52 protein-coding genes and 1 tRNA gene (2 of these 53 running past the window's edge) are annotated in these 55,872 nt (G+C 66.1%); 27 read left to right on the top strand and 26 right to left on the bottom strand.

Going from position 1 to position 55,872, the window contains the following annotated elements:
- The 6 genes in view from WHH00_RS18440 to WHH00_RS18415 are tightly spaced (at most 59 nt apart) and all read right to left on the bottom strand, a layout consistent with a single transcriptional unit that may run on beyond the window.
- Positions 1-1,293 carry the 5' portion of a protein kinase domain-containing protein gene (locus WHH00_RS18440; protein WP_406635071.1) on the bottom strand. The gene continues 447 nt to the left of window position 1, outside the view, so only the first 1,293 of its 1,740 coding nucleotides appear in the window; the start codon lies at positions 1,291-1,293; the stop codon falls past the left edge of the window.
- Entirely contained in the window at positions 1,290-2,750 is a 1,461-nt protein-coding gene (locus WHH00_RS18435) for a peptidoglycan D,D-transpeptidase FtsI family protein (RefSeq protein WP_406635069.1), read from the bottom strand. Before WHH00_RS18435 ends, WHH00_RS18440 begins: the two co-directional genes overlap by 4 nt.
- Complete coding sequence (locus WHH00_RS18430; protein ID WP_406635067.1) at positions 2,747-4,144, bottom strand: FtsW/RodA/SpoVE family cell cycle protein; 1,398 nt, start codon at positions 4,142-4,144, stop codon at positions 2,747-2,749. The genes WHH00_RS18435 and WHH00_RS18430 overlap by 4 nt, the downstream gene beginning before the upstream one ends.
- Entirely contained in the window at positions 4,141-5,745 is a 1,605-nt protein-coding gene (locus WHH00_RS18425; protein ID WP_406638688.1) for a PP2C family protein-serine/threonine phosphatase, read from the bottom strand. The genes WHH00_RS18430 and WHH00_RS18425 overlap by 4 nt, the downstream gene beginning before the upstream one ends.
- 59 nt (positions 5,746-5,804) lie before the next feature.
- Positions 5,805-6,287, bottom strand: a complete 483-nt coding sequence (locus tag WHH00_RS18420) for an FHA domain-containing protein (protein ID WP_350004155.1) — start codon at positions 6,285-6,287, stop codon at positions 5,805-5,807.
- Positions 6,284-7,027, bottom strand: a complete 744-nt coding sequence (locus tag WHH00_RS18415) for an FhaA domain-containing protein (protein WP_406635065.1) — start codon at positions 7,025-7,027, stop codon at positions 6,284-6,286. Before WHH00_RS18415 ends, WHH00_RS18420 begins: the two co-directional genes overlap by 4 nt.
- 375 nt (positions 7,028-7,402) lie before the next feature.
- Here WHH00_RS18415 and WHH00_RS18410 point away from each other — a divergent pair.
- A tRNA-Leu gene (locus WHH00_RS18410) sits at positions 7,403-7,485 on the top strand.
- Positions 7,486-7,676: 191 nt separating this feature from the next.
- Here WHH00_RS18410 and WHH00_RS18405 read toward each other — a convergent pair.
- A complete protein-coding gene (locus tag WHH00_RS18405) occupies positions 7,677-8,375 on the bottom strand; it encodes a FadR/GntR family transcriptional regulator (RefSeq protein WP_406635063.1) in 699 nt (232 codons plus the stop codon).
- A 10-nt stretch (positions 8,376-8,385) separates the two neighbouring features.
- Positions 8,386-9,513 carry an L-talarate/galactarate dehydratase gene (locus WHH00_RS18400; RefSeq protein WP_231457647.1) on the bottom strand — a complete coding sequence of 376 codons (1,128 nt, stop codon included), beginning with the start codon at positions 9,511-9,513 and terminating at the stop codon, positions 8,386-8,388.
- A 153-nt stretch (positions 9,514-9,666) separates the two neighbouring features.
- Here WHH00_RS18400 and WHH00_RS18395 point away from each other — a divergent pair, with 153 nt between their 5' ends.
- Positions 9,667-10,596 (top strand): NADP-dependent oxidoreductase, encoded by a 930-nt coding sequence (locus WHH00_RS18395; RefSeq protein ID WP_406635060.1) that lies wholly within the window; start codon positions 9,667-9,669, stop codon positions 10,594-10,596.
- Positions 10,597-10,611: 15 nt separating this feature from the next.
- Here the strand turns inward: WHH00_RS18395 and WHH00_RS18390 are convergent, their stop codons facing one another.
- Positions 10,612-11,352 carry a TetR/AcrR family transcriptional regulator gene (locus tag WHH00_RS18390; RefSeq protein WP_406635058.1) on the bottom strand — a complete coding sequence of 247 codons (741 nt, stop codon included), beginning with the start codon at positions 11,350-11,352 and terminating at the stop codon, positions 10,612-10,614.
- Between the two features lie 109 nt (positions 11,353-11,461).
- Here WHH00_RS18390 and WHH00_RS18385 point away from each other — a divergent pair, with 109 nt between their 5' ends.
- Both WHH00_RS18385 and WHH00_RS18380 read left to right on the top strand, forming a co-directional pair.
- On the top strand, positions 11,462-12,850 hold the full coding sequence (locus WHH00_RS18385) for a flavin monoamine oxidase family protein (RefSeq protein WP_406638686.1): 1,389 nt from the start codon (positions 11,462-11,464) through the stop codon (positions 12,848-12,850).
- A gap of 110 nt (positions 12,851-12,960) precedes the next feature.
- A complete protein-coding gene (locus WHH00_RS18380; protein WP_406635056.1) occupies positions 12,961-13,443 on the top strand; it encodes a pyridoxamine 5'-phosphate oxidase family protein in 483 nt (160 codons plus the stop codon).
- A gap of 68 nt (positions 13,444-13,511) precedes the next feature.
- Here the strand turns inward: WHH00_RS18380 and WHH00_RS18375 are convergent, their stop codons facing one another.
- On the bottom strand, positions 13,512-14,120 hold the full coding sequence (locus WHH00_RS18375) for a DUF6919 domain-containing protein (protein ID WP_406635054.1): 609 nt from the start codon (positions 14,118-14,120) through the stop codon (positions 13,512-13,514).
- Positions 14,121-14,180: 60 nt separating this feature from the next.
- Positions 14,181-14,783, bottom strand: coding sequence for a hypothetical protein (locus tag WHH00_RS18370; protein WP_406635052.1), 603 nt, complete (start codon positions 14,781-14,783; stop codon positions 14,181-14,183).
- Between the two features lie 155 nt (positions 14,784-14,938).
- Between WHH00_RS18370 and WHH00_RS18365 the strand changes: the two genes are divergently transcribed.
- On the top strand, positions 14,939-15,319 hold the full coding sequence (locus tag WHH00_RS18365) for a VOC family protein (RefSeq protein WP_406635050.1): 381 nt from the start codon (positions 14,939-14,941) through the stop codon (positions 15,317-15,319).
- A 91-nt stretch (positions 15,320-15,410) separates the two neighbouring features.
- On the opposite strand, the gene WHH00_RS18360 is transcribed toward WHH00_RS18365, so the two are convergent.
- Positions 15,411-15,815, bottom strand: a complete 405-nt coding sequence (locus tag WHH00_RS18360; RefSeq protein ID WP_104186612.1) for a DUF5997 family protein — start codon at positions 15,813-15,815, stop codon at positions 15,411-15,413.
- Here WHH00_RS18360 and WHH00_RS18355 point away from each other — a divergent pair.
- Complete coding sequence (locus WHH00_RS18355) at positions 15,814-16,620, top strand: LysR family substrate-binding domain-containing protein (protein ID WP_406638684.1); 807 nt, start codon at positions 15,814-15,816, stop codon at positions 16,618-16,620. The genes WHH00_RS18360 and WHH00_RS18355 overlap by 2 nt on opposite strands.
- A gap of 180 nt (positions 16,621-16,800) precedes the next feature.
- On the opposite strand, the gene WHH00_RS18350 is transcribed toward WHH00_RS18355, so the two are convergent.
- From WHH00_RS18350 to WHH00_RS18340, 3 genes are read right to left on the bottom strand one after another with little or no spacing between them, the layout of a single operon-like run.
- On the bottom strand, positions 16,801-17,463 hold the full coding sequence (locus WHH00_RS18350) for a DUF3618 domain-containing protein (RefSeq protein ID WP_406635048.1): 663 nt from the start codon (positions 17,461-17,463) through the stop codon (positions 16,801-16,803).
- Complete coding sequence (locus WHH00_RS18345; protein WP_406635046.1) at positions 17,460-17,891, bottom strand: phage holin family protein; 432 nt, start codon at positions 17,889-17,891, stop codon at positions 17,460-17,462. Before WHH00_RS18345 ends, WHH00_RS18350 begins: the two co-directional genes overlap by 4 nt.
- Entirely contained in the window at positions 17,888-18,745 is an 858-nt protein-coding gene (locus WHH00_RS18340) for a hypothetical protein (protein WP_406635044.1), read from the bottom strand. The genes WHH00_RS18345 and WHH00_RS18340 overlap by 4 nt, the downstream gene beginning before the upstream one ends.
- A 307-nt stretch (positions 18,746-19,052) precedes the next feature.
- On the opposite strand from WHH00_RS18340, the gene WHH00_RS18335 reads away from it, so the two are divergent.
- Positions 19,053-19,583 carry a MarR family winged helix-turn-helix transcriptional regulator gene (locus tag WHH00_RS18335; RefSeq protein WP_400516875.1) on the top strand — a complete coding sequence of 177 codons (531 nt, stop codon included), beginning with the start codon at positions 19,053-19,055 and terminating at the stop codon, positions 19,581-19,583.
- Between the two features lie 75 nt (positions 19,584-19,658).
- Here WHH00_RS18335 and WHH00_RS18330 read toward each other — a convergent pair whose 3' ends face one another.
- Entirely contained in the window at positions 19,659-19,994 is a 336-nt protein-coding gene (locus WHH00_RS18330) for a hypothetical protein (protein ID WP_406635042.1), read from the bottom strand.
- Between the two features lie 30 nt (positions 19,995-20,024).
- The gene (locus tag WHH00_RS18325; protein WP_406638682.1) at positions 20,025-21,281 is read right to left on the bottom strand and encodes a D-arabinono-1,4-lactone oxidase; all 1,257 of its coding nucleotides are present in this window, start codon (positions 21,279-21,281) and stop codon (positions 20,025-20,027) included.
- Positions 21,282-21,436: 155 nt separating this feature from the next.
- Between WHH00_RS18325 and WHH00_RS18320 the strand changes: the two genes are divergently transcribed.
- Positions 21,437-22,726 (top strand): glycoside hydrolase family 27 protein, encoded by a 1,290-nt coding sequence (locus tag WHH00_RS18320; RefSeq protein WP_406635040.1) that lies wholly within the window; start codon positions 21,437-21,439, stop codon positions 22,724-22,726.
- On the opposite strand, the gene WHH00_RS18315 is transcribed toward WHH00_RS18320, so the two are convergent.
- The 3 genes from WHH00_RS18315 to WHH00_RS18305 all read right to left on the bottom strand — a co-directional run bounded on the left by WHH00_RS18315 (position 22,646) and on the right by WHH00_RS18305 (position 26,332).
- On the bottom strand, positions 22,646-24,454 hold the full coding sequence (locus WHH00_RS18315) for an amidase (protein ID WP_406635038.1): 1,809 nt from the start codon (positions 24,452-24,454) through the stop codon (positions 22,646-22,648). The genes WHH00_RS18320 and WHH00_RS18315 overlap by 81 nt on opposite strands.
- The gene (locus WHH00_RS18310) at positions 24,451-25,554 is read right to left on the bottom strand and encodes an agmatine/peptidylarginine deiminase (protein ID WP_406635036.1); all 1,104 of its coding nucleotides are present in this window, start codon (positions 25,552-25,554) and stop codon (positions 24,451-24,453) included. Before WHH00_RS18310 ends, WHH00_RS18315 begins: the two co-directional genes overlap by 4 nt.
- Before the next feature lie 61 nt (positions 25,555-25,615).
- Positions 25,616-26,332: an alpha/beta fold hydrolase gene (locus tag WHH00_RS18305; protein ID WP_406635034.1), complete on the bottom strand. Its 717-nt coding sequence runs from the start codon at positions 26,330-26,332 to the stop codon at positions 25,616-25,618.
- A gap of 226 nt (positions 26,333-26,558) precedes the next feature.
- Between WHH00_RS18305 and WHH00_RS18300 the strand changes: the two genes are divergently transcribed.
- Positions 26,559-28,133: a sodium-dependent transporter gene (locus tag WHH00_RS18300; RefSeq protein WP_406635032.1), complete on the top strand. Its 1,575-nt coding sequence runs from the start codon at positions 26,559-26,561 to the stop codon at positions 28,131-28,133.
- Complete coding sequence (locus tag WHH00_RS18295) at positions 28,130-28,267, top strand: methionine/alanine import family NSS transporter small subunit (RefSeq protein ID WP_013599219.1); 138 nt, start codon at positions 28,130-28,132, stop codon at positions 28,265-28,267. Before WHH00_RS18300 ends, WHH00_RS18295 begins: the two co-directional genes overlap by 4 nt.
- Before the next feature lie 37 nt (positions 28,268-28,304).
- Here WHH00_RS18295 and WHH00_RS18290 read toward each other — a convergent pair whose 3' ends face one another.
- Entirely contained in the window at positions 28,305-29,792 is a 1,488-nt protein-coding gene (locus WHH00_RS18290; RefSeq protein ID WP_406635030.1) for an arabinan endo-1,5-alpha-L-arabinosidase, read from the bottom strand.
- Between the two features lie 295 nt (positions 29,793-30,087).
- Here WHH00_RS18290 and WHH00_RS18285 point away from each other — a divergent pair, with 295 nt between their 5' ends.
- The 7 genes from WHH00_RS18285 (at position 30,088) to WHH00_RS18255 (ending at position 37,996) form a co-directional block, all read left to right on the top strand.
- Positions 30,088-31,422, top strand: a complete 1,335-nt coding sequence (locus tag WHH00_RS18285; RefSeq protein ID WP_406635028.1) for an ABC transporter substrate-binding protein — start codon at positions 30,088-30,090, stop codon at positions 31,420-31,422.
- 13 nt (positions 31,423-31,435) lie between these two features.
- Positions 31,436-32,344, top strand: coding sequence for a carbohydrate ABC transporter permease (locus WHH00_RS18280; RefSeq protein ID WP_406635026.1), 909 nt, complete (start codon positions 31,436-31,438; stop codon positions 32,342-32,344).
- A gap of 11 nt (positions 32,345-32,355) precedes the next feature.
- Positions 32,356-33,309: a carbohydrate ABC transporter permease gene (locus tag WHH00_RS18275; RefSeq protein WP_191036019.1), complete on the top strand. Its 954-nt coding sequence runs from the start codon at positions 32,356-32,358 to the stop codon at positions 33,307-33,309.
- Between the two features lie 3 nt (positions 33,310-33,312).
- Positions 33,313-34,677 (top strand): arabinan endo-1,5-alpha-L-arabinosidase, encoded by a 1,365-nt coding sequence (locus WHH00_RS18270; protein WP_406635023.1) that lies wholly within the window; start codon positions 33,313-33,315, stop codon positions 34,675-34,677.
- A complete protein-coding gene (locus WHH00_RS18265) occupies positions 34,674-35,324 on the top strand; it encodes a YesL family protein (protein ID WP_406635022.1) in 651 nt (216 codons plus the stop codon). The genes WHH00_RS18270 and WHH00_RS18265 overlap by 4 nt, the downstream gene beginning before the upstream one ends.
- A 106-nt stretch (positions 35,325-35,430) precedes the next feature.
- Positions 35,431-36,945 (top strand): alpha-N-arabinofuranosidase, encoded by a 1,515-nt coding sequence (locus tag WHH00_RS18260; RefSeq protein ID WP_406638680.1) that lies wholly within the window; start codon positions 35,431-35,433, stop codon positions 36,943-36,945.
- A gap of 1 nt (position 36,946) precedes the next feature.
- On the top strand, positions 36,947-37,996 hold the full coding sequence (locus WHH00_RS18255; protein WP_406638678.1) for an arabinan endo-1,5-alpha-L-arabinosidase: 1,050 nt from the start codon (positions 36,947-36,949) through the stop codon (positions 37,994-37,996).
- 82 nt (positions 37,997-38,078) lie between these two features.
- On the opposite strand, the gene WHH00_RS18250 is transcribed toward WHH00_RS18255, so the two are convergent.
- On the bottom strand, positions 38,079-40,040 hold the full coding sequence (locus tag WHH00_RS18250) for an adenylyl cyclase (protein ID WP_406635020.1): 1,962 nt from the start codon (positions 40,038-40,040) through the stop codon (positions 38,079-38,081).
- Between the two features lie 291 nt (positions 40,041-40,331).
- Between WHH00_RS18250 and WHH00_RS18245 the strand changes: the two genes are divergently transcribed.
- The 5 genes from WHH00_RS18245 to WHH00_RS18225 are packed head-to-tail and all read left to right on the top strand — an operon-like array spanning position 40,332 to position 46,072.
- Positions 40,332-41,624 carry an ABC transporter substrate-binding protein gene (locus WHH00_RS18245; protein ID WP_406635018.1) on the top strand — a complete coding sequence of 431 codons (1,293 nt, stop codon included), beginning with the start codon at positions 40,332-40,334 and terminating at the stop codon, positions 41,622-41,624.
- Between the two features lie 2 nt (positions 41,625-41,626).
- Positions 41,627-42,616: a carbohydrate ABC transporter permease gene (locus tag WHH00_RS18240; protein WP_406635016.1), complete on the top strand. Its 990-nt coding sequence runs from the start codon at positions 41,627-41,629 to the stop codon at positions 42,614-42,616.
- On the top strand, positions 42,613-43,530 hold the full coding sequence (locus WHH00_RS18235; protein ID WP_406635014.1) for a carbohydrate ABC transporter permease: 918 nt from the start codon (positions 42,613-42,615) through the stop codon (positions 43,528-43,530). The genes WHH00_RS18240 and WHH00_RS18235 overlap by 4 nt, the downstream gene beginning before the upstream one ends.
- Positions 43,527-45,011 (top strand): glycoside hydrolase family 1 protein, encoded by a 1,485-nt coding sequence (locus WHH00_RS18230; RefSeq protein WP_406635012.1) that lies wholly within the window; start codon positions 43,527-43,529, stop codon positions 45,009-45,011. Before WHH00_RS18235 ends, WHH00_RS18230 begins: the two co-directional genes overlap by 4 nt.
- Complete coding sequence (locus tag WHH00_RS18225; protein WP_406635010.1) at positions 45,011-46,072, top strand: LacI family DNA-binding transcriptional regulator; 1,062 nt, start codon at positions 45,011-45,013, stop codon at positions 46,070-46,072. The genes WHH00_RS18230 and WHH00_RS18225 overlap by 1 nt, the downstream gene beginning before the upstream one ends.
- Before the next feature lie 37 nt (positions 46,073-46,109).
- On the opposite strand, the gene WHH00_RS18220 is transcribed toward WHH00_RS18225, so the two are convergent.
- Positions 46,110-47,144, bottom strand: a complete 1,035-nt coding sequence (locus WHH00_RS18220; RefSeq protein WP_406635008.1) for a LacI family DNA-binding transcriptional regulator — start codon at positions 47,142-47,144, stop codon at positions 46,110-46,112.
- 120 nt (positions 47,145-47,264) lie between these two features.
- On the bottom strand, positions 47,265-48,476 hold the full coding sequence (gene rsgA, locus WHH00_RS18215; protein WP_406635006.1) for a ribosome small subunit-dependent GTPase A: 1,212 nt from the start codon (positions 48,474-48,476) through the stop codon (positions 47,265-47,267).
- 392 nt (positions 48,477-48,868) lie between these two features.
- Between rsgA and WHH00_RS18210 the strand changes: the two genes are divergently transcribed.
- The gene (locus WHH00_RS18210) at positions 48,869-50,227 is read left to right on the top strand and encodes an Nramp family divalent metal transporter (RefSeq protein ID WP_406635004.1); all 1,359 of its coding nucleotides are present in this window, start codon (positions 48,869-48,871) and stop codon (positions 50,225-50,227) included.
- Positions 50,228-50,257: 30 nt separating this feature from the next.
- Here WHH00_RS18210 and WHH00_RS18205 read toward each other — a convergent pair whose 3' ends face one another.
- Positions 50,258-50,494, bottom strand: a complete 237-nt coding sequence (locus WHH00_RS18205; protein ID WP_406635002.1) for a zinc-ribbon domain-containing protein — start codon at positions 50,492-50,494, stop codon at positions 50,258-50,260.
- Positions 50,495-50,640: 146 nt separating this feature from the next.
- On the opposite strand from WHH00_RS18205, the gene WHH00_RS18200 reads away from it, so the two are divergent.
- From WHH00_RS18200 to WHH00_RS18185, 4 genes are all read left to right on the top strand, one after another.
- Entirely contained in the window at positions 50,641-51,792 is a 1,152-nt protein-coding gene (locus WHH00_RS18200) for a diguanylate cyclase (RefSeq protein ID WP_406638676.1), read from the top strand.
- A gap of 182 nt (positions 51,793-51,974) precedes the next feature.
- Positions 51,975-53,594, top strand: a complete 1,620-nt coding sequence (gene mptB, locus WHH00_RS18195; protein WP_406635000.1) for a polyprenol phosphomannose-dependent alpha 1,6 mannosyltransferase MptB — start codon at positions 51,975-51,977, stop codon at positions 53,592-53,594.
- A 121-nt stretch (positions 53,595-53,715) separates the two neighbouring features.
- On the top strand, positions 53,716-54,048 hold the full coding sequence (locus WHH00_RS18190; protein ID WP_406634997.1) for a CU044_2847 family protein: 333 nt from the start codon (positions 53,716-53,718) through the stop codon (positions 54,046-54,048).
- Positions 54,049-54,122: 74 nt separating this feature from the next.
- Positions 54,123-55,457 (top strand): phosphoribosyltransferase family protein, encoded by a 1,335-nt coding sequence (locus WHH00_RS18185; protein ID WP_406634995.1) that lies wholly within the window; start codon positions 54,123-54,125, stop codon positions 55,455-55,457.
- An 8-nt stretch (positions 55,458-55,465) separates the two neighbouring features.
- Here the strand turns inward: WHH00_RS18185 and WHH00_RS18180 are convergent, their stop codons facing one another.
- Positions 55,466-55,872, bottom strand: partial view of a glycosyltransferase 87 family protein gene (locus WHH00_RS18180; protein WP_406634993.1) — the final stretch only. The gene runs 814 nt beyond the window's last position; the window shows 407 of its 1,221 coding nt (coding positions 815-1,221); the start codon falls outside the window, past its right edge — the gene reads right to left on this strand; it ends in the stop codon at positions 55,466-55,468.

The following is a 55,872-nucleotide window of genomic DNA, read 5'->3' as shown; positions in this document are numbered from 1 at the left end:
CGCCGCGCTGCTTGTGGTCACCGCGGACGTGGGGTCCTCGGAGGGGAAAAGGATTCCCCGCTGGCTGAGGAAGAACCCAACAAGGGCAAACAGAAGCAGCAGGATCAGGGCGATCAGCGGCCAAGTCCAGGGGCTGCGGCCCTTGCGCTGGGGCTCATCGGCGGGCTCGTCGTCGTACGTTGCCTCTTCCGGCACCCACTTGCGCTCAGCAGCGAGGGCGTTGGCCCGGGCCAGCGTCCCCTGGGGGGCGTCGGCATCGGCGGCTGCCCCTGCAGCCCCGGCTGCCGCTCCGGCGGCTGCACCCGCCGCGCCCGCGCCAACCACCGGCAAAGCGGAAGTCCGGCTTGGGGAATCATCCCGCTGTGCGCCGATGACGCCGGTGGGCGCCGTCGCGGTGTCCACCGGAGCCGTGATGGGCCCTGTGTCAGCGTCAAAGAGGAGCATTCCCGGGACGGCTGCGCGGGCTGCGCTGATGTCACCGTTGCGGATGGCCTCGGCTGCCTCGGCCAGCTTGATGGCATTCTCCGGCCGGTCCTTGGGGTCCTTGGCCAGCATGGACATCAGGAGGGCGCGTACCGGGGTGGGAAGTGATTCCGGCAGGGGCGGCGGGGCATCGTTGACCTGGGCGAGGGCAATAGCGATCTGGGATTCGCCGGAGAAGGGGCGGTGGCCGGTCAGGCACTCGTAGCCGATGACGCCGAGCGCGTAGATGTCCGACGAACCGGTGGCCGTCTGGCCGGTGGCCTGCTCGGGTGCCAGGTACTGTGCGGTGCCCATCACCTGGCCGGTCTGGGTGAGCGGCACCTGGTTGGCGAGGCGGGCAATGCCGAAGTCGGTGACTTTGACCCGTCCGTCAGGGGTGATCAGGAGGTTGCCCGGTTTCACGTCGCGGTGCACCAGGCCCTGGGTGTGGGCAACGGAGAGGGCACGTGCGGTCTGGGCGATGATGGACAGCGTGCGGTCCGGAGAGAGGACCTGCTCGTGTTCGATGATGCTGCTCAGCGGCTGGCCGGGGACCAGTTCCATGACCAGGTAGGCGGAACCTTCCTCCTCGCCGTAGTCGAAGACGTTGGCGATGCCCACGTGGTTCAGGAGCGCTGTGTGGCGGGCCTCAGCGCGGAAACGCTGGAGGAATCCGGGATCGCCCGTGTACTCCTCTTTCAGCACCTTGATCGCGACGATGCGGCCCAGGACGAGGTCTTTGGCCTTCCACACCTCGCCCATGCCACCAATCGCGATCCGCGTGGTCAGCTGGAACCGCCCGCCGAGGGTGATTCCGGTTGTAGGCCTCACTTATTCAACACCGCCTCAAAAATTCTCTTCGCGTTCGGACTGGTCAGCTGTGCTCCGGTGGTGATGTCCACGCCTTCCATGACGATCGTGACACCAACCTGCGGGTTGTTTGCGGGGGCAAAACCGGTGAACCAGGAGTTGTTCGCTCCGTTGCCCAGCTCGGCGGTTCCGGTTTTTCCTGCCACCTGGACGCCGGGAACCGCCGCCCGGTTGGCGATGCCCTCGCTGACCGCACTCACCATCCACTCCGTTATCTGGTTGGCGATCTCCGGAGTGGTGGAGGTCCGCAGCGGCTTTGGCTGCGGTTCATCAATCACCCGGAGGTCCGGGGAGCGCAGGGTTTTGATGAGGGTGGGCTGCATCTGGACGCCGTCGTTCGCGATTGCGGCGGTCATCAGCGCCACCTGCAAGGGCGTGGCCCTGACGTCCTTCTGCCCGATGACGGACTGGGCCAGGCCGGGGCCGTCGAGGTCGTCAGGGAAGGTGTTGCCGCTGGCGTAGTCCAGCTTGAGCTGATCGCCCATGTCCTGGCCGAAACCAAACTTATTGGCCTGTTCGGCAATGGCGTCCCGGCCAAGGTCAAGGGCGATGCTGGCGAAGGGGGTGTTGCAGGACTGCTGGAGCGCGAAGGCGAAGCTGGCGGTGTCCCGGGTGTAGCAGTTGCCGCCCGCGTAGTTGGGCAGGCGGTACTGGATGCCCTCGAACGGCAGCTCCGCGGGGTTGGGGAGTTCGCTGTCCTTGTTGTACTTCCCGGATGCCAGGGCCGCTGCGGTATCCACCAGCTTGAACACTGAGCCAGGGGCCAGGAGCTCCCCGGTGGGTCCGCTGACGTTGGGGTTCAGGTTGATCCCGGGCACCTTGATAAGTTCATTCATGCTGGCATCGGCCGCGGCGAGGTCCTGGGTGGCTACCAGGTTCGGGTCATAGGAGGGTTTGGACACCATGGCCAGGATGGCTCCGGTCTTGGGGTTGGTGACCACAATGGAGCCGCGCTGCCCGTCCGGGATCAGGCTGTAGGCCAGCTGCTGGATTTCGGGGTCGATGGTGAGCTCCACCGATGCGCCCTTGGGCTGGTTTCCGAGGAACAGCTGCCCCACCCGGTCAAGGAACAGCTGGTCCGAGTTGCCGGCCAGCTCCGCTCCCATGGACTGCTCCAGGCCGGTGGCGCCGAAGTTCTGCGAGAAGTACCCCGTGATCCCTGCGTAGGCTTCCGGCTGCGGGTAGGTGCGCTGGAAGGCGCAGGTCTCCGAGCCGGTTTCCACGGATTCCGCCACGGGGGATCCACCCACGATGACGGCGCCACGGTCGTTGCAGAAGCTCTGCAGGACGGCGCGCTGGTTCCAGGGGTTGGCCTTGAGTTCGTCTGCCCCGATCACCTGGACGTAGCTGATGGCGCCGAAGATCAGTGCGAACATGGCGATGGCCGCCACCCATGAATGCCGTATTGCCTGGTTCACAGGTGCTTCACCGCCTCGGTAGGAGTATCAATGCCGGGTGCTTCCGATCCTTTGCCCGGCGGCAGGGGAGTGGTGTCCACGGGGCCGCGCGCGGTATGCGAAATCATCAGGAGCAGCCCAACAATGATCCAGTTGGCCAGCAGGGACGAGCCGCCGGCTGCCAGGAAAGGTGTGGTGAGGCCCGTCAGCGGGATCAGGCGGGTCACGCCGCCGATCACCACGAAGCACTGCAGCGCCACGGCGAAGGACAACCCGCAGGCAAGGAGCTTTCCGAACGCGTCGCGGGTGCCCAGGGCGGCGCGGAAACCACGCGTGAACAGCAGCAGGTACATCAGGACGACGGCGAACAGGCCAATGAGTCCCAACTCCTCGCCCAGGGAAGCGATGATCATGTCGCTGTTGGCGAAGGGAACGAGGTCGGGGCGCCCCTGGCCCAGTCCGGTGCCCACCAGGCCGCCATTGGCCATGCCGAAGAGTCCCTGGATGATTTGCCGGCTTCCACCAGGAAACCGGTCGTAGACCTCCGGTGTGAAGGCATTGAGCCAGCCGTCGATTCGGAGCTGCACGTGGGAGAACACCTGGGCGGCCACGAAACCCCCGCCGGCGATGAGCGCCAGGCCAATGACAACCCAGCTGATCCGGCTGGTGGCCACGTAGATCATCACAATGAACAGGCCGAAGAAGAGGATCGAGGAGCCAAGGTCCCGCTGGAAAATCAGGACGCCGATGCTGACCAGCCAGGCGGTGATCATCGGGCCCATGTCCTTGAACCGCGGGAATTGCAGCGGCCCCACCTTCCGGCCCGCCAGCAGGATCAGGTCGCGGTTGGAGGAAAGATAACCGGCGAAGAATATGGCCAGGGTGATCTTCGCGACCTCACCGGGCTGGAAGGTCATGGGGCCAAGGCGGATCCAGACCCGTGCTCCGAGGATCTCGCCGGCCGTGATGCCCGGAACCAGGGGCAGGATCAGGAGCAGCGCGCTGGCAGCCAGGGAGATAAAGGTGAAACGGCGGAGGACGCGGTGGTCCTTGAGGAACCAGATGACCGCGATGGCAACGGCCATGGCGATCAGCGTCCAGCGCAGCTGGTTGTTTCCGGTGTCATCACCCGGTGCATCCAAACGGTGGATCATGGCAAGACCCAGCCCGTTCAGCGCCACCACGAGCGGAAGTATTACCGGGTCGGCATACTTTGCGCGGAAGCGGAGGACGCCGTGGAACACCAGCGCAGCGACGGCCAGGAGGCCGGACTGGAACCAGAAGTCCGAATCGAAGGCGTTTTCCCGGTCGATCCCCACCAGCATGTTGGCGCCGATGCCTACGGCGAGGGCGAGCAGGAGCAGCGCGAGTTCAACGTTGCGGCGGGGCTTGGGCATGGTGCTGGGCTGGCTCATTGGACCGCCTCACAGGTGACGGAGGGGCTGGGCGACGGCGACGGGCCGGCTGGCGCGGGAGCTGCCTCCGGGGCTGGGGCAGCGGACTCCGTGGGAGCCGGGGCAGGACTGGATGCTGCCGGCGACGGTGAAGGCGGTACGCAGTCCTCCTCGGGAGACGTTGTCCCGGTGAGCTCAAGGTTCTTTACGATCCGCTGGGCGTCATACAAGTCGTTGGCGGGAACGGTCTGGCGGACGCGCTGCTGTGAAAAGGGCGGCAGCGAATCCATTCGGATCTCCGTGACGGTCTCCAGACTGGACAGTCCGATAGGTCCAAGGCGCTGTGAAACTCCGTTGAAGATGGCCACCCGCGAGTCGTGCTCGCCCACGTAGTACCGGGTCTGCGTCCACGCATAGCCCAGCCACAGACCCGCCGTCAGGGCGACCAGAACTGCGGCGGAGATTGCCCAGGTGACCCACCGGCGCGGCTTGAGCGGGACCAGGTTGTCCTCAGGGTCGTTGCCCGGCTGTTCGGCCTTGTGGGTGAGGAGGGTGGCTGCCCGGCGCGCCACAGTGCGTCCGGCAATGGTGGGGATGGAGCCCGACTCTGCGGCCGCGGCGGCAGCACCCACAAGTTCATGCGGCCGGGAGGCCAGCTCCTCCCGGAGCACTTCTGCTGAAAGGTGCTCGCCCAGGTGTGGATCGGTGGAACCCTCCTGTACGGACGGCGCAGCGCTGGTGTCCTTGCCGCCCGCCGCGTCTTTCGCTTCCTCGGAGTCAAGGTTGCCGCTGTCCCCGGCGGGGGTGGTGCTGCCCTCCGGCGGGGTGCTTTTGCGGGCAGCCGCGGCAGCGGCCAGGGCGGCACCTGTAGAAGGAATGACTTCGACGGCGGCTGTACTGACGTCGTCGGGCGTTTCTTCGACGATTTCCACCATGATCACGGTGACGTTGTCCGGGGAACCGGCTTCCAGGGTGAGGTCCACCAGGGTTTCCACGCATTCGCGGAGGTCCTTGGTTTCCCGGACTGTCCGTTCCACGGCGTGGCCGGCAACGTAGTTCAGCCCGTCGGAGCAAAGCAGCCAGCGGTCTCCCGGCAGCACGTCCAGGGTGTCGAGATCAAGTTCGGGACTTGCGTCGACGTCCCCCAGCACCCGCATCAGGACGTTCTTGTGCGGGTGGCTTTCGGCTTCTTCCGGGCGGAGCCTGCCTTCGTCGATGAGCCGCTGGACGAACGTGTGGTCCACGCTCACCTGCTTGAATTCCCCGTTGCGCAGGCGGTAGGCACGGGAATCGCCGATATGTGCGAAGTGGAGCTTTCCCTCCGCCAGCAGGAGTGCCGTCACAGTGGTGCCCATTCCCGCCAGTTTGGGGTTCTGGTGCACCAGTTCAGAGAGCAGGGAGTTGGCAGTCTGGATTTCGTCGGCAAGGACTGTGCCTGCGTCACCGTGGTATCCGCCGCGGTCCAGATGGATCATGTCCAGGACGGTGGCCGCTGAGGCTACGTCGCCGCCGGCATGGCCGCCCATGCCGTCCGCGACTACCGCGAGGTGCCGGCCCGCATAGGCGGAATCGTCATTCTTGGAGCGGATGCGGCCGACGTCGGAGCGCGCCGCAAAGCGCATGATGAGGGGCCGCTGCGGGGGCTGGTGCCCGTTTGCGGGGGATTGCGTGGCGGCCACGGCTATGGCCTCAATTCGATGACCGTCTTGCCGATTCTCACGGGTACCCCTGGCTCAACCGGCAGGGCACGGGTAAGTTGCTGGTCCGCCAGGTACGTTCCGTTCGTTGAGCCGAGATCCTCGATGAACCAGCGGCTGCCTTGGGGGAACAGCCTGGCATGGCGGCCGGAGGCGTAGTCGTCCTCCAGGACCAGCGTGGCCTCCTGTGCCCGTCCCAGGAGGATGGGGCTGGCGGCAAGCGGAAGGGTGGTTCCCTTGAGCGGCCCCTCGATGACGACAAGCTGGTGGGCCTGCTGCTTCACCGGCTGCGGTGCGGCTTCCGCCAGATCAGGATTCTTGCGGACCTGGCGCTGGGTTGGGGCACCCGAGGCTGCCTTGCGCCCCACCATGAGGTCCCGCCGCATCGCCGAGACGATGCTGAAAATCAGTACCCACAGGAGCAGGAGGAAGCCAAAGCGCAGGGCCGTGATGGTCAGGTCGCTCATGCGCGGCCACCAGGGCCGGCAGGCAGAAGGCGGAAGATGATTTTTGTCCGTCCCATAGTGATGGTGGAGCCGTCAGTGAGTTCGGTGCTCCCTGACACCTTCTGCCCGTTGACATAGCTGCCGTTGGTGGAACCCATATCCACGGCGCTGGTCACTCCGTTGGCCGTGCGGATTTCCAGGTGGCGGCGCGAAACGCCGGTGTCCTCGACATGGATATCGGCATCGGAAGACCTGCCCAGCACAATGGAGGGCGCGTTGAGGGAGTAGCGCTGCCCGTCGATGTCCAGGACGGGCTGGAGCCGGACCGGCTGGCGGCTGGGAACTGCCGGCACGGTGGGGCGTGCCGGAGCGCCGGCCGGGGAACCCTGGGACTTTTCGGTGGAGGAAATGATTTCAAAGTCGCCGGCACGCAGCTCCGTGTCCCGACGGAAGGAGATCCGCACCGAACCCTGAAGCGTGTAGCCCTGGCTGCGGACGTGGTTGATCACCACATCGCACAGTTCTTCCGCCAGCGGGGTGCCCCATTCCTGGGCCCTCTTGAAGTCGTCTTCACTGAGCTGGACGTCGAAGACATTGGGTGCCAGGGTGCGGCCGGCCGACACCGTCAGGGCCCTATGGTCCACCTCGCGGCGCAGCCTGCTGGCGATTTCCACGGGTTCAACCTGGGCGCGGGAGCCGGTGGAGAAGACGCCTCGGACAGCCTTTTCAATGCCGCGTTCAACTTTGTCCAGCAGACCCATGATCCTTCTCCTTTCCCCCCGGCTGCGGGGCAGCTTCCGTTTCGGAACTTCACCCGCCGTGCAGTTCACAACTCAGGAGCGTGCGCGCGTGCGGCAGCCACTCCTACATCCGATACTACTGGGCAGGCCTGTGAATGACCTTAATCCACAACGGCCCGCCGCCTGCAAAAGTTCACTTCCCTGCCGCAGGAAGGCCGGATCCGGCAGCAGTTCCCTACCGGGAAGGGGGCGCGGAATTGCGGGTTCACCCGGGCCCGGGCAGGCGCACGGGAGCCCAATTGGTAATTTCCGTCCAGTGTCCGTTATGCTTGATCTCGCTGCTTTTACAAGGTTGCGGATCCTGGAAACGGGCCGTTACTTTGTGGAAGAAGTTGCGCGCGAGTGGCGGAACGGCAGACGCGCTGGCTTCAGGTGCCAGTATCCGAAAGGGTGTGGGGGTTCAAATCCCCCCTCGCGCACGCAATTGGGAGAGCCCCGGTCTTAGGACCGGGGCTCTTCTGCGTTCGGCGACGTGCTTAGAGCCGATTACACCGCTGACTGGACTTTCCACCCCGGGGTTCCCGGGTGTTAAGTCCAAACCCGGGTGCCTCAAAGTCTGGTTCGACGACGGGAATCGGTTGGGGCCATGCGGCGCCGCGTGTCGCCAGGGTCAGGGGCGCGCTGAAGCCTTGAACCGGCGTCGTGAATTTGCCAGGTGGCTGCGCATGGCGGCTGCGGCGGCGGCCTCGTCCCCGTCCGCGATCGCCTCCGAGATGGACCGGTGCTCCTGCACCACCTGGTCAAAGTGGTCCCGGGCATAGTGTTCGACGCCGGTCAGCAGCCGGGTGCGCGGCATCGCGATCATAGTCTGGCCCAGCGCTGCAAGGCAGTCGGAGTAATAAGGGTTGCCGGAGGCGGCGGCCACTGCCCGGTGGAACTCAAAGTCGGACTTCATGGCGTGCGCCGGGTGCCCCGCACTGGCGGTAAACTCCTCCAGCGCTGTGGTGACGGCCCGCAGTTGCCGCTCCGTGTGGTTGCGCGCTGCCAGCGCAGCGGCTTCCGTCTCCACGCCCATGCGGAACTCCAGCAGATGCAGCCGGTCCTCCATCGTGGCCACCGGACGCGCCCCTGGCCCGGGGGAGGGTCCGTCCGACGGCGGGGTCAGGGCAAAGCTTCCACGCCCCCGTTCGGTTTCCACAAGTCCCTCGGCCTGCAGCCGGGTCAGTGCGGCGCGCACCACGGTACGGCTGACGCCAAAGTCGCTGATCAGGGTGTTTTCACTGGGAAGCTTCTCTCCCGGCTGGATGACGCCGTCCACAATGCGGGTGCGAAGGTCGGCGGCGAGGTCCGCGGTGAGGTTCCGGGTCATGGCAACTAGGTTACGCGCCGAACTCCACTGATTCGGTGGTCCACGCGCGCGCCTGCTCGCTCAGGGTGATGCCCAGGCCGGGGCGGTCCGGGACGATCATCCGGCCGTTTTTGGTTTCGAGGCGTTCGTTGAACAGCGGATCGAGCCAGTCGAAGTGTTCAACCCAGGGTTCGCGCGGGTAGGCAGCGGCCAGGTGCAGGTGGATCTCCATGGCAAAATGCGGGGCCAGCCCCAGCCCGCGCTCATCCGCCAGGGCGGCGAGGCGGAGGAACTGCGTAATGCCGCCCACCCGGGGCGCGTCCGGCTGGATGATGTCGCAGCTGTTGGCGCTGATCAGGCCCTTGTGTTCAGCGACGGAGGCGAGCATTTCGCCGGTGGCGATGGGAGTGTCCAGGACCTGCGCCAGGTGCGCGTGGCCCTCGAAGTCGTAGGCGTCCAAAGGTTCTTCAATCCAGATCAGGTTGAACTCCTCGAGTTGGCGTCCCATCCGCAGGGCGGTGGCACGGTCCCATTGCTGGTTGGCGTCCACCATCAGCGGAACGTCCCAGCCGATATGCTCGCGGATCCCGGCGACGCGCCGGAGGTCCTCCTTGCTGTCCGGCAGGCCGACCTTGATCTTGATGCCGCCGATGCCCTCCTCCAGCGACTGCGTGGCGCGGGCCTTGACTTCCTCCAGGCTGGCGTTGAGGAAGCCGCCGGAGGTGTTGTAGGTCTGCACGGAGTCGCGGTACGTGCCCAGGAACTTGGCCAGTGGCAGGCCGGCCCGCTTGGCTTTGAGGTCGTAGAGGGCAATGTCGATCGCAGCCAGGGCCTGGGTGGCCACTCCGGAGCGGCCCACCGACGCTCCGGCCCACAGCAGTTTGGTGTAGATCTTCGCGATGTCGTTGGGATCCTCGCCGATGATGCCCGCGGCGACTTCCCTGGCGTGTGCGTACTGTGCGGGACCGCCGGCGCGCTTGGAGTAGCTGAAGCCGACGCCGGTGTGCCCCAGTTCCGTGGTGATCTCGGCGAAGAGGAAGATGACCTCGGTCATGGGCTTCTGGCGTCCCGTGAAGACCTTCGCGTCACTGATGGGAACAGCGAGGGGAAGGCGGGCGGTGGACAGCTTGACGTGCCGGATCAGGTCGACGGTACTCACGGGTTCTCCTTCGGGCGGGACCGGGCTCCTTCGCCCGCCCTCTTAGGATATAAGTAGAGTACTTGTATTACAAGTGCTCTACTGCTCCGTGTGATCGGCCACTCCCGGTGCAGGGCAGGAATAGCGGCAGGCGGGGGCGCTGTTGACGCAGGAATGAAGGCAATCACTTACAGCGAATATGGCAGCCCTGACGTTCTCGGGCTCACGGAGCAACCCCTGCCGAAAGTGGGGCCTGGAATGGTCCTGGTCAAGGTGAAGGCGGCGTCCGTCAACCCGGTCGACTGGAAAATCATGGCGGGCTACCTGGACGCGGCGATGGACCTGCAGTTCCCGGCGATCCCGGGGTGGGATGTGGCCGGCGTGGTGGAATCCGTGGGAATTGATTCCCGGCAGTTCAAGCCCGGAGACGAAGTGATCTCCTACGGACGCAAAGATTATGTCCATGGCGGCAGCTTTGCCGAATACATTGCCCTCCCGGAGAGGCTCCTGGCACGAAAGCCGGCAACCCTTGAATGGAACGAGTCGGCCGGACTTCCCTTGGCCGGTTTGACCGCCTACCAGGTCCTGAACCGCCTGGGCCTCGCGTCCGGCGAAACCGTGCTGATCCACGGCGGAGCCGGCGGTGTGGGATCCCTGGGCATCCAGATTGCCGCGGCACTGGGCGCCGACGTCATTGCGACGGCGTCGGAAAAGAACCACGATTTCCTCCGCTCCCTGGGCGCGCATCCCATCGCCTATGGTGAGGGCCTTGCCAGCCGGGTCAGGTCGCTCCGCCCGGGCGGGGTGGAGGTGGTTGCCGATTTTGTCGGCGGGAACCTTGAGGCCACCCTGGCGGTCCTTGCAGAAGGCGGCAGGCATGCCTCCATTGCCGACAGCGACGTTGAGGAACATGGCGGCGCCTGGATGTGGGTAAGCCCCGTCGGCGCCCAGCTGCAGGAGCTTGCCGACCTGGTGGACGAGAGGAAGATGCGGGTGGAGGTTGCCGAGGTGTTCCCCTTGGCCCAGGCGGCGGATGCATTCCGGCTCAACATGGAGGGGCATACCCGCGGCAAGATTGTTGTGGCAGTGGACCAGTCCGCCTGATGCCCGGGGTGGAGGCTACTTCCTGATTGCCCCGAATCCCGTGATCAGGGCCTCGAGTCCGCGATGGAACGCGGTGTCGGCCGGGCGGCCCCGTTCCTGCCCGGCCGGCGCGTCCCGGCGCGACGCCGAGCTCCGCACGGCAGCCGTGAAGTAGGGGGTGGACTCCGCCATTGATCCGGATTCGAAGATGTCCTCCGGCGCCGTGACGTCGTAAGCGGAGCCAAAGATGAAGGACTCCAGCGCCACGATGGCGGGAATGATGTGCTCCTGCGGGAACCCGGCGTCGGCGAATCCCTTGCTTACGGTCTCGTACATGGCCAGCGTCTGGGGCGCATCGGTGACGGGCAGGACAGCGATCACTGGAATCAGTGGGGTGTGGACGGCAAAGACGTCCCGGTAGCTCCAGGCCCACGTGCGGACCGCGGCCTCCCAGGCTGCGGAGCCGAATCCTGAGACGTCCACCAGGGACATCAGGTGGTCCTCCACCAGGAGCAGCACATCCTGCTTGGAGGCTACGTGGTTGTAAAGGGCCGACGGCGCCACGTCCAGTTCCCTGGCCAATGCGGCCATGGTGAGGCCGTCATACCCCTTGCGGTTGATCAGTTCCAGTGCCGCCGCCGTGATGCCGGCCTTGTCCAGGACGGCTGCGGACGGCCTGCCGGCCCTCCGCCTCTGGGTGCCGGCAGTCCCCGAAGGGCGCCCCTGAGTGGCTGATACTGCCGGCATGCCTGCCCTTTCGTTGGTGGTCTCCAGCATTATTCCACCGGGCCCTTCCCGTCCCTGCCAGGACCGGCTATAGTTCTACTAAATGAATGCCGTTCATTTAGTGGTTCCCGTCACCTGGCAGGACCAAAGAGAGGACATCATGCTGAACCTGAACCGCGACGTCGTGGTCGTTGGAGCCGGACCGTCCGGGCTCACCGCAGCCCGTGAACTGAAGAAGGCCGGCCTCACCGTTGCCGTGCTTGAGGCGCGGAACCGCGTGGGCGGCCGGACCTGGACCGGCACGGTTGACGGCGCAATGCTGGAGATCGGCGGCCAATGGGTCTCGCCGGACCAGACCGTGCTCCTGGAACTCCTGGAGGAATTGGGCCTGCAGACGTACCCCAGGTACCGGGAGGGTGAGTCGATGTATATCGGCGCGGACGGTGTCCCTGTGCGCTATGCCGGTGATTCGTTCCCCGTGGACCCTGATACGCAGGCCGAAATGGACAAGCTGACCGCACTGCTGGACGGGCTTGCAGCAGAAATCGGCGCAACCGAGCCGTGGGCGCACCCGAAGGCGCGTGAGCTGGACACTATCTCCTTCCACCACTGGCTGCGGCAGCACTCGTCCAACGAGGAAGCATGCAACAACATCGGCCTCTTCATTGCCGGCGGCATGCTTACCAAGCCGGCGCACGCGTTCTCCGCCCTGCAGGCCGTGCTGATGGCGGCCTCGGCAGGGTCCTTCACCCACCTCACCGATGAAGACTTCATCCTGGACCGGCGCGTGGTAGGCGGAATGCAGCAGGTCTCCCTGCTGCTCGCGCAGGAACTGGGGGACGACGTCGTCCTTAACTCCCCGGTACGCACCATCAACTGGGAGCCGGATGCCGAAGGGCACCGCGTCACCGTGGTCTCTGACGGGGCAACCGTCAACGCGCGCTACGTGATTATGGCCGTGCCCCCCAACCTCTATTCACGCGTCTCCTTCAACCCGCCGTTGCCGCGCCGCCAGCACCAGATGCACCAGCACCAGTCGCTGGGCCTGGTCATTAAGGTCCATGCCGTCTACAGCCGCCCGTTCTGGCGGAACTCCGGCCTGTCCGGCACCTGCTTCGGCGCCGGATCCCTGGTCCAGGAGGTATACGACAACACCAACTTCGGCGACGCCAGGGGCACCCTGGTGGGGTTCGTCTCGGATGAAAAGGCCGACGCCGTCTTCGAGTTGGGTGCCGGGGAGCGCAAGCGCGCCATCCTGGAGTCCATCGCAGGGTTCCTGGGCGCCGAGGCGCTGGAACCCGAGGTCTACTACGAGTCGGACTGGGGTTCGGAGGAATGGACCCGCGGCGCATATGCCTCCAGCTACGACCTCGGCGGCCTGCACCGCTACGGCAAGGACCAGCACGCCCCGGTGGGGCCCATCTATTGGTCCTCATCGGACCTGGCCGCCGAAGGCTACCAGCACGTTGACGGAGCCATCCGGATGGGCCGGCACACCGCAGCCCGGATCATGGAAGTGGCGCGCGTGGCTGTCCCTGCCGGAGCCTGACCGGTTTTCAGCGCACGGCGGACAGGACCTCCCGGGCTGGAAAATAAGCATGCTTACCAATAGGCTGGCCGGAGGGGAGTTCCCCCGCAAGCAGACCAACGAGGTGAGATATGACTGACACTGAGAGCATCAGCAAGGTTACGGACATCATCAACGATTCCCGCATCGGAATGTTGACCACCATCAACGAAGAAGGCGCCCTCGTGAGCCGGCCGCTGGCTGTCCAGGATGTAAAGGACGACGGCGACATGTGGTTCTTCACGGGCCTTGGCACCTCGCAGGTGGCGCATGTCCGGGCGGACCCCCGCGTGAACGTCTCCTTTGGCAAGAACACCGAATGGGTTTCTGTGGCGGGAACGGCGCAGGTTGTCACTGACCGGGAGAAGATCCGCGAGATGTGGAACCAGGCGGTTGAAGCCTGGTTCCCGGATGGGCCGGATACCCCCGAGGTGTGCCTGCTCCGCATCGACTCAGACTCGGCGGAATACTGGACCAGCCCTGGCGGTACCGCTGCCACGGTGCTCCAGTGGGTCAAGTCCAAGGTCACCCACAGCCGGATGAGCGTCGGCGAGAGCGGCACGGTGGACCTGTAGGATCTGCCGGCCGGATGGAATTGCAGGGGCGGGGCGGCTGAGGCCGCCCCGCCCCTGGCGTTGTGCCGTTATCCGGGTTCCACCGCTGAGAGGGCGGCCAGGACCTCCGGGAGCAGCATCTCGTTCCGGCCCCAGACGGGGTCGAAAACCTCCACATACCAGGAGTCGGCGAGCAGCAGCGCCAGGGACTCGTTGGTTTCGTCCGCCCAATCGCGGATCTGTTCCTCGTCCACCGGATTCTCGCTGGAGCCCAGCACCGTGGTGACTTCAGTTCCTGCCAGCGTCACCGGGATTGCGGCGCTGCTGGCCTCGCCGGGAGCGTGGGCCACCGTGACCAGTTCCGTGCGGGCGGACAGGCCGATCAGGGCCGAGGCAGCGGCCGCGGAGCAAAACCCCGTTACGTACTGCCGTTGGGCCGCCGGGCCCAGGCGGAGGCCGGGCTGGGACTCCTTGGTGAAGAGCCCGTGGCGGTTCAACTCCGCGAGGGAGGCTGCGATTGGCCGGGTTTCACCGTCGAATCCGGGGGCGAAGGTTCCGGGCTGGTACTGGCTCGCCCCTTCCAGCCAGCGGGCCGTCAGTTCCCCGGCCGCAGCCAGGGTGGTGGCCTGCCGCCAGACGCCGCGGTCCTCGAGCCTTCGGCCGAACTGGTCATGGGTTGGCAACTCCTGGGGATCCATCATTGGATGCTATCGCCGCCGGGTTCCCTCTTCCATGGCAGGCGACACAGCGGGTAACGTCTAGGCCTGCTCCGCCGGGACGCCTGCTGCCCGCTCGGCAGCGGCAAGGGTGGCACCAAGGCTGGTGACGGCGTCGGGATATCCCTGGTGGGGCGCGCCACGCAGCTCGTCAGCCTGCCTCATGGCCTTGATGAGGGCTGAGGTTTCGGGGGTCCGGACATCCGTCAGCGCCGGATACTCAATGGAGCAGGCCGGATCCAGCTCATAGCGCCGCCACCGGGCGATCAGTTCGTCATGCCGGGCCTGGGCTGCAAGGTGGGCGGACTCGAGCGCCCGGTAGTCATGGCGCGCGGTACGCCGCGCGAGGTATTTCGGCGTCCAGAGGTAGGCGGCCACGCCTGCGGCAACGCCCGCGCCTCCCAGGAACAGGCCCGTCCACGGTGAGATCAGGGTGGGGATGAGCAGGGCGGGAACAGCAACGGCTGACCCCAGGAACAGGTCCCAGAACAGCTGGTCCGAACGCTCAGTTGGGCCGCTCCCGCCGGCAAGCGCGCGCCGCCGGACCACAAAGATGGTGGCCGCAACGCTGGCAACCAGCACCGGGCCGCAGAGCAGCAGGGCCCAGGCTCCCTGGACCAGTCCCTCGAAGAATCCTTCCCCCATGGCGGACACCTGACTTCCAGCGCATGCCCGGGCCGCGGAATCCCGGGCTGGTCATTCCATTCCACCCCGTTCCCGGGAGCGGGTCAATGGTGCAGGCATGCAGTCCCGGAACAGGTGCCCTTTCAGGTGGACGGAACGCCACGTACCGTGGGTCCATGAGACTCAAAATGTGCAGCATCCACGTCAAGGACCCCGCCGCCGCCCATGCCTTCTACACAGGAACCCTGGGCTTCGAGACGCTGATGGTCATGCCCGAGCACAATCTGTACATCATCAAGGACCCCGGCTCGGACGCCGGTTCAGTGGGACTGCTCCTGGAGCCCAGTGACAACCCGATCGGCGCCGCTTACATGAATGCCGTGCACGACGCCGGCCTCCCGGCTATCGTCTTCGGCGTGCCGGACGTGCGCGCGGAGTACGAGCGGCTGGTGGCGGCAGGGGTCAGCTTCAAGGGTGAGCCGGCGGAGGACCCGTCCGGGATCAGCGCGGTGTTCGACGACGGCTGCGGCAACTTCATCCAGCTGCACCAGGACTGAGGGTTCACGGGACATAACAGAGGCTTGTTCGCAGATCCCAACCGTCAAGGTCCGGATCCGCGAACAAGCCCCTGATGCGGCTTGGGCGGGCCTACTCGGCCTTGGCGCGGGCCTTCTTGGCGTCCTTCTTCGCGGATTCTTCCTTGACGCGCTGCGCCTCGGCCCGGACGGCGGCGTGCGTTGCCCGCTCGGTGACCAGCCACTGCGGCGGAGCCTGCAGGAGCGCGGTGATTTCCGCCGTCGTCAGCGCATCCTCAACGCCGCCGCGCGCCAGGCCGCTGATGGAAACGTTCAGTTTCTGGGCCACCACCGGGCGGGGGTGCGGGCCGTTGCGGCGGAGCTCGGCAAGCCACTCCGGCGGGTTGGCCTGCAGTTCGGCGAACTCGGCGCGGGTGATGGTTGAATCCTGGAACTCCTGGGGTGTTGCGGGCAGGTAGATGCCAAGTTTCTTGGCAACAGTGGCCGGCTTCATGGACTGGGAGTTTGCAGAGGTCATGCTTCAAGGGTATCCGGGCGGACGGTACTGTGAAGACGTGCCCTCCCACGACATCCCCCAGACAACCGGTCCCGGTGACCAGGACCAGCCTGCCGGGCAGGCGGACGACGCCGCGCCCCGCACGCTCCGCATCGCGTATGTGGCCGGGGTAACCCCGGGCAAATGGATCCGGCGGTGGGAAGAACGGATGCCCGACGTTCCGCTGCAGGCGTTCATGTCCGACGACGGCGCCCAGGTTGCGGTGCTCCGCGAGGGTTCCGCGGACCTCAGCTTCGTCCGGCTTCCCGTGGAACGCGAAGGCCTCAGCGTCATTCCGCTGTACGAGGAGCAGCCGGTGGTGGTGGCGCCCAAGGGGCATGAGATTTCCGTGTTCGAGGAGGTGGCCCTGGCGGACCTGGAACAGGAATCCTTCCTCGACGTGGCTGCGCTCGGAGGCCCGGAGCCCGCCCTGCAGGTGGTGGCCACGGGCGCCGGGCTGGCCATCCTCCCCATGTCCGTTGCCCGGCACTTCAACGTCAAGGACACCGTGGCGCGGCGGCTCACCGGCGCTCCCGGCACGGAAATCGCCGTGGCGTGGGCCTCGGATTCAACGGATGAAGTGATTGAGGAGTTCATCGGGATTGTCCGCGGACGGACGGCGCAGAGCTCCCGCCAGCCGTCGGCCCAGCCGGTGAAAACCAAAAAGGAACCAAAACCGGACCGCAGGGGCACCGGAGCCAAGAAGGCGCCCAAGGTTGCCCAGCGGTACGCCCCGAACCCGGACAAGGGGCGGGGCAAGGGTTCGCGAAAGAAGGGCAAACGGTAGCTGTTTCGCACCCAATTTTTAGTGCCGGACGTTCAGTGCCGGATGCCGGATGCCGGATGCCGGATGCTGGCGGCGGCGAAGGCCAGTGCTTTCCGTGCAAGCAGGATTAACGGCGTTAACGGCAACAGGCCGGCTCCAAGGAGAGCCGGCCTGTTGCTGCCTAGATATACCTAGGTGCTCCTAGGTGTTCTTGACGTGGCCTGCGGCGTCGGTGGCGTGGTCTTTGACGTCGGTGGCTGCGTGTTGGCCTTCGGCTTTGACGTTCTGGGCGGCGTCGGTGGCGGTGGCCTTGACGTTTTCCATGGCTTCCTGGGCTGGTTCCTTGAGGTCCTGGACCATGTCCTTGGCGGCGTCGGTGACCTGGGTGGCCAGGGGCTGGGCTGCGGTTTTGAGCTGGTCCGCGGCTTCGCGTTCCTTCTGGCTGGCCGGGATCAGGGAGGAGATCAGCATACCGGCGCCGAACGCGATCAGGCCCGCGGCCAAGGGGTTGCCCTGGGTTTTGGCTTTGACCTGGTCCGGTGCGTTGGAGATCGCTGTTCCGGCGTCACCGAGCTTCGCCGCGGCGGTGTCCTTGGCCCCGTGCAGGGTGTCACCGGTGGAGTGCAGGGCGTTGCCGGTGTGCCCGGCTCCGCTGTGCATGGTGTCCTGGACACGGGTGGTGGTGTGGTCTGCTGCGCCCATGATTTTCTCCTTGACCCCGCTGACCGCGTCCTTCACTTTGTCGGTCTGGCGGTGGACGATGTTTGAGGGGGTGACTTTGTCCGCCACGGCGTCGACGTTGGTGCCCAGGCGTGCGCGGGTGGCTTCTATGTCTGAACGGATTGCGTCCGGGTTATCGCTCATCGGTTTACCTCACCTGGTTTTAGGGTTGGGGGTATTTCGGACAGGGTTTCGCCGGTCTGGGGCAGGCCCTTGATCTGTTTGAGTTCCTTGCGGCCGATCGAGGCCAGGACCGCGGCGATGATGCCCCAGATCACGGCGACGATCAGCGCGGCCCAGCCCAGCGGCATCAGGGCGCCGAGGGCGAACATCAGGCCCAGGGACAGGAAGAGAAGGACGAAGTGTCCTGCCACGCCTGCCCCGGCGAGCATGCCAGAGCCCTTGCCGGCCTTCGTGGCCGACTGCTTCAGCTCGGCCTTTGCCAGCTCGACTTCCTGGCGCATAAGCGTGGACAGGTCACGGGTCACATCCCCGAGCAGCTCACCCAGCGAGGCATTATCCGCCTTCTGGTGCGCCGCGCTCGGAGCCGGTTCCGGAATCGAACTACTCACAGCTGACGTCCTTCCGATGAGCGGTAACCGCCGTCGGTGCTGCGGTAGGAGCCGTCCTCGTCCCGATAGGGGTCATCCTCGAACCGGAGGGGAGTGTCCTCAGCCGTGCCGGAGGGCAGGGAAGTGGTGGATACCGGAGCGCCGGCGCCCACAACAGGCTCGCTGTAGAGGTCGTCATTTCCGGCTGCGTACACCGTCTCCTGGTGGAGGGGTGCAACCGGCTGGGGCTGCACGGACCGCTGCGACGGCGAACCATATGCGGCGCCGCGGGAATCCGGCGCGCCTGCGGTCAGGCCGCGGGTGAGCCGGCCGGCCAGGACTCCGGCGCCTGCGGCCAGCAGCAGGAAGGTGCCGGGGTTGTTGCGCGCGAACCTCTGGACTTCACCGAGAATGTCTCCGGGCTGCTTGTTCTCCAGCCAGGAGGCCACGGAGTCGGTGGTGCCGGCAGCCTGGCGGATCAGGTCGCTTGCCATGCCCTGCTGCTCCGGTGCGTCTGCCATGCTGTGCAGCTGGCTGGAAATAGTGCGGATGCCTTCAGCGGCCTTCTGCTGCTGGGTGCCAGCCTGGCTGGTCAAGCCGGACTTCGCCTGGTGCAGGAGGTCCTGCGCGCTGGACTTAGCCTCGGAGGCCACGTGCGCGGCTTCTTCCTTGGCGGTCTGCGCTACGTTCTGGGCTGACGATGCGGCGTGGCCGGCAACGTTCGAAGCCTCCTCCTTCGCCGCCTGGCTCTTGGAGGTGCCGGCAGAACCCGCAGCGGGTGCCGTGCCGAAAGTGTCGTCGGCGCCTGCTGTGTTCACACCATAGGGCTCGGTGTTTGCAGTGCCGGGGGTCTGGGGCCATTGGTTCTCTGTCATCGGGCTCTCTTTCCTGAAGGGTCAGCTGGCGATCAAGAACCAGCAACGCTGGCTAGTAGTAAGCATGGTTACTAATTAGATACTAAGCACACTTCCCTTTTGATGCGCAAGGGGCTTCGTCCAATAAGCCGTTCAGGGGCGGGCGGGAGGCTTTGGGTGAAGCGGCCCGGGCGGCGCTGGAGGCCGGGCGGATAGTAAGCCTACTTGCGAACCGGATGCTAAGCATGCTTATTGTAGAGAACGTAGCGACGCAACAAAAGGTGAATAACACCCTGCACTTCGCCACCCACAGGAAGGCCACGGCCCGATGACCAGCAACCTCGATCCAGATGCCCGCACCAGCTACCGCCTGATTTCCGTGGCGGCCAGGCTGGTGCAACGGCGCCAGGACGACGCCCTGGCGCACTTGGGCCTTACCCGGGCGGCAGTGATAGCCCTTGAAGGCCTGGCCGGCGGGCCCCTGAACCAGGAACAGCTCGCCGAAGCTATACGGGTACAGAGCCAGACGTTAGGACGTGTCCTGCTTCGGCTGGAGGGTGCGGGCTACATCACCAGGACGCGCCAGTCCGCCGACCGCAGGCAGTTCAAGGTGGAGCTTACGGAATCAGGGGCAGCCATCCTGGAAGCTGCCCGCCGGGAAGAAATCAATGCCTACCCTGACGATCCGAGCATCGGCTGGAAGGTCCTGAGCGAGGAGCTGGCAAAATTCGTGAGCGCCCTCCCTGCGGGCCGGAGCCACGAGGTGGTCCCCTTCGCTCCGCCCGAGCACCGTTCTGCGAGACGCCCCCAGGACACCCGGGGATCCGCCTTTCGCGGCATGGACGAGTCCGGCCACTGAGGTTGACCGGTTGGGTTGCGCCGCTCCGCGCGCTTGGGCTGGCGCTAAATTAGCCGGCCGGCCTATGCCGGTCTGCTAAGCCGCGCAGGCATCCTTGAGTGCTTGGACGGACTCTGCCGGCACTTCGTCCCCGGCCTCTGCAATCTGGCGCAACGGCGTCGTAATTTCCGCCGGGACGCCTGCAGTGGAGGCTGCCGAGACAAGACCCGCGAGCAGCTGCTTGTCCTCAACGCTGACCAGGCCGTCCTGCACAACGGCGCAGATCTGGCGGTTCACCTCGGCAGCGCCGGCCGTTGCCACCTTCGAGGCGGCGTCGCTGACGGCGTTGCCCGCCGCCTCCTCAACGGCACCACAGCCGGAAAGGAGCAGGAGCAGGGGAGCGGCGGACAGGACTGCGAGGCGGCGGTTCATCAGCCCAGCCTATCGGGTGGGCACAACGTGCTACCGCGCGCTGGCCGCCGGTACCCCCAGGATGCTGTCCAGCAGCCCGTTCCGGAACTTGCCGTCCGGATCGTGCGCCGACGCCAGTGAACGGAAGTCGGCGAAGCGGGGGTACAGCGCTTCCCAGTCGTGCCCTGCGGGGGAGAAGAGCTTTCCCCAATGCGGACGGGCCCCGAAGGGCCTCAGCAGATCCTCGAGCTCCGGCAGGACCGCTTCCACGTCGGGCTGCAGCGGCCTCCACGTAAAGTGCAGGGCGACGCTCTGTTGCCGGTAGAAGGGGCTGAGCCAGAACCCGTCCGCGGCACCGGTTCGGATCTCCGAAACAAAAAGCAGCGGCGCGAGCTTGTCCGCGAGTCCGCGGACTGCCTCAATGGCGGCCGGGGCATGCTCCAGCGGGAGGATGAACTCGCTCTGCAGCTCCTCACCCTTGCTCGGCGTGAATTCGTGGCGGAAGTGGGGAAGGCGGTCCAGCCACCGGCCGGGTTCGTCCAACTGCACTGTGCAGTTTTCCGCGGACATGTCCGGCAGTGGGTGCCGGGGCCGCACGGCAGCGGTGGCACCGAACAGCCCGTCCAGGGGCGGCTCCGAGTCCAGGGCCTTGAGCCAGACCTGGCTGATGGAATCCCCGGCATAGTCCGTGAAAAGGCTGACGCTGTAGGCGCTGGACACGAGTTCGCGGAAGCTGCCCAGCGCCTGGTCCCACGGCAGGTTCTCCAGAACGCGCTGGCGCATCCGGAAGCTCGGCTGGACGGCGAGTTCCAGGCCGGTCACGATCCCCAAGGCGCCGAGTCCCACCACGCTGGCCAGGAATTCGTCGCCATCGGCGCGGGTGAGGGAAACCTGTTCGCCGGACGGCCGCACGAGGTCGATCGACTGGACGGCTCCCGCCAGGGACTGGTTGTTGACGCCGGAGCCGTGCGTTCCGGTCTGGACTGCGCCCGCCACGGAGATGTGCGGGAGTGACGCGAGATTATGAATGGCGGCGCCGGACTGCTCCAGGGCGCGGCACAGTTCCCCGTAGCTGACGCCGCCGCTGACCCGCACCGTGGTGCGGTCCGGGGAGAGTTCGATCCGCTGGGGCAGCGCATCCAGCAGCACATGCACGCCGTCGGTGTCGCCCACCCGGTTGAACGAGTGCCGCGATCCAAGGGCCTTGACCCGGCCGGCACCGGCCACGATTCCGGCAAGTTCTTCCACGGAAGTTGGCCGCCGGACCTCCGCGGAGGCGTAGTCAAGGTTCCCTGCCCAGTTCTTCATCGAGTCGGCTTTCCGGTTGGAGGTGCAAATTGGCTCCCTCAACTGTCAGCGCTAACAATCGGGCTGTCAAGGCGCGTTCACGCTGCCGGACGGACTGGTCCAACGCATGCCGTGCCGCGCTGGCACTTCTCTTTCTATCGTTGTAAATTTGCGGGATGACGCGTGCGGGCACCCCCCCGATGGGCTGGAACAGCTGGGACTGCTACGGCACGTCCGTAACCGAGGAGGAGGTTCTGGCAAACGCCGCGTTCATGGCCAGGCACCTTCTGCCCTCTGGTTGGGACACCGTGGTGGTGGACATCCAGTGGTACGAGCCCGGCGCCCGGGCCGGAGGGTATAACGACGGCGCGGAACTGGAACTGGACCCGTACGGCCGGCAGCTCCCGGCGCCTAACAGGTTCCCGTCGGCCGCCAGTGGCCCCGGCTTCAAACCGCTCGCGGACCGGATCCACGGCCTGGGCCTCAAATTCGGCCTGCACATCATGCGCGGCATCCCCCGCCAGGCGGTGCGGGATGCCCTCCCAATTGAAGGGACGAATGCCACCGCGGACCAGGTGGCTGACACGTCCTCCGTCTGCGAGTGGAATACGGACAATTTCGGCCTGGACCACGGCCACCCCGGCGCCCAGGCCTACTACGATTCCCAGCTGCGGCTCTTCGCTTCCTGGGGCGTGGATTTCATCAAGGCAGATGACATGCTGGGCCCCTACTTCGCCGAGGAGATCGCGGCCTACCGCCGCGCGATCGACCGCAGCGGCAGGGACATGGTCCTCAGCCTGTCGCCTGGCAGGGCCCTGTCCCTGGCACACCTTGAGCATTTGCGCACCAATGCTGACATGTGGCGGGTTTCGGACGACCTCTGGGACAGCTGGGAGGATGTGGAGGCGCAGTTTGCCCGGATGGCACGCTGGGCTCCCCACCAGCGGCCCGGGAGTTGGGCGGACGCGGACATGCTGCCGGTGGGGCGGATCGCGCTGCGGGCCGAGCGGGGGCCTGCCCGGCTCACGCGCCTGACGCCTGACGAGCAAAGGACCATGCTCTCCCTCTGGTGCATCAGCCGTTCCCCGCTTATGCTCGGCTGCGACCTGCCGTCGTCACCGCCGGAAACCCTCGATCTGCTGACCAACCGCGATGTCCTTGACGTGCTCGCGGCGAGCCGAAACAACCGCGAACTGCTGCGGGACGGGCACCTGGTGCTGTGGACAGCGGAAAGTACGACGACGGAGGACAGGTTCGCGGCAGTGTTCAACACCGGGATGGTTGGGTTGGCTCGGACACTGCCGCTCGCGGACCTTGGCCTTCCGGGTCCGGGCAGCTGGACAGCCCGGGAGGCGTGGAGCGGGGCCGGCGCCCGGCTCACCGGCCTATACGGCGCCCCCGCCCTGGCGGTGGATCCGCCTGCCCACGGCGTGCAGTTCTTCCGCTTCTCCCGTACCCGGGGTTAGCTCCCCCGGGATGGGGGGTGTGGTGCGGGGCGGCGGGACCCGGCGGCTGCCGGTGGCTTCGAACGCGGCAGCGAGCGTTAGCAGGACTGTATCGCTGTACGCCCTGCCCGCGAACGTCAGGCCGACGGGCATGGCGGTGTCCGCGGCAAGTCCCATGGGTACCGTCACGGTGGGGATTCCCAGATGCCTGGGAACCAGGTTGCCGTTGGACACCCAGACGCCGTTGCGCCACGCCAGGTCTGCCGAGCGCTCATTGCGGTCAGCATCGGCGGGCCCGATGTCGGCAGCGGCGGGGAAGATCACGGCGTCGAGGCCCAGGCCGTCCATCCACTGTTCAAGGTCAACCCGGCGGGTTTCCTCCAGCCCGCGCAGCCCCTCAGCCAGGTGGGGTATCGCACCCAGTTCAGGCACGCCGTTCTTCCGGATCCATGCGGGGTAGTCGCTGATGTCGTCGTCGAACCCGTGATACCTGTCCGGCAGTGAGCCGTCCGGCGCGGGGAAGACGGCTGCGCCGTCCACGTCGGCCAGCCGGCAGAGGCCCGGGTCCCCGTTGGCGTCCAGGAAGTCGTTCCAGGCCCAGGCCGAGAGGTCAACGATTTCCCTGCGAAGGTAGCCGGGGGACACCAGACCCCTGGTCGAAATGCTGGGGGCTCCGGGGCGGTCGCCTTCGTAGTTGGACACCACGGGAAAATCCACCTCGATGACGTGGGCTCCCGCGGCCTCGAGGTCGCGTCGTGCTGCCTCCCAGAGATCGATGATCGAGTCGCTGGTATGTATGCGCTGCCCGGTGGGTCCGCCAATCCCCGGAGCAGGGGCTGTACCGGCTTCGGGGTCAGCGTTGATGTACATGCGCGGGACCCCTAAGCGCTTGCCGGCCAGGACGCGAACGGCTGCGGCCCGGTCCGGTGAGGCCAGCTCCAGGTAGGAAGCAGGGCGCACCTCGGATGCCTTGGGCAGTTCGACCCATGGCTGCATCCGCCAGAAGTCCCCGCGGGTCTCCGCATCATCAGCTACTACAACATCCAGGACCTCCAGGAGGTCCGCCATGGTGCGGGTGTGCGGCACCACCACGTCCATGGTGGGCACCAGCGGCCAGTTGCCGCGGACCGAGATGACGCCTCGGGACGGCGTGTAGGCGCAGAGCGCGTTGTTCGACGCCGGGGCCCGGCCGGACGACCAGGTCTCCTCCGCGAGCCCGAACGCGGCGAAGCTGGCTGCGGTGGCAGTTCCGGAACCATTCGAGGATCCCGAGGCGAAGGCCGCGGTGAGGTATCCGGCGTTGTAGGGGCTTTCGGCGCGGCCATATACGCCGCGCTGCATACCTCCGTTGGCCATTGGAGGCATGTTGGTCAGTCCAATCAGGACGGCTCCGCCCGCGCGCAGGCGCTCGATGGTGAAGGCATCTTTCCGTGCCACGAGGTCCTTGAAGGCCGGCGACCCCGCGGCCACGGTAAGGCCCCGGACCAGGTAGCTGTCCTTGGCCGTGTAGGGAATTCCGTCCAGGGGTCCGAGTGTTGAATCCCGGGCCCGGCGTGCGTCCGAAGCCCTCGCTTCGGCCAGGGCGTCCGGGTTCATCACCACCAGCGAGTTCAGGTGTATGCCGGAAGAGTCATACTTTGCGATCCGCTGCAGGTAGTGGTGCACCAGCTCCTCGCTGGTGGTCCGTCCGGCCTCCAGGGCCGTTCGGAGCTCGCGGATCCCTGCTTCCACAACACTGAACGCGCTCATGCCGGCCCATCCTGCCGCCGGGCCGGAGCCGGCTGCTGCTGGGTGATGCAGTGGATGCCGCCGCCAAAGGCGAAGATGTCGCGGGCGTCCACCAGTTCCACGGCCCGTCCCGGATAGGCGCGCTGGAGGATGCCGGCGGCGATCGAGTCGTTCGGATCATCGAAGCTGCACAGCACCACCACGTTGTTGGCCACATAGTGGTTGATGTAGGACCAGTCCACGAACCCTTCGTCGTCCTTGAGGGCCGTGGGGGCTGGAACATCGATGATACGCAGCGGCCGGCCCTGGGCATCGGTCTGCCCAGCAAGGGCTTCCCGGAGTTCCCGGTAAACCTCATGGTCGGGATGCGCCGGGTTATCCTGCCGGTGCAGGAGGATGGTGCCGGGCCCGGCGAAGGCGGCCACGATGTCCACATGTCCGCGGGTGCCGAATTCGTCGTAGTCGCGGGTAAGCCCGCGCGGCAGCCATATGGCCTTGGTGGTGCCCAGGGCTGCATGGATGTGGGCCTCGACGGATTCCTTGGTGGCGCCCGGGTTGCGTCCCGGATCCAGTTGGACCGTCTCCGTCAACAGCACCGTTCCCTCACCGTCCACATGGAACCCGCCGCCCTCGTTAACCAGGGCGCTGGACATGGCCGGAACTCCGGCCTGCCCGGCAACTGCGCGGGCCACGTCCCGGTCCTTGTCCCAGGCGGCCCATCCTTGCGCGCCCCAGCCGTTGAAGACCCAGTCGACGGCGGCGAGCGAACCATCCGGTTGGTGTACGAAGGTAGGTCCGCTGTCCCGGATCCAGGCGTCGTCGAGCGGGACTTCAACCACGGTGATTCCCTCGCCAAGCCACTGCTTGGCGGCGGTGGCGTCCCGGGGATCGGCCACCACAGTGACGGGTTCGTAGCGGGAAATGGTGCGGGCAACGCTCGCCCACGCCGCGCGGGCGAGGTCCAGCGTGGAGCTTCCCACCGGACCGAACGTCCCGTTGGGCGGTGGAAAAGCCATCCACGTCCGGTGGTGGCTTTCCCATTCGGCAGGCATGTGGCTGCCAGCTTCGGCGGTGGCAACGGTGCCGGGAGAGAAGTAAGGAGAGGAATAAATGAACGACATTCATTTATTATGGAGACGACGGTGCCCGCAGGCAAGGGATCAGGGAAAAATTAAGCGCCGGTCAGTTAGCGCCGGCGCCAGGGCTCTCAACTGCAGCCAGGATGGCCTGGGCAAGCTCCGCGGGCTTAGTGAACTGGGGCCAGTGGCCCGTGGGCAGGTCCACGTACTCCACGTCCCGCACCTTGGAAAGCTCCGCCACAAAAGGATGGCCGGCCTGGATCCACTCCTGCAGCAGCGAGGAAGGGAACTCGCACGCAATGACGGTGGCCGGCACTTCGTAGCGCCGCTCGTCATGCAGGTGCTGCCGGGCGTAGGCAACGCCCTTTGGCTCCGGAATGGCCCGTGCCCGGAAAGCCTCGCGAAGGCCGTCGTCGAGGTCCACCAGGTCGGCGTCCTCGAACGCTTCCCACGGCGGCAGCGGAACGTCATCGCCGTCGGACGGCAGTTCATCGTTGATGACGCCGCCCTCACCCAACGGTCCGCTGTCCACATAGACCGCCCGCTCCACCCGGTCCGGGCGTGCGTCAAGGGCGCCATGGATGATGGCACCGCCGCCGGAATGGCCCACCAGGACCACCTTGTTGTCCAGGGCGTCAATGGCAGCTACCACGGTGTCGATGTGGTCCCGCAGGCCGATGCCGGAGCGGTCAGCGTCAACGGATTGCATACCCGGAAGCGTGAGCGGGTGCGGGCGGTGGCCCGCGGCCTCCAGGGCAGGTGTTACCTCCTCCCACGAGGAAGCATCCAACCAGAAACCGGGAACCAGGATGATGTCCATGATGGAACCCTACTCCCGGAGAAGGGGGTGGCGCCTGGTCCCGGCCTGGGTGCGGGGCAGGCGGAGCACCGGGACTTTCGCGGAGCCTTGGCGGGCAGTAAAGTCCCCGGAGTAGCCTGCGTTTCTCCGACGTGACCTGAGAGGGAGCCCTCATGAAACGGCCAGAATGCTTTTGCGGACCCGCCGGCCCCGTGCCGGGCCCGGCCAGGGCGGGAGGTGTGGCGGAATGAGCGGCGCAACATCGCCGGGCCAGGCGGCACCGGCGCAGCGTGAGACCTTCTCCTCCCGCCGGCTCTTTATCCTCTCGGCCATCGGCTCGGCAGTGGGCCTGGGCAATATCTGGCGCTTCCCCTACATTGCCTACGACAACGGCGGCGGCGCCTTCCTGATTCCTTATCTGGTGGCACTGCTGACGGCCGGTATTCCGCTGCTGTTCCTCGACTACGCCGTGGGCCATAAGTTCCGCGGGTCGGCGCCCTTGGCTTACCGCCGGCTCCACCGGGCTGCCGAGCCGCTGGGATGGTGGCAGGTGCTGGTGTGCTTCGTCATTGCCGCCTATTACGCAGTAATCATCGCCTGGTCGCTGATGTACACCATCTTTTCCTTCACGGAGGCGTGGGGTGACGACGCCGAGGGCTACTTCTTCGGCAGCTTCCTGGCTGTCGCTGAGGCCCCGGGCATCGGCTTCACCTACGTGCCGTCCGTCTTCTTTCCGCTCCTGCTGGTCTGGGTCACAGTCATCATCATCATGGTGGCCGGAATCCGCAAAGGCATCTCCCGCGCCAACTCCATCCTCCTGCCCCTGCTGATGGTGATGTTCCTGCTCCTGGTGGTCCAGTCGCTCTTCCTGCCCGGCGCAGCGGAAGGCCTGAACGCCTTCTTCACGCCGGACTGGGCCGCGCTTGCGGACCCCTCAGTCTGGGCTGCGGCCTACGGACACATCTTCTTCTCGCTGTCCGTGGGCTACGGCATCATGGTCACGTATTCGTCCTACCTCAAGCGCCGGACGGACCTCACGGGTTCCGGCATGGTGGTTGCCTTTTCCAACTCAGGATTCGAGATCCTCGCCGGCATCGGTGTTTTCGCGGCTCTTGGATTCATGGCCCAGGCGGCAGGTACCGGCGTGAACGAGGTCGTGACCCAGGGCATCGGACTTGCCTTCGTCGCGTTCCCCACCATCGTGTCCCAGGCCCCCTTCGGCGGGCTGATGGGCGTGCTGTTCTTCGGATCGCTGGTATTCGCCGGGATCACCTCCCTGATTTCCGTGCTGGAGGTGATCGTGGCCGCCGTGCAGGACAAGCTTGACTGGGGCCGGGTCAAAGCGTCGGTGGTGGTCAGCGTGCTGGTGGCAGCCGTCTCCCTGGGATTGTTCCCCACCGCAACGGGCCTCTACCTGCTGGACACCTCGGATGCCTTCGTGAACAGTTTCGGGATCACCCTGGGCGCGCTGGTTACCGTGGTGGTGCTTGCGTGGTTCCTGCGCAAGCTGCCGTTGCTCTCGGCCCACCTGAACCGCGTCTCAACCATCAGGATGGGGCGGGCGTGGATAGTGCTGGTGGCCGGCGTGGTGCCCCTCGCCCTGATCTACATGGTGGCCAATGAATTCATCAGCAAGATCAGCACCACGTACGAGGGGTACCCCGAGTGGTTCGTGGGCCTGTTTGGCTGGGGCATGGCCGGCGCGCTGGTGGTCCTGGCCCTTATACTGACGGCCATCCCTTGGAGCCGCAGTTCCAAAGCCCACCATGACCCCGAATACGACGACGTGGTCAAAGAGGATGCACGGGAGACGGCACCATGACACCTATCGCCATCACCATGATGATCATTGCGATCCTCACTGTCTGGGGTGGACTGGCGCTCGCGCTGGTCAACCTCAAGAGGCACCCGGAGGACGAGGGCGCCCTGCCCGAAGAGCATGCACCCGAGCTCTGACCCGTCTGTGGTCAGTACGGCTGCGCCGCTGCCATGGTCACGGACTGACCGGCCCCGTTCCATTTCCGGTGACGGGCGGGAGTGCCACGGCGTCGGTAACTGCCTTGCCATGGGCGTTCTGGAACACCGCCCGCACCAGGACTACGGGCTGCCCGGGCGTCGCGGCAGGCAGCTCAAGCGTTGAGGTGTACGTGCCCTCATCCGTCCGTTTCATCACGGGCTGGCGGGCCGCTTTCTGCCAGCTTGCGCCGTCGTCGGACGAGGTCTCCCACACTGCCACCGGGCCCGGGGTGCCCGTGGCCGCAGCGGACACCACGGCTGTACTGCCCGCTGCCCTGGCTTTTGGCTGCTTGGAAACCTGCGGCAGTGCAACTGTCTGGTCGAAGGCTGGCCAGCCGTCCGTCCAGTCGATTTTCTGGATGCCAAGGGTGGGGAAGTAGGGGATGTCCTGGTTGGAGCCGTCGTAGTAGTGGAAGGCCAGGTAGTCGCCAAACACGGACTGGCCGCCCGGACCCGTGACGGCGCCGTGCGAATCCAGGACAACTGATCCGCCGCCGCCGAACATGTCGCGGCCGTTCTTGTCCAGGTATGGCCCCTTCACTGAGGTGGAGCGGCCAACGGCCACCTTGTAGGTGGAGTCGGCGCCGCGGCAACACGAATCGAACGAGACAAACAGGTAGTAGTAGCCATCGTGCCTGGTGATGTAGGGCGCCTCGACCGGGTTGCCGGGCATGAACCGGTCCGCGATGTTCACGGTTTTCGACTGCCAGTCCGCCACCGGCTTGCCGCTTGGCCATTCGATGGGCACCAGGAAGATGCCGTACCAGAACGATCCGATGGCCATGTAAGGGGTGCCGTCCGCGTCCTCGATGATGCCGGCGTCGATCGCGTTGAACGTCTTGCCGGGGTTGTTCGGGTCGAGGCCCGTGGCGGGGGAGGAAACCACCATGCCCTGGTCCACCCACTGGTAGTCCGGGTCGGCGGGATCCAGGGTGGTGTTGGTGGCGAGGGCTGTCAGGGACTTGTTGCCGCCAAAGCGCGACGCCGAGTAGTACAGGTAGTAGGTGCCGTCATGTTCGATGATCTCCGGCGCCCACAGGTTGCCGGGGAGCTCGCCGTCGGAGAAGTGCTCGTCAATCCATGCGGGAATTTGGTCCCAGACGGTGCCGCTGTACTCCCACGTGGTTCCCTGGTCATGGGAAGACCAGGCCTGGATGGTGCCGCCGTTTTCCCGGTTCACCAGGCCAGTGGAGTAGACGTACCAGGTCCCGTCGTCGTCGATGATGAGGGCCGGATCGTGGATGGGGGAGGTTTGGCCAACCACGGTCTTTCCGCCTGGCAGGTCCGCCGGACTGATGTCGTTCTTCGCAGCCGGCGCTGGCATCGTCCCAGGAACTTCCGGGGCGGGAGCGGTAGCGCCCATGTGGGGACTGGCCGCCGTCGGAAGCACTGCCGCTGTGAGGGTGAGGCCCAGGGCTGCAGCCAATCCTGCAGCGCGGAGCGCCCATGGACGTGACTTCATCATCACGTGGTCCTTCCGGGAAGTGGAGCGGTTTCAACCGCAGGGATACATGCCTGTATTGCAACGTTGTAACGACGAATATGGCACGAGACCTCGATCACGTCAAGGAGGGTCTGTGACGGCGAAAAACTAATTGGCGGGGTGCCCTTGACGATCCTTCGCCTCTTGTGTGATGGTTTCTTACAACGTTGCAAAGCAGCAACCGCTCCGATGTCGGCCCGCTACCGCGGACCGCGGAGCCCGGTACCGCCCAGCCCAATAAACTTGTTTGCTCCACCCAACCCGGAAGGACTGCGTGATGATGAAGTCACGTCCCATGGCCGCGACCCTGGCGCTTTTTACCGCCGCCGGCCTTATGCTCGGCGGTTGCTCCGCCCCCTCTGGCGGGGACGCCGGCGGCGAAAAGAAGCTCACCTTTATGTTCCGCGGGGGTGAAGATGAGAAGAAGGCCTATGAGAAGGCCGTTGAACAGTTCGAGGCCGCTAACGGTGTTGACGTTGACATCATCGTTACAACGGCGGACCAGTACGCCACCAAGCTGAAAGCAGCCATTGCCGGCAAGCAGGTCCCTGACGTGTTCTATATCGGACCCGGGGACGTGCAGGCGTACGTGCAGAACGGGATCGTCAAGGACATCACGGAATACGTGGAAGGCTCGGACACGATTGACCTGGACAATATCTGGGAATACGGCGTGGACAGCTACCGCTACGACGGCAAGCGCGTTGGTGAAGGTGCCATCTACGCCCTCCCCAAGGACGTCGGCCCGTTCTCCTTCGGCTACAACAAGACCATGTTGGAGAAAGCCGGGGTTCCGCTCCCGGATAAGGACAAGCCCTACACCTTTGACGAGTTCGTGGCCGCTGCCAAGAAGGTCACTGCCGATACCAACGGCGACGGCACACTGGACCAGTGGGGAACAGGCCTGAATGTCCAGTGGAACCTGCAGCCGTTTGTCTGGTCCAACGGCGGAGACTGGCTCAGCGAGGACCGTACCAAGGTCACTGTTGACACCCCCGAGTTCGCCGAATCGCTGCAGTGGTTCGCAGACCTGCAGAACGTCCACGGCGTAACCCCCTCTGTTGCTGAGGCACAGACCCTGGACACGTACCAGCGCTGGATGAAGGGCGAAATCGGCTTCTTCCCCATCGCCCCCTGGGATCTCTCGACCTACCAGAAGCTCGGCTTCGAGTGGGACGTCATCCCCTACCCGGCAGGCGACACCGGAGAGACAGCCAGCTGGATCGGAACGCTGGGCGTCGCGGTGTCCGAAAGCACCAAGTACCCCGAAGAGGCAGTAAAGCTGGTGGAATACCTCACCGCCAACAAGGAAGCCCAGCAAAGCCTGGTGGATGCGGGCATCCAGATCCCCAACCTGAAGGACATGGCCGAGACCTGGGCAGCGGACACAAGCACAAAGCCGGCCAACAAGGAAGAGTTCCTGCAGATCGTCAAGGACTACGGCCGTGCCCTGCCCGGCGGCAACACCTTCAACGCCGAGTGGTATGACGAGCTGTTCACCAACATCCAGCCCGTGCTGGACGGCAAGCAGACCGCCGCCGACTACCTGAAGGAAGCCCAGCCCAGGATGCAGGAATTCCTGGACGCCGCCAACCAGCAGGCCGGCAACTAGGGGGATCACCGGTATGACAACAACCATCACGCGCCCCCGCCGCTCGCGGCTCCACCGGAAGGAACACCGGGCAGCCCTCGCTTTTGTTGCCATACCGGTGATCGGGTTCCTCCTTTTTACGCTCTTCCCGCTCCTCTTCTCGGTGTACGCCTCGTTCACCAACTGGAACGGCATCTCCGCCCCAGTCTTCAAGGGGCTGGACAATTACACGAAGATGTTCGGTGACCGCTACTTCCTGCAGTCGCTCTGGAACACCCTGTACATGATGATCGGCATTCCCATCGGATTGGTCATCTCACTGGCCCTGGCGCTGGCAATGAACCGGAAGATGCGCGGCACCACGTTCTTCCGCACCGTGTACTACCTGCCCGTGATCTCCTCCATAGCCGCCGTCGCCATCCTCTGGCAGTGGGCCTTCAACGGGGACTTCGGCCTCATCAACCAGGGCCTGGCTCTGGTGGGCATCGACGGCCCCAACTGGCTGCAGGACACCGCCACCGTGAAGCCCGCCCTCATCATCATGGCCATCTGGAAAGGCCTGGGATATTCCATGCTGCTGTACCTGGCAGCCCTCCAGTCGGTGCCCCGATACCTTTACGAGGCCGCAGCGCTGGACGGTGCAACTGCCTGGCAGCAGTTCCGGCACATTACCATCCCCATGGTCCGGCCTGTCACCTTCTTCCTGATTGTCACCAGCATCATCGGCGGCTCCCAGATCTTTGTCGAAATCAACATCATGACCCCCACTGGCGGCCCTGAGTTCCAGTCCGCCTCCATCGTTTGGTACATCTGGCAAAAGGCGTTCGACAACCTCCAGATGGGGTACGCGTCCGCCATGTCCGTGGTCCTGGGGCTGCTGGTCTTCGTCATCACCTTCATCCAGTTCCGGCTCAACCGCCGCAACCAGTTTTCGATCGATTGAGGCAGGCAGCCATGTCCGCACAGAACGTCATCACCACACCCCCGCTGGAGCCCGCCCACGAAATCCCCGGCGGTGCCGGGAGCGGAAAGCCAGCCGGTCCCGGGAGGGCGGGCAGGGGCTCCCGGTCCGCGAAGGAAACACTCCGCCTGGGCAACATCCTCACCACCTTGGTCCTCAGCGTCGGCGCAATCGTGATGATCGCCCCGCTCGCCTGGACCTTCTCCACCTCTCTCAAGACGAAGGACGGCGTCTTCGAACTTCCGCCCCAGTGGATTCCGGACCCCTTCGTGTGGGAGAACTATGCCCGCATCTGGACCGCCGGCCCGCTCTTGACCGGCATCCAGAACAGCCTGATCGTGGCCTGCTCGGTGACCATCGTGGGCTCGCTGACCTCCGCGCTCGCGGCGTTTGCCTTCGCCAAGATGCGGATGCCCTTCAAGAACGTCCTGTTCCTGGGCCTCCTGTCCGGCCTCATGATCCCGTTTCCCACCCTGATGATTCCGCAGTTCACCATCTTCGCGAGCATCGGCTGGGTGGACACGCTGCTGCCGCTGATCGTGCCGGGACTCTTCGGCAACATCATCATGATCTTCTTCCTGCGCCAGTTCCTGAACAGCATCCCGGACTCCATCGTTGAGGCGGCCCGGATTGACGGCGCCTCCTACCTGCAGATCTTCTGGACCCTGATCCTGCCCGCCATCCGCCCGGCACTCGCCGCCCAGTTCATCCTCTGGTTCATGGCCATGTGGAACGACTACCTGGCACCGATCATCTACCTGAACTCCCCGGGGACACAGACCCTGCAGCTGGTCATCGCCAATTTCAACGCACAGTACGCCATCCAGACGGATTACCCGCTCATCATGGCCGCATCCTTCGTGGCGCTCCTTCCGGTGCTTATTGTCTTCGTGGTGTTCCAGCGCCAGATCATCGAGTCCATCGCGCTTTCCGGATCCAAGGGCTGAGCCGTGGCAGTGCATACAGACTCCGGCATCGACGTCGCGGCGGAGTTGCTTCCGCTCCCCGCGGGAGCCACCCAGGAGCCGTCCTCCTGGGGCACGCGGCATGCCCACGACCCCACTGTTGTCCGCGACGACGACGGCACCTACTACATGTTTTCCACCGATGCGGTGGCCAACTCGAAAGACATTCCTTCCGGAGTGCATGTACGGACCTCCACTGACCTGGTGCGGTGGACCTACCTCGGAACCGCACTCGACGGAGTGCCCGAAGCGGCAGCGGCATGGTCCGGGGCCCAAGGATTATGGGCACCGGAAGTGGTCCGCTGGCCGGGCGGTGGATGGCATATGTACTACTCGGCGTCCACCTTCGGGTCCAACACCTCCGCAATCGGCCTTGCCGTGGCGCCGTCTCCCAACGGTCCGTGGGAGGACCGCGGCCTGGTGGTGGCAACCCGCAAGGGCGAACATTCCCAAAATGCCATAGATGCAGCGGTTGCCTTCGACGGCGGTGGTAACCCCTGGCTGACCTATGGCTCCTTCTTCTCCGGCATCTACATCCTTCCCCTGGACCCCGGTTCGGGGCTGCCCAGGGTGGCAGGTGACCTGGGCTCCGTCATTGCCCGCCGTCCGCGGTCGGTGGAGGGGGCGGTGGAAGGCGCCTTCATTCTCCGCAGTCCGCAGGATGGCCGCTACATCCTGTTCACCTCCTATGATTCGCTGTTCACCACCTACAACGTGAGGGTGGCCGTCGCGGACCACATCACCGGGCCCTACCGGGATTTCCGCGGGCTGGAGATGACCGACGTGGACGCGCCGCCTGCCGCGGTAGGCACCAAGGTGCTGGGCAGCTATCAGTTCGATGGCGGAACGGCCTGGCTGGCGCCCGGCCACAATTCAGTCCTCACGCAGAAGGGGCCGGACGGAGCAGCCGAGCACTTTATGGTCCACCATGTCCGCTTTGGAGCGGATCCCAGCCAGCACGTGGTCCAACTGCGCCGGCTCTTCTTCACTGCGGGCGGCTGGCCCGTCATCTCACCCCAGCCGTTCGCCGGGCTCCGGAGTGAGGCTGTTCCCGCTCCTGCCGACGTGGCCGGAACGTGGGAGGTCCTGCGCTTCGACCCCGAGTCCACAGACGTTGTGCCGGCCGTGCGGATGGGCGTGGAGAGCGTTGACCTCCATCCCGCGGACTTCCGCGGGCATCCACTGGCTGTCCGCCTGCGTCCCACGGACCCCGGTGGCGAACCGGGCACGGAGATTGACGCCGTGGTCTTCGGCTCATGGGACTGGTCCCGCAACCGCCCGGCCCTTTCCTTCAGCGGCATCGACCAGCGCGGTGTGGCCTGGTCCGGAACCCGGGAGGGGCTGCTATGACCGATGCTCCACTGGGGTGGGCCGGGCGGCTGATGGACTGGCTCCGCTTTTCCACCCGGCTGGTCCTGGTCAACGTGCTCTTCGTGGCCGGAGCCCTGGCAGGGCTGGTGGTCCTGGGCCTCTTCCCTGCCGCCGTGGCAGCCACCACCGTCCTGGGCAGGCTGCGCTTCGGTTCCGCCGGGGACAGCCTGGTGCGGGACTTCATCGCCGCCTACCGCTTCCAGTTCCGGCACGCCAACCTGGTGGGAGGCGTCTTCTGGATTGCCGGCGTCGTCCTTGTCCTGGACTTCACAGTCCTGCTGGGTCCTGCCGCGACAGCGATGCCGGCGCCCGTACACGCCGTCCTCATGGTGCTTTCCACGGTTGCCGCAGGAGCCACCCTGGCCGCTGCGGCCACCGCGGTGGGCCTGTGCAGCCGCTACCGGGATTCCGTGGCCAGGACATGTCGGACCGCGTTTATGCTTCCGCTCGTTTCACCTGCCATGAGCCTTTCCCTGCTGGCCACCTTGGCGGCCGCCGCCGTCGTCTTCTCCGGAATGACGGTGCTGGTGCCCCTCATCGGCGCCTCGGTCCCGCTGCTCATCTCCGGATGGCTGGTGGGCCACCGGCTCGCCCGGCTGGAAGTCGCAGGACCTTCCCCCGCCTAGCTACCCCGATGACCACTCCATTGAGACCCACCATCTTTTTACAACGTTAGACAGAACAGGAATACACACCGTGACCATCACTTCCGCCGCTACTGAACAGACCGACATGGCTGTCGTGGCACCCACCGTCATCACCGTGGACCGCTCCGCCGTTGTGGCCCCCGTCAACCGCCGCATCTTCGGATCCTTCGTGGAGCACCTGGGCCGCTGCGTCTATGACGGCATCTATGAACCCAGCCACCCCACAGCCAATGAGGACGGCTTCCGCCTGGACGTCATCGAACTGGTCAAGGAGCTCGGCTCCAGTACCATCCGCTACCCCGGCGGCAACTTCGTCTCCGGCTACCGCTGGGAGGACGGCGTCGGGCCGCGGGAGCAGCGTCCCGTACGCCGGGACCTTGCGTGGCACTCGCTTGAATCCAACCAGGTTGGCCTGGACGAGTTCGCCCGCTGGTGCGAGCTCACCGGCTCCGAACTGATGATGGCCGTGAACCTGGGCACCCGGGGCATCGAGGCGGCCCTTGACCTCCTGGAGTACACCAACCACCCCTCCGGAACCGCACTCAGCGAGCAGCGCATCGCCAACGGCGCCAAGGATCCCTACAACATCCGCATGTGGTGCCTGGGGAACGAGATGGACGGTCCCTGGCAGATCGGCCACATGTCGGCAGAGGACTACGGAAAGCTCGCTGCCCGCACCGCCTCCGCCATGAAGACGGCGGACAAGAACCTGGAGCTGGTGGTCTGCGGCTCATCCGGATCCGCCATGCCCACGTTCGGCGAGTGGGAGCGCGTGGTCCTGGAACACAGCTACAACTACGTGGACTACATCTCCTGCCACGCCTACTACCAGGAGCGCAACGGCGACCTCGGCTCCTACCTGGCGTCCTCGCTGGACATGCAGTACTTCATCGAGACCGTGGTGGCCACCGCTGACCACGTCAAACACAAGCTCAAGAGCAAGAAGACCATCCAGCTGTCCTTTGACGAATGGAACATCTGGTATTTGGACGAGCACCAGGCCTCCGACGAGGTCAACGAGGACTGGACGCACGCACCGCGCCAGCTGGAGGACACCTACTCCGTGGCCGACGCCGTGGTGTTCGGCAACCTGCTCATGACGCTCCTGAAGAACCACGACCGCGTTGCCGCCGCTTCCCTGGCCCAGCTGGTGAACGTGATCGCGCCCATCATGACCGAACCGGGCGGGGACACCTGGCGGCAGACCACGTTCTTCCCGTTCTCCGTCACGTCGCGGCTCGCGAAGGGCGAGGTGCTCCGTCCCCGGATCGACGCTGGAACCTACACCACGGCGGTCTACGGCGAGGCGCCGCTGGTGGACGCGGTTGCAACCGCCGACGCCGCCACCGGGGAATCTGCCCTTTTCCTGGTGAACCGCAGCCAGACCGAGTCGGTCGATATCACCATCAACGTCTCCGAACTCAACGCAAAGGTGATCACCGAGGCCGTCACCCTCCACGACGAGGACGTCTACGCCAAGAACACCCTCCAGGACCAGGATCGGGTGGGTTTGAAGCAGCTCGACGGCGCCGTCCTGGAGGAGGGCACGCTCACCGTCACCCTGCCGCCGGTGTCCTGGTCCGCCGTCGCGCTTGGCTGACGTGCCTGTCCAGGCGCAAGGCGACGCTGCAGGCCGCACTGCTGTTCCAACCTTGGTGGTGCGGCTGGCAGCGGTGCTGGCCGCCGTCGTCGTCCTTGTCCTGGCCGGCTGCGGCGCCCCGCCCGCCGCGGCACCGGAGGCAAGCGCCGCCGAACTTACCGGCGACTTCTTCACCCACGACCCCGCGCTCGTGACGGGGGAGGCCGGGAAGCCCTGGTTCATCTATTCCACCGGCAACGGGCAGGTGGCGGATGGCAACATCCAGGTGCGCCGCTCCAGCGACGGGGTGCACTGGGAATATGCCGGCGAGGTCTGGCAGGAAAAGCCGGCGTGGCTGGACGAAGCGGTGCCGGGGGTGGACAACCTCTGGGCTCCCGAGCTGTATGAGCATGACGGGACCTGGTACCTGTACTACTCGGCGTCCACTTTCGGGAAGAACCTCTCGGTGATCGCGCTGGCAACAAACACCACGCTGGATCCAGCCGACCCGGAGTACGAGTGGGTGGACCGGGGGCAGGTCATCTCCTCCAAAGGGGAACGGTTCAACGCCATCGATCCCGGCATCGCGGAGGACGAACACGGCACGCCGTGGATGTCCTTCGGATCGTTCTGGACAGGCCTGCAGATAGTGGAACTCGCCTGGCCCACCGGCCTGCGCGCTGACGCCGCTGAACCGCTGGCCATCGCGGACCGGAAAGCGCCGCCCAACGCCATCGAAGCGCCCTACATCCTGCCGCACGGCGGGAAGTTCTACCTGTTCTTCTCCCGCGACTTCTGCTGCCAGGGCCTGGAGAGTACTTACAACATTGCCGTGGGCCGGGCTGACAGCATCACCGGCCCGTACGTGGACGCCGGGGGCAAAGGACTGCTCGACGGCGGCGGCACCCCTCTGCTGGCCTCCGACGGCGGGCGGGTGGGACCGGGCGGACAGTCCGTTTCCGGTAACGTACTCGCCTTCCACTACTACGCGGAAGAACTCGACGGCGCCTTCCGGCTTGGCCTCGCCGGGCTGGAGTGGAAGGACGGCTGGCCTGCCGTGCGGTGGGGCTGACCTGCGAGTTTTTGTCCAGATACGAGGACTTCCGGGGCGGTTATCTCCCCGTATCTGGACGAAAACTCGCCAGGGTGCTTCGTTAGGGGAAGCTGGGGACGTAGCTGGGGACCCCGACGGCGTCCGTTGACACCGGTGCGCCGGTGTCATTGATGACGTGGTCCAGCGTGCCGGCGCCCAGGTTGACCGTGAGCAGGCTGTGCAGCTTCACGCCTGGCGTTACGGGCACCTCAAAGCCCCTGGTGGCATGGATGGTGGGGTCCACGTTGTTGTAGACGTAGCTGCCGCCGCCCCAGAGTTCGTGGGTCTTGACGGAGTCTGCGATCTTGTAGCCGGCCCAGCCCAGGACCCCGTCGTGCTGCCAGGCGGCCTGGTTGGGCGCGTCGTAGGGCAGTTCATTCTGGAAGAAGACGGTCCTGCCGTTTTCGCCGTTCCAGATGACGTTGTACTCCTGGTAGTGCTCCACGAACAGGCCGGTGGCGGTGACATTGTCCCCGTTGATGATCACGCCGTTCCTGCCGGTGTTGGTGGTCCAGCCCACCCCGTTGCCGTGGTCGGCGCGCCAGGCCCAGATGTGGTCCAGGAGGACGTTGTCGCTGTTGACCTCCAGGCTGACGGACGCTTTGCCCACGTGCGGGCCGCCGATGCGGAAGAACACGTCATGGAGCGTGGTGGGGTTGGCGGGATCGGTGTGGACATCCGAGTTGGCGGACCCGCTGCCCTCGCCCTGCCGGGCCTTTCCGATCCGCATCAAAGCCGGTGAATTCACTTCACCGGCGTCGATGGTGACGGCGGCAATGTCCACGCCGGGCACATCCGCGACTGTCAGCGGGACGGCGCCGTTGACGGCGGTGAGGGTGGCGATGCCCAGCCCCAGGACGACGGTGTTGGCCCTTTTGACCTCGATGCTCCCGTCAATGCCGTAAACCCCGGGGGTGAGCAGCAGGTTCTTGCCGCGTGCCAGTTGGGAGTTGATGGTCTGGACGGAATCCGAGGGGCTGGCCACGTAAAAGTCGGACAGCGGGATGCTGCGGCCCGGCGTCGGGCCGTTTTCCCAGGTGCTCCCGGAGGAATCCATGCGGACTGCGGGAACGAACACGCTGTACTGGCCGGCCGAATCCAGCGTGAGGTACGGCTTCTCGCGGCTGATCGGTGTATCCGCCAGGGTGGTGTACGGCGGGTTGGGGAAGGACTGCGCCGGTGCGCCATCCACTCCGGAGAAGACCTGGTTCCAGACCCCGTTGGACCAGTTGCCAATGCTGCTGTCCCGCACGAAGTACTGCTGCTGCGAGCCGTTGATGACGTCGCCGGTCCTCGAGTCGGAGATGAAGCCGCCGCTGGCGTACTGCGGGCCCGCGGTGCAGTAGTCCATGAGGGAGAGGTTGCCGCCGGTGATGTTGATCCGCCGCATGGGCGATGCCTGGGAGGCCGCCCAGAAATTGGCGGAGCTGCGGCAGCCCTCGAGGCCGGTGACGTTGATGGTGAGGTTGGACAGGGACCGCCAGAAGTTGTTCAAGGCGATGCAGTTATCCGCGGTGAGGCACCGGTTGTAGACGTCCACGTGCCCGTTGATGGTGACATCTGTGGGGGAAGCGCCCAGTCCCGCGACCTCGGTGGAGTAGCCCACCTGGACAATGAGCGGCTCCTCGGCGCTGCCGTAGGTGCCCGGTTTGAACAGCAGTGAGTAGCGTTTGGATCCCATCTCATCGTCCACCTGTTCGGCGGCGATGGAATCAACCGTTGCCTGGATTTCAGCCACCGGCATGCTGGGATCGAAGATCCGGACGTTGGGGCCAAAATCAGGTTCCGCGCCCTGGGGAAGTGCCGGGGGAGCCGCCGGTGCAGGAGCCTGGGGTGCCGGTGCTTGCGGCGCAGCCGGCGTGGTGGTCCCGGCAGCGGTGGCCATGCCTGCGCCACTGCCGATCAGGCCGACCAGGAGGGCAACGGCACCGGCGACGTGCCGGCCCCGGCCCTGCGTGCGCCGCCGCGGCGGGTCCTGCGGTTTGCCGGAACGCGGCGGACGGGGGAGATGGGCTAGCGGCATTGCTGGTCCTATTCGTTGGTGGGATTCGTCGAGGCTGATGGCCGGCAGCTTGCTTGGTGCGGGCCGTGGGAGCGCTCTCGTCGGGGAAGCGTAACACCGCCAAGTGGCGCGGGCAAGGGTGGCGTGGAAGCGCTCCTACCGCTTCTTGACAAGAGGTTGTGAGGTGGGACACCATGTGGTGAGAGCGCTCCCACCCATGGTCACCACCCGGGGCCCGCCGCTCACCACTTCTCGCCTTCAGCCGTCCACGCGGATCGGCAAGGCATTTTTTCTGACGAAGGAGTCTTCACCGTGAAAAACCCAACCAAGTTCACCGTGCTGTCCACCGCGGCCGCCTGCCTGGCGTTGTCGCTGACGGCCTGCGGATCAGCAGCGCCCGAGAAGGGCGGCGTGAACGACGCCACCGGCTCAGATCCCGTCACGCTCACGGTGGGCACCTTCAATGAGTTCGGCTACGAGGAGCTTTTTGAAGAGTACGAAACGCTGAATCCGAATGTGACCATTGAGCACAAAAAGGCGGCAACCACCAACGAAGCACGGGACAACCTCACCACACGCCTGGCAGCCGGCTCCGGCTTGTCCGATATCGAGGCCGTTGAGGTGGACTGGCTTCCGGAACTCCTGCAGTACCCGGACCGCTTTGCCGACCTGGCCGACCCCGCCGTGGAAGGACGCTGGCTGGACTGGAAGGCCGAGGCTGCCACCACTGCCGACGGCAAGCTCCTTGGCTACGGGACGGACTCCGGCCCCGAGGCCGTCTGCTACAACGCCGAGCTGCTCAAGAAGGCCGGCATGCCCAGCGAACGCGGGGAAGTTGCCAAGATGCTGGGAACTACCTGGGACAGCTACTTCGAGGCCGGCAAGGCCTACAAGGCCGCAAACCCTGATTCCGCCTGGTTCGACTCAGCGGGGGCAATCTACCAGGGCATGAGCAACCAGCTTGAGAAGGTCTACGAGGAGGAGGACGGCACCGTCATCGCCACGGAAAACCAGAAGGTCAAGGACACCTACAACCAGGTCCTGAAGGCCTCCACCGAGGACGGGCTGTCCGCCCACCTCAGCCAGTGGAGCGACGACTGGGCCTCCGGATTCCAGACCGGCGCCTTCGCAACAACCCTCTGCCCGGGCTGGATGCTGGGAGTCATCGAGGGCAACGCAGCCGGGGTCACCGGCTGGGATGTGGCCAATGTCTTCCCCGGCGGCGGCGGAAACTGGGGCGGGTCCTACCTGACGGTCCCCACCCAGGGCGAACACCAGGCCGAGGCCAAGAAGCTGGCAGGCTGGTTGACCGCCCCTGAGCAGCAGATCAAGGCCTTCACTGCCAAGGGCACCTTCCCCAGCCAGAAGGAGGCGCTGGAAAGCAGCGAACTGCTGGGCCAGACGAATGAGTTCTTCAACGGCGCGCCCACCGGCCAGATCTTCGCCGAGCGCGCCAAGGCCGTTGAGGTCACGCCCTTCAAGGGAACCAAGTACTTCGCCATCAATGACGCCATGCAGCAGGCCCTCACCCGCGTGGACGTTGACAAGTCGGACGACGCCGCCTCCTCCTGGGAGAAGTTCGTCACCGCAGTGAAGTCCCTCTAGGCATGGCTGTCACCGACCGGGTCCGGCCACGGAGCGCCGGGGGGCAGGTCCCGCCCGGGGAGACGAAGGGTGTCCGACGCCTGGCCTTCTCGCAGCAGGTCTCCAAGTGGGACGTCAAGCTCTCCCCCTACCTCTATATCTCGCCGTTCTTTATCCTGTTTGCCGTCACCGGGCTCTTCCCGTTGGTCTACACCGCCTGGGTTTCCCTGCACAACTGGAACCTCATCGGCGGGCAGGGGAAGTTCACGGGCCTGGAAAACTACGCCTTCGTTGTGGCCCAGCCCTACTTCTGGAATGCCGTGGGCAACACCTTCAGCATCTTCATCCTGTCCTCCGTGCCCCAGGTTGTCATCGCCCTGGTCATAGCGGCGGTGCTGGACGCGAACCTGCGGGCCCGGACGTTCTGGCGGATGGGGGTCCTGGTGCCGTTCGTCGTGGCGCCGGTGGCGGTGGGCCTGATCTTCAACAACCTCTTCGCGGACCAGTTTGGGCTGATTAACGGGATGTTGACGGCGGTAGGGCTGGACCCGGTCCGGTGGCATTCTGAATCTCTTGCGAGCCATCTGGCCATCGCCACCATGGTGAACTTCCGCTGGACCGGTTACAACGCGCTGATCTTCCTCGCAGCCATGCAGGCGATCCCGCGGGACGTGTTCGAAGCGGCAACCATCGACGGCGCCGGCAGGCTCCGGCAGTTCTTCTCCGTAACAGTCCCCATGCTGCGGCCAACGGTGATCTTCGTGGTGATCACCTCCACCATCGGCGGCCTGCAGATCTTCGACGAGCCGCGGGTCTTTGACCAGTCCGGCCTGGGCGGAGCTGACAGGCAGTGGCAGACGCTGACCATGTATATCTGGGAACTCGGCTGGGGCCAGCGCAACTTCGGCAGGGCCTCTGCCGTGGCCTGGCTGCTCTTCCTGATCATTGTGCTGATCGCCCTGCTCAACTTCCTCATCACCAAGCGCATTGCAAGCCAGGGAGGCCGCAAGTGAGCTCCATCCCCATGATCGAACAGACCGCCGGGAAGGGGGCCGCCCGGGCAGCAGCCCGCTGCGGACCAGGGGCCAGGCGCTCGGGGGGCGGCCACGGCGGTGCCCGCCGGCCCGGCTTCCTCACCTACGGCTTCCTGGGTGCCGTCCTGCTGGCGTCCCTCTTTCCGCTGTATTGGTCCTTCCTGGTGGGCAGCCACGACAATACGGTCCTGAGCCGCGGCATCCCGCTGCTGCCCGGCGGGAACTTCCTGGCCAACGCCGCGAAAGTCTTTGACAGCATCCCGTTCTGGAAGGCAATGGGCAACAGCCTCATCGTCTCGTGCGTGACCGCGGCGTCCGTCGTCGTGTTTTCCACCCTTGCCGGATTCGCCTTTGCCAAGCTGCGCTTCCGCGGCAGCAAGGGGCTGCTGGTGTTCGTCATAGCAACCATGGCGGTTCCCACCCAGCTTGGCGTGGTCCCGCTGTTCATCGTGATGTCCAAGCTGGGGTGGACCGGCTCGCTGTGGGCCGTCATCATCCCGGGCGTTGTTACCGCCTTCGGCGTTTTTTGGATGACCCAATACCTCCGTGACGCCCTCCCCGATGAGCTCATCGAGGCCGTACGGATGGACGGTGCCTCCATGATCCAGGCCTTCTGGTACATCGGGTTCCCTGCCGCCCGTCCGGCGGCCGCCATGCTTGCCCTGTTCACCTTCGTGGCCACCTGGACCAACTTCTTCTGGCCGTTCATTGTCCTTGACCCATCCAACCCCACCCTCCCGGTGGCGCTGCAGCTGCTGCAGGCCGCCCACTTCGTGGACTACTCCGTGGTCCTGGCCGGAGCCGTCCTGGCCACCGTCCCGCTCCTGCTCCTGTTTATCGCGGCAGGCCGTCAACTCGTATCTGGAATTATGCAAGGAGCAGTAAAAGGATGAGTTCCACCCAACTTCCGTTTCCGGAGGGCTTTCTCTGGGGCGCGGCAACAGCTGCGTACCAGATCGAAGGCGCAGCACACACCGGGGGGCGGCAGGACTCCATCTGGGACGTGTTCGCCCGGGTGCCCGGTGCCGTGGCGGACGGCCACAACGGTGACGTGGCCTGTGACCACTACCGGCGCTACAAGGAGGACGTGGCGCTGATGGACCAGCTGCACATGAAGGCCTACCGGTTCTCCACGTCCTGGGCCCGCTGCGTGCCGGATGGCGTGACGCCCAATCCTGAGGGGATCGCCTTCTACTCCCGCCTGGTGGATGAACTGCTGGCTGCCGGTATTACGCCGTGGCTGACCCTCTACCACTGGGACCTGCCCCAGGCGCTTGAGGACAAGGGCGGCTGGGCCAACCGGGACACCGCCTACCGGTTCGCCGAATACGCGGCGCTCATGCACGGCGTCCTGGGCGACCGGGTCCGGATCTGGACAACCCTTAACGAACCGTGGTGCTCGGCCTTCCTGGGCTATGCGGCGGGTGTCCATGCGCCGGGAAGGCAGGACCCGCGGGCAGGACTGGCTGCCGCCCACCACCTGCTGCTCGGCCACGGCCTGGCCGCCCGCGAGCTCCGCCGCGAGGACCCGGACGCCACCCTGGGCATCACCCTGAACCTGACGGTCCCGGATCCGCGGGATCCCGGCAGCGAGGGCGACCGGGACGCCGCCAGGCGGATCGACGGCCAGTTCAACAGGATCTTCCTGGATCCGCTGTTCAGGGGGGAGTACCCGGCCGATCTTATGGCGGACGTGGCGCACCTTGGCCTGGCCGGCCTGGTGCAGGACGGGGACCTGGACACCATCTCCACGCCGCTGGACCTGCTCGGCGTCAACTACTACCACGGGGAATCCCTCACGAAGGACCCGGTGGATCCCGTGGAGCGGGCGGGGCAGGAGACCACGTCGGCCCCGGGCCAGGCGGACCGCCCGGTGTCCTCCCCGTTCGTGGCAGCCGACGGCGTCCGTTCGGTACCCCGCGGCCTGCCGGTGACGGGAATGGGCTGGGAGGTCCAGCCGGAGGGGCTGCGGCGCCTGCTCAACCGGCTGCAGGCGGAGTACACCGGCCCCGCCGGGATCCCCGTCTACATCACCGAAAACGGTGCAGCCTACGATGATGTCCCTGACGAGGCTGGCTTCGTGGACGACCAGGACCGGCTGGGGTTCTTCGCAGCCCACCTCCGGGCAGTGCACGATGCCATCGAGGACGGCGTGGATGTCCGCGGATACCTGGCCTGGTCCCTGCTGGACAACTTCGAGTGGTCCTTCGGCTACCACCAGCGCTTCGGCCTGGTCCGGGTGGATTATTCAACCCAGGAGCGCATCCCGAAAGCCAGTGCGTTGTGGTACTCGGCGGTGGCGGCCTCGAACGCCCTTCCGGCCGGCAGCAGCCCCGTGTCGCCTGCGGAGCCGGGTGTCGTATTGTCTGTGTAATGAACCAAAAGTCCCGCCGGCCCGGCCTCCTGCAAGCGGGGCGGCCCAGCCCGACGCTTGAAGATCTTGCCACGGCCGCCGGAGTGTCCCGCTCCACCGCGTCCAGGGCGATCAACGGCGGGCTGAAGGTCAGCCCGGAAGCCCAGGCCGCCGTCGACGCCGCCATCGTTGCCCTCGGCTACACGCCGAACCGTGCAGCCCGGTCCCTGGTGACCAGGCGCACCGGGTCCATTGCGCTGGTCATTCCGGAGCCGGACGCACGGGTGATGATGGACCCCTTCTTCGCCGCCGTCATCACCGGCGTCAACGAGGCCCTCCGGGGCACCGACATGCAGCTGGTGCTGCTGATGTCCCGGGCGGGGGATGACTCCGCCCGGACCCAGCGGTACCTGCGGGGCGGGCACGTGGACGGCGCGATCGTGGTCTCGTTCCACAAGGCGGACGACTGGGCGGAGACCCTCGGCACAACGGGCCTGCCCACCGTTTTCATCGGCAGGCCCTGGGCGATGGGTTTCGGGGTCCCCTATGTGGACCTGGACAACTTCGAGGGCGGCCGGCTTGCCGCCCGCCACCTGGCCGCCGCCGGGCGCACCCGGCTGGGAACCGTGGCAGGACCCGCCGACATGACGGCGGCAGTTGACCGCCTGGAAGGCTGGATGCAGGGTGTCAGGGAGGCCGGGCTGCAGCCCGGGCCCGTCATCCACGGTGACTTTACGACGGCGGGTGGCGCCGAAGCGGCACGGGACCTCTTCTCCGGGTCGCCGGAGCTGGACGGTGTTTTCGCCGCCTCTGACCTGATGGCGCTGGGCCTTATTGACGTGGTGCGGGGCGGGGGCCGAAAGGTTCCGGAGGATGTTGCCGTTGTGGGTTTCGACAACCATTCCCTCCTGGCTGCCAACGGCATGGGCCTCACCACGGTGACCCAGCCCATGGTGGACATGGCCGTGACCGCCGGGAAGCTCCTGATCCGCGCGATCGAAAACCCGGAAGAGCAGCTGGATCCGGTCATCTACCCGGCCGAACTGGTTGTCCGCGGCAGCACCATGGGGCACAACGAATAAATCCAGTCCCGCAGAGCAGAGTGGCCAGCCTGGACCGTCAGGTGGGCCGTGCACTGCCCCGGCCGGCGCCCACGGTGGATTCCCGCGGAACCACCCGGAACGCCGTCTCCACTTCCCGGGGCGGCATTCCATCCGGGTCCTTGATCCGTTCCATCAGCATCCGGATGGCGGTCTCGGCGATCTCAGTCCGGCCGGGGTCCACCGTGCTGAGGGTGGGGAGGGTGTACCGGGTTTCGTCGAGGTCGTCGAAGCCGATCACCGCGACGTCGTCCGGGACCCGGTATCCGGCTTCCTGCAGGACTCGCACGGCGCCCTGGGCCAGGGTGTCGTTCAGGCCAAAGACGGCGTCGAAGGAGGCGCCGCGGTCCAGCAGGTCGTGCATGGCCGCCGCGCCGTTGGACCGGTGCCAGTCCACCACGTAGGCGACGATCCCGTCGTCGTAAGGAATGCCGCGCCCTTCCAGCGCCTCTTTGTATCCGCGCAGGCGGAGGCCGGCCGAGCCGATGACCTCGCCCTCGTGGGCGCCGACGACGGCGATGCGCTTCTTCCCAAGGTCCAGCAGGTGTTCGGTGGCGGCCCGTGCTGCCGTCACGTTCTGCATGGTGACGTGGTCCGAGGAGCTGCCGAAGATGCGCTCGCCAAGGAGGACTACCGGAACATCCGCCTTGATCAGGCCGGCGTCCTCCTGGCCGAGCGCCAGCGGGCTGAAGATCAGGCCGTCGGACATCTTCAGCCGCGGACTGGCCATCACCTCAAGCTCGCGCTTCCGGTCAGCGCCGGTCTGCTCGACCAGCACCACCAGCCCGTGCTTGGCGGCAGCCTCGATGACCGCATCCGCAAGTTCGGCGAAGTACGGCAGGCTCAGTTGCGGCAGGGCCAGGGTGATGGCGCCGGTGTGCCCGGAGCGGAGGCTGCGGGCGGTGAGGTTGGGGCGGTAGCCCAGCTCCGCGATGGCCTTCTCCACCTTGGCCCGGGTGGTGTCGCGGACGTGCGGGTGGTTGTTGATCACGTTGGAGACGGTCTTGAAGGACACGCCCGCCACGCGCGCCACGTCATGAAGAGTTGCCGCCATCCCAGTCCCTTAGGTTAACCGCGGCCCGCAGGCCAGTACCGCCCACTTTACAACGTTGAATCGACTCAACCGGTTGCAGGGGACGGCGGTGCCCCGCCATCTGCGAGGCACCGCCTCGGTTCAACGCCGCTTGCGCCCCGCCCGGTCCTGCCGGCCTTGCTGCTCAGATCCGCGCTGTTCGGCGAGATCGCGTTCGGCGGAACGCTGGGACTTGCCGGCCATGACCACCTTCTGGTGCCATTCCCGCTGGTAGGCACGCTGCGCGGCGGCGTCGCTCCGGCGGGCCAGGGCGGCCAGCTCCCGCTGCATCTTAAGGTAGTTGTGCCATCGGCGTTCCTCCAGCACACCGCCGGCGATGGCCTCCTGCACGGCGCAGCCGGGCTCGCCCTGATGGGCGCAGTCCGAGAACCTGCACTGGGCGGCCAGGGCCTCGATGTCATCGAACATCCCGCCCATGCCGTCCCCGGCGTCGAACAATCCGAAGCCCCGCACGCCGGGGGTGTCCATAAGGACAGTCCCGTTGGGCAGGGGCACCAGTTCCCGGGACGTGGTGGTGTGCTTTCCCCTGAAGTCGCCGGACCGCACCTCCCCGGTGTGCTGCACATCGCGGCCCGCCAGGGCGTTGATGAGCCTGGACTTTCCGGCCCCGGACGGCCCCAGGAGGACGATCGTGCCGCCCGCCGGAATGTGCGCCAGCAGTTCGGGGACGCCGTCGCCGGTTTCCGCCGAGGTGGTGACCACCTCCACCCCCGCCGCCTGCAGGATGACTTTCCCGACGACGTCGTCCGCCACCCCGGCGAGGTCCGCCTTGGTGACGATCACCAGCGGAGTGGCGCCGGAATCCCATGCGGCCACCAGCGTGCGCTCCAGCCGGTTGTGCGTCAATGGCCGGTCCACGGGCACCACCACGCCCACCATGTCCATGTTGGCGGCCAGGACCTGCGCGGCGGAGGAGTCCTCGAAGGCACGTTTCCGGCTCAGCTCGGAGAGCCGTGGAAGGACGCCGAGGACCTGGCGCTCCCCGGCCCTGTTGGGCCCCATCCACACCCAGTCACCGGTGACGGCCGCTTCACCGGTCAGCGGGTACGGAAGGTGGAGCAGGTCTGGTCCCGCCGCCACCAGCAGCCGGGAGCGGTCCGCGCGGACCACGCGGCCGCGCTCCGTTGCCCCTGGCAGGGGGTGGCTGCTGAAATGCCGGGCGACCGCCGCGGTGTAGCCGTAGGCAACCGGTCCGTTGCCTGCTGGGCCGTTGCTGCTTGCAGCGATGGTGGCTGCAGTGGTGCTGCTTGACGTGCTGATGCTGTCCAGGCCGTGGCCTGATGATGATTTCACTGTGATACCTCAGGGAAGGCCCCTGCGCTCCGGCCGCCATGGCCTGGGTTGTTGGCGCTCCGCGGTGAGGTCAGGCGGGGCCGGTGCGGTACAGGGGAGGGGTGTGGATGATGGGTGCGGAGCGCTCAAGGCGCGCGGCTGCAACAGTCATCAAAACCACCTCCCTCTCCAGCCGTGGGGGACCGGCATCAGGTCCCGTTGGTTCCGCCGGCAGCGTCCGGCGGAACCCACTTTAGACCCGGCCGGCGGAATCCACCAGAGCCCGGAACCGAACCAATAAATACCGGAAAGTGCCCCGGACCAGCACGTTGTCCTTTGATGCGGCGCCGGTTCAGGCATAGGTTGGCTGCAGTTGTGTTTTCCAGGGACGCAGGACGAATTGAGGAGGAACCATGGGCGATGACGCCAGGGACCGGGCGGCCGCAAGGAACGACGCGGTGTTGAACGCGGGCAAGGAGAGCGGGCCCGGTATCAGCCACGCGGACAGGATCGATGACGACGGCGGCCGTCCGGCGAAGTGGCGCATCGTCGGTCCCGGCCTGGTGGTGGCTGCCACCGGCGTGGGTGCCGCTGACATGGTGGCCACCCTGGTGGCGGGCTCCCGCTACGGCTACGGCCTGTTCTGGGCAGTCATCGTGGGTGTGGTCCTGAAGATCATCCTCGTCGAAGGGGCCGGCCGGTACACGCTGGCCACCGGAAAGACCATCTTCGAGGGCTGGCGGTCCCTGGGCAAATGGACCACCTGGTACTTCGGCCCGTACATCATGATCTGGGGATTCGTGTACGGGGCCACGGCCATGTCCTCGGCGGCGCTGCCCCTGGCCGCGGTGTTCCCGTTCCTGCCGCTGTGGGCGTGGGCCATCCTGATGGGACTCGCCGGCTTCGCCATGGTCTGGTGGGGAAAATACGCCACCTTCGAGAAGATCACCGCCGTGCTGGTGGGCATGATGTTCGTGACCGTGGTGGGTTTGGCCGTGATTGCCACCCCGAACATTCCGGAAATGCTCGCCGGGCTGATCCCGATGATTCCCTCCACGGACGGCGGGATCTTCTACACGCTGGCGCTGGCCGGCGGGGTGGGCGGCACCATCACGCTCGCCGCCTACGGCTACTGGCTTCGCGAGAAGGGCTGGTACACGCCCAAGTGGATGAAGGTCATGCGGATCGACAACTCCATGGCTTACGTAATGACCGGCATCTTCGTCATCGCCATGCTCATTGTGGGCGCGGAGGTTGTCCGCTCCGCAGGGGTATCCCTCAGCGCCAGCGACGAAGGGCTGCTGGATCTCTACGGTGTGCTCAAGGCGGAATACGGAGACATTGTGGGCACCGGGTTCCTGGTGGGTTTCTGGGCCGCATCCTTCTCCTCCATCATCGGCGTCTGGAATGGCGTGTCCCTGATGTTCGCCGACTTCTGGGGCAACATGCGGGGCAAGGAGTCCGGCCACCCGGATACCCGCGTGGGGGGAAAATACTTCAGGTTCTACATCCTGTGGCTTACCTTCCCGCCCATGGTCCTCTTCGCGCTGGGCCAGCCGATCGGCCTGATCCTGCTGTACGGGGCACTGGGTTCGCTGTTCATGCCGTTCCTGGCACTGACCCTGCTGGGACTGCTCAACGGCAGGCGGATCCCCAAAGCGTGGGCCAACAAACTCCACTCCAACATTGCGCTGGGGATCTGCGCCCTGCTGTTCATCGTCCTGGGCATCCGGCAGTTCTGGACTTCCCTCGCGCCGCTCTTCGGCGGCTGACGGCTGTTGCCGGGAGCCAGGACGCCCTGGCTACCGCTGCAGTTCCAGCGCCCGCTTCTGCCGCGCCGAGATGCTCGAAACGTAACCGCAATTGGTGCACGTGATGTTGTATTTCCGGGACGTGGTGAACACCGGAACGAAGAAGAGCGTGAACTTGGTGGCCCGCTCTTCAAGGCGGTGGTGGACGAAGGAGCGGCAATACTGGCAGGTGGCCGGTTTGCCGGGCAGCGCCGTCAGTACCGTCTTGAAACCAAAGAGAAGGAACATGGGTCTGGCCTTTCGGGGCATTCCTGCTGGCTGTCCTGACAACATTAGGCCTTGGGCCAACCGATAGCGCCATCCTGACAGCCTCCCCGAGCGGTGCGATACTGGGGGTCCGCGCAATGTTCGTTATCAGGGGGATTCCGGCAAACATGGTCCTGGATACGGCGACCCTTCGCATTGCGTTCGGCCTGATGGCGCTGGTGCTGGTGTTCCTTTTCTATTTCTCCGCCTACCGGGTGACGCGCTCGCCGTACAGCGGCTGGTGGTGCCTGGCTTTACTGTTCTTCCTTGCAGGATCGGCCTGCTTCCTGCTGGACGGCACGGCCCACCAGGTCTGGGCCAATCCGCTGGGGAACGTGCTGCTGGTGCATGGCGGGGTGGCGGTGTGGGCGGGTGCACGGTCGCTGCGGACCGTGCCGCCGCCAAAGTGGGCCTTCACCGGCATCCCCCTGGTCACCCTGGTGGCTTCGGCCCTCGATGATCCGGCTACCAACACCTGGTCCGGCGGCCCGGTTTTCCTGGCGGCGATGAGCCTCACCATCGGACTCGCGTCCCGCGAGCTTTGGCGCCTGGAACCGGGGTATACCCGGGTCCGGATTCCCATGGCCGTGGCCGCCGGCGGGCTCTCCGTGTTCTACCTTCTGCGCTGGGTTACCTTCATGCTGGAGGGCCAAGACGGGCCGATCTTCCAGAGCGTCTTCGGTTCTGCGGTCACCACCCTTGTCACCATGGTCCTGCTGGTGGTGGTTTCCTTCAGCATGGCGGCCCTCAGCAGCGAGCAGCAGACCCGGGCCCTGCGGGTGGTGGCCTCACGCGACGACCTCACGGGGCTGCTGAACCGCAAGGCCTTCCTGGAAATGGCGGCGGAGCAGCTCGCGGACCTGTCCATCGCCAGGGGATCCGGCGCCCTGGTCCTGGCAGACCTGGACCACTTCAAGTCCGTCAACGACACCTATGGGCATGCCGCCGGGGACCTCGCCCTGCAGACCTTCGCCGATGCCTGCACGGCCACTGTCCGTCCCACCGACCTCGTGGGCCGCTACGGCGGGGAGGAATTCGTCCTCCTCGTTCCCGGCGCCAGTGCCGAGCGGGCCGAACTCATCGCCGCGTCAATCAGCAACCGCCTTGCCGCCGCAACCACCGCGGACGGGATGGAAATGCCCACCGTCAGCTACGGCATTTCAACGTACGACGGCGCCGCGACGGACGTGGAGCGCCTGATCGCCTCAGCCGACGCCGCACTGTACATGGCCAAGTCGCTGGGCCGGAACCAGACCGCCCGCAGCGACCGGATGCGCTAGCAGGGCCCAGCGGAGGCGGTGGCCGCGCAGGCCGTGCTCCGGGGCCTGTTGCCAAACTGTGGCTTCCGCACGGTCCGTAACCCAAGGGGAGCGGGAACCCCTGCTGATAAAATGGCGGGGTTGCAGGGCGGCCTTATTGCTGGTCCAACCAGCGCCGTAACCAAGTAAGGGACCAGACACTCATGACGGCAGGCGGGTCACACCCCGGGACTTCGGAGACTCAGCCGGGCGCGCCGGCCAAAGCTTCCGGTCCGGCTACAGGCCGCGCCTACCTCGCCACCATTGAGGGCTTCATCGGAGCCCTCATGATGTTTATCGGGTCCATCGGGACGGGCTGGATCGCTAACGGCTCACCCATGATCCGCCAGCCGGTGGTCATCGCCCTTCGCACGGAGGGCTGGGGAGTCGCGGTGTCCACCGTCCTGCTCACCGTGGGTGCGATGGTGCTGATGCGCTCCTGGCTTCGGCTGGGCCAGAGGCTGGCGGACTGGGGACAGTCCGCGCTCCGCTCCGTGGTGGTCGCCATCTCCGCCTGGTCACTGCCGTTGCTCTTCTGCGTCCCGGTATTTTCGCGGGACGTCTACGCCTACACCGGCCAGGGCAGGCTTGTGATGGAGGGCCAGAACCCCTACGAAGTGGGCATCTCCAGCCTCAGCAACTGGTTTTCGCTGGGCGCGGACCCTGCGTGGGCCGAAAACCGGACACCCTACGGGCCCTACTTCCTCTGGCTGGCACGCGCGGTGGTGGGCCTGACCGGTGCCCAGCCTGACGTGTCCGTGCTGCTCTTCCGCCTCCTGGCCGGCGTCGGCGTCCTGCTGTGCGTCATCTACGTCCCCAAACTCGCGGAACTCCATGGCATCATCGGCGCCCGTGCGCTGTGGATCTCGGTGGCCAACCCGCTGTTCCTGATCAGCTTCATTGCCAGCGCCCACAACGACGCCCTCATGGTGGGCCTCGCCGTCGCCGGCGTCTACTTTGCCGCCACCCGCCGCTACCTGGTGGGCATCCTCCTGGTCACCGCGTCCATCGGTATCAAACCCATTACCGTGCTCCTCCTGCCGTTCATCGGCGTGATGTGGGCGGGCCCGTCCGCGTCCTGGACGCGCAAGTTCCTGATCTGGGCTGCGACGGCGGGCATCAGCTTCGGCGTGCTGGTCCTGAGCGGCATCCCCTACAACCTTGGCATCGGCTGGACCTGGGCCATCATGGACCCCACGCCGGGGTACACGGGCTACTCGCCGTCCGGCTTCCTGGGCCAGCAGGTGGAGTTCCTCGCCAACGTCCTTGGGCTTCCCGGCGGGACCTTCGCCACCCTGCTGCGGACGGGCATGAAATGGGCTGCGATCGGGCTTGTCCTGCTGCTGATGTTCCGGGGTGACTATTCGCTGGCGGTGCGCCGGATGGCGCTGGCGTTCACCGCCGTCGTAATGCTTTCGCCCATCATCCAGCCGTGGTACATCCTCTGGTTCCTGCCGTTCCTTGCCGTGACGGGAATCCGTGACGACTGGCAGATCAGGTCGCTGTATGTGGGCGTGACGTTCTTCGTGGTGTTCGGCGCGCAGGACCAGCTCTCCGTCTGGTCCTTCGTGGAGCTGCCCATCGATGCGTCCTCGCTGGCATTTATCACGGCGCTGGCATTTACGTTCTACCTTCTATTCCTTGACGTGCATACACGCAAGCTGCTGATCGAAGGCAGGCCCCTGGACCTGGCCAGGCGGGGCTGGAGGTGGCTGGTGGCGCTGCGGGATACCAGGCGTGGCCGCACGGAGGAGCCAGGCCGGGAGAAGCTGGGAAGCCGCTGACCCGTCCGGGGCTTTTGACCCTGTTGCGCTGCCCGGGGCCGGTGTCTAGTGAAGGGGTAGTGTACCCCGCGCCCGTGGCTCTTGCACGCGCCGGTGGGAGCAAAGGAGAAGGGTGCTTGGCATGACAGAGGTAGTCCGGTACGAGGTGGGCGCCGGGACCGTCCTGGTGGAAGTGGCGGACAACAGCTACGGCGTGGACCACCCTGCGAGGAACGAACAGGGAATCCTGGATGCGGGCCGGCGCCTGGAGGATGCCCTGGCCGCCGTCCGCCCCGCAGCAGCGGCCGTCGTCGACGCCACGCGCGAAATCGCACCCGAACACATGGAAGTGGAATTCGGCGTGAAGCTGGCGGGAAGCGCGGGGGCGGTCATCGCCCGGAACACCGCGGACGGACACTTCGTCCTGAGAATGTCCTGGTCAGCCTCCCCGGATGTCCTGTCCGAGGAAGAGTAAGCCCGTCTGCAGGAACCGGAGGCCCTCCGCGGTGCAGCGGCACAGGAGTTGTCTCCGCATAAGGAGGTGGCCGGATGTATGAGTTCCGGGACCGGGTTGAAGCGGGCCGGAAGCTCGGGCTCGCCCTGGCCGGGCTGCGCGGGAAGGACGTGGTGGTCCTGGGGCTGCCCCGCGGCGGGGTTCCCGTGGCGGCCGGGGTTGCGAACGCCCTGGATGCCCCCTTGGACGTCATCGTGGTGCGCAAACTGGGGGTTCCGTTCCAGCCGGAGGTGGCCATGGGTGCCATCGGGGAAGGCGGGGCCCGGGTACTGGACCGGCGGGTGGTGTCCCTTGCCCGGGTCACGGACGATGATCTCCGGACGGTTGAGGCGCGTGAGCGTGCGCTGCTGGATTCCAGGCTGGAACGGTACCGCCGGGGAAGGGCCCCCTTGGACCTCACAGGCCGTACGGCCGTCATTGTGGACGATGGCATCGCCACCGGGTCAACGGCCCGGGTGGCATGCAAGGTGGCGCGGCAGCTGGGGGCAGCACGAGTGGTCCTGGCCGTCCCGGTGGCGCCGCAACGGGCCATGGACTCCCTGCCGGAGGCGGACCGGGTTCTCTCCCTGGTTTCGCCGCGCAACTTCGAGGCGGTGGGATACTACTACCGCGACTTTTCACCCACAACCGATGAGGAAGTGGTCCACCTGCTCGATGCTGCGGCGCGGCGGGAGCGCCGTGGCCGCCCGGGGCAGGTTGCCGGCGTCGGCCAGGACGTCCATATCGCACTGGACGGGGTGTCAATCAACGGGGACCTGCACCTTCCGGACCAGTGCCGGGCGGTGGTGGTCTTCGCCCATGGCAGCGGCAGCAGCCGGCACAGTCCGCGCAACCGCTACGTCGCTTCCGTCCTGCAGGGAGCGGGACTGGGCACCCTGCTCCTGGACCTGCTCACCCCCGAAGAGGAAGTGGACCGCGGAAACGTCTTTGACATTCCCCTGCTGGCACAGCGGCTCAGCGCAGCAACCCGCTGGCTCAAGGGCAGGGATGAGACTGCAGCATGCCGGGTTGGCTACTTCGGGGCCAGTACCGGGGCGGGCGCCGCGCTGTGGGCGGCGGCCGAACCGGGCGCGCAGGTGGACGCCGTGGTTTCCCGCGGCGGCAGGCCGGACCTTGCCGGGCCGCGCCTTGCGGCGGTGCGCGCACCGACCCTGCTGCTTGTGGGGGGTGCGGACACCCAGGTCCTGGCACTGAACCGGCAGGCCATGGACCTGATGCGGGCCCCGGTACACCTGGAGGTCATCCCGGGAGCCACCCACCTTTTCGAGGAGCCGGGCACGCTCGCCCGGGTCGCGGCCCTGGCCACGGAATGGTTCTCGCGCCACCTGGTGCCGGAGGCCGCCGCGGAAGATGCCCCGGAGGTTTCCTAAGATGCCAGCTACGCGCCCGCGGGAACCGCCGCAGGTTTCCGGCCCAGTTCGGCAGTGCGTTTCACGGACCACCAGAGCAGCACCACCAGGAGGACGTTCCGGGTGGTGAGGATGGCTGCCATCACCGGATGGGCGTGGATCAGGGGCGTGTAAAACAGGGGGTAGATGACGAAGGTGGTCATTGCGATGCCCATCAGCAGCGCCGCAGGAACCTTCCACCGCTCCCAGTCGTGCGTGAGCCCGGCGATGATCACCGGCGCCAGCCAGATGATGAACTGCGGGGAACCCACCTTGTTGAACACGATGAACGCGGTGACCATCATCAGGGAGCCCTCAAGGAACAGTTCCTCCCGTTCGGCGCCGCGGTTCAGGGCGCGGACCAGCAGCACGGCAGCGACGACGGCGGCGACGATGA

The sequence above is a fragment of the Pseudarthrobacter quantipunctorum genome, from assembly GCF_045291495.1.
GTDB classification, from domain to species: Bacteria; Actinomycetota; Actinomycetes; order Actinomycetales; family Micrococcaceae; genus Arthrobacter; species Arthrobacter quantipunctorum.
The sequence above is the reverse complement of the archived record's forward strand: the minus strand, read 5'-3'. Positions and strand labels throughout refer to the sequence as shown.

What these genes read in the sequence shown, in the direction of transcription:
- WHH00_RS18430 (WP_406635067.1), bottom strand. Translation starts at nt 4,144, where the DNA reads ATGAGCCAGCCCAGCACCATGCCCAAGCCCCGCCGCAACGTTGAACTC.
- WHH00_RS18425 (WP_406638688.1), bottom strand. Translation starts at nt 5,745, where the DNA reads ATGCGCTTTGCGGCGCGCTCCGACGTCGGCCGCATCCGCTCCAAGAAT.
- WHH00_RS18420 (WP_350004155.1), bottom strand. Translation starts at nt 6,287, where the DNA reads ATGAGCGACCTGACCATCACGGCCCTGCGCTTTGGCTTCCTCCTGCTC.
- WHH00_RS18415 (WP_406635065.1), bottom strand. Translation starts at nt 7,027, where the DNA reads ATGGGTCTGCTGGACAAAGTTGAACGCGGCATTGAAAAGGCTGTCCGA.
- WHH00_RS18405 (WP_406635063.1), bottom strand. Translation starts at nt 8,375, where the DNA reads ATGACCCGGAACCTCACCGCGGACCTCGCCGCCGACCTTCGCACCCGC.
- WHH00_RS18395 (WP_406635060.1), top strand. Translation starts at nt 9,667, where the DNA reads ATGAAGGCAATCACTTACAGCGAATATGGCAGCCCTGACGTTCTCGGG.
- WHH00_RS18390 (WP_406635058.1), bottom strand. Translation starts at nt 11,352, where the DNA reads ATGCTGGAGACCACCAACGAAAGGGCAGGCATGCCGGCAGTATCAGCC.
- WHH00_RS18385 (WP_406638686.1), top strand. Translation starts at nt 11,462, where the DNA reads ATGCTGAACCTGAACCGCGACGTCGTGGTCGTTGGAGCCGGACCGTCC.
- WHH00_RS18380 (WP_406635056.1), top strand. Translation starts at nt 12,961, where the DNA reads ATGACTGACACTGAGAGCATCAGCAAGGTTACGGACATCATCAACGAT.
- WHH00_RS18375 (WP_406635054.1), bottom strand. Translation starts at nt 14,120, where the DNA reads ATGGATCCCCAGGAGTTGCCAACCCATGACCAGTTCGGCCGAAGGCTC.
- WHH00_RS18370 (WP_406635052.1), bottom strand. Translation starts at nt 14,783, where the DNA reads ATGGGGGAAGGATTCTTCGAGGGACTGGTCCAGGGAGCCTGGGCCCTG.
- WHH00_RS18365 (WP_406635050.1), top strand. Translation starts at nt 14,939, where the DNA reads ATGAGACTCAAAATGTGCAGCATCCACGTCAAGGACCCCGCCGCCGCC.
- WHH00_RS18355 (WP_406638684.1), top strand. Translation starts at nt 15,814, where the DNA reads ATGCTTCAAGGGTATCCGGGCGGACGGTACTGTGAAGACGTGCCCTCC.
- WHH00_RS18360 (WP_104186612.1), bottom strand. Translation starts at nt 15,815, where the DNA reads ATGACCTCTGCAAACTCCCAGTCCATGAAGCCGGCCACTGTTGCCAAG.
- WHH00_RS18350 (WP_406635048.1), bottom strand. Translation starts at nt 17,463, where the DNA reads ATGAGCGATAACCCGGACGCAATCCGTTCAGACATAGAAGCCACCCGC.
- WHH00_RS18340 (WP_406635044.1), bottom strand. Translation starts at nt 18,745, where the DNA reads ATGACAGAGAACCAATGGCCCCAGACCCCCGGCACTGCAAACACCGAG.
- WHH00_RS18335 (WP_400516875.1), top strand. Translation starts at nt 19,053, where the DNA reads ATGACCAGCAACCTCGATCCAGATGCCCGCACCAGCTACCGCCTGATT.
- WHH00_RS18330 (WP_406635042.1), bottom strand. Translation starts at nt 19,994, where the DNA reads ATGAACCGCCGCCTCGCAGTCCTGTCCGCCGCTCCCCTGCTCCTGCTC.
- WHH00_RS18325 (WP_406638682.1), bottom strand. Translation starts at nt 21,281, where the DNA reads ATGAAGAACTGGGCAGGGAACCTTGACTACGCCTCCGCGGAGGTCCGG.
- WHH00_RS18320 (WP_406635040.1), top strand. Translation starts at nt 21,437, where the DNA reads ATGACGCGTGCGGGCACCCCCCCGATGGGCTGGAACAGCTGGGACTGC.
- WHH00_RS18315 (WP_406635038.1), bottom strand. Translation starts at nt 24,454, where the DNA reads ATGAGCGCGTTCAGTGTTGTGGAAGCAGGGATCCGCGAGCTCCGAACG.
- WHH00_RS18310 (WP_406635036.1), bottom strand. Translation starts at nt 25,554, where the DNA reads ATGTCGTTCATTTATTCCTCTCCTTACTTCTCTCCCGGCACCGTTGCC.
- WHH00_RS18305 (WP_406635034.1), bottom strand. Translation starts at nt 26,332, where the DNA reads ATGGACATCATCCTGGTTCCCGGTTTCTGGTTGGATGCTTCCTCGTGG.
- WHH00_RS18300 (WP_406635032.1), top strand. Translation starts at nt 26,559, where the DNA reads ATGAGCGGCGCAACATCGCCGGGCCAGGCGGCACCGGCGCAGCGTGAG.
- WHH00_RS18295 (WP_013599219.1), top strand. Translation starts at nt 28,130, where the DNA reads ATGACACCTATCGCCATCACCATGATGATCATTGCGATCCTCACTGTC.
- WHH00_RS18290 (WP_406635030.1), bottom strand. Translation starts at nt 29,792, where the DNA reads ATGATGAAGTCACGTCCATGGGCGCTCCGCGCTGCAGGATTGGCTGCA.
- WHH00_RS18285 (WP_406635028.1), top strand. Translation starts at nt 30,088, where the DNA reads ATGATGAAGTCACGTCCCATGGCCGCGACCCTGGCGCTTTTTACCGCC.
- WHH00_RS18280 (WP_406635026.1), top strand. Translation starts at nt 31,436, where the DNA reads ATGACAACAACCATCACGCGCCCCCGCCGCTCGCGGCTCCACCGGAAG.
- WHH00_RS18275 (WP_191036019.1), top strand. Translation starts at nt 32,356, where the DNA reads ATGTCCGCACAGAACGTCATCACCACACCCCCGCTGGAGCCCGCCCAC.
- WHH00_RS18265 (WP_406635022.1), top strand. Translation starts at nt 34,674, where the DNA reads ATGACCGATGCTCCACTGGGGTGGGCCGGGCGGCTGATGGACTGGCTC.
- WHH00_RS18260 (WP_406638680.1), top strand. Translation starts at nt 35,431, where the DNA reads ATGGCTGTCGTGGCACCCACCGTCATCACCGTGGACCGCTCCGCCGTT.
- WHH00_RS18250 (WP_406635020.1), bottom strand. Translation starts at nt 40,040, where the DNA reads ATGCCGCTAGCCCATCTCCCCCGTCCGCCGCGTTCCGGCAAACCGCAG.
- WHH00_RS18240 (WP_406635016.1), top strand. Translation starts at nt 41,627, where the DNA reads ATGGCTGTCACCGACCGGGTCCGGCCACGGAGCGCCGGGGGGCAGGTC.
- WHH00_RS18230 (WP_406635012.1), top strand. Translation starts at nt 43,527, where the DNA reads ATGAGTTCCACCCAACTTCCGTTTCCGGAGGGCTTTCTCTGGGGCGCG.
- WHH00_RS18225 (WP_406635010.1), top strand. Translation starts at nt 45,011, where the DNA reads ATGAACCAAAAGTCCCGCCGGCCCGGCCTCCTGCAAGCGGGGCGGCCC.
- WHH00_RS18220 (WP_406635008.1), bottom strand. Translation starts at nt 47,144, where the DNA reads ATGGCGGCAACTCTTCATGACGTGGCGCGCGTGGCGGGCGTGTCCTTC.
- WHH00_RS18210 (WP_406635004.1), top strand. Translation starts at nt 48,869, where the DNA reads ATGGGCGATGACGCCAGGGACCGGGCGGCCGCAAGGAACGACGCGGTG.
- WHH00_RS18205 (WP_406635002.1), bottom strand. Translation starts at nt 50,494, where the DNA reads ATGTTCCTTCTCTTTGGTTTCAAGACGGTACTGACGGCGCTGCCCGGC.
- WHH00_RS18200 (WP_406638676.1), top strand. Translation starts at nt 50,641, where the DNA reads ATGGTCCTGGATACGGCGACCCTTCGCATTGCGTTCGGCCTGATGGCG.
- mptB (WP_406635000.1), top strand. Translation starts at nt 51,975, where the DNA reads ATGACGGCAGGCGGGTCACACCCCGGGACTTCGGAGACTCAGCCGGGC.
- WHH00_RS18190 (WP_406634997.1), top strand. Translation starts at nt 53,716, where the DNA reads ATGACAGAGGTAGTCCGGTACGAGGTGGGCGCCGGGACCGTCCTGGTG.
- WHH00_RS18185 (WP_406634995.1), top strand. Translation starts at nt 54,123, where the DNA reads ATGTATGAGTTCCGGGACCGGGTTGAAGCGGGCCGGAAGCTCGGGCTC.